Source organism: Acinetobacter sp. D009, from assembly GCF_038562025.1.
Taxonomy (GTDB): domain Bacteria; phylum Pseudomonadota; class Gammaproteobacteria; order Pseudomonadales; family Moraxellaceae; genus Acinetobacter; species Acinetobacter pittii.
This window is the reverse complement of record NZ_CP151886.1, coordinates 2,420,803-2,478,473: the sequence shown is the minus strand read 5'-3', so window position 1 is coordinate 2,478,473 and position 57,671 is coordinate 2,420,803. Positions and strand designations below refer to the sequence as shown.

At 38.4% G+C, this 57,671-nt stretch carries 51 protein-coding genes, 1 pseudogene and 1 riboswitch (1 of these 53 running past the window's edge); of the genes and pseudogenes, 44 read left to right on the top strand and 8 right to left on the bottom strand.

The annotated features are described in order from the left end of the window. Window positions 1–601 precede the first annotated feature (601 nt). From AAC388_RS11750 to AAC388_RS11705, 10 genes are all read left to right on the top strand, one after another. The gene (locus AAC388_RS11750) at window positions 602–1,156 is read left to right on the top strand and encodes a TetR/AcrR family transcriptional regulator (RefSeq protein WP_213034695.1); all 555 of its coding nucleotides are present in this window, start codon (window positions 602–604) and stop codon (window positions 1,154–1,156) included. A gap of 133 nt (window positions 1,157–1,289) precedes the next feature. After that, window positions 1,290–1,523, top strand: coding sequence for a hypothetical protein (locus tag AAC388_RS11745; protein WP_060465911.1), 234 nt, complete (start codon window positions 1,290–1,292; stop codon window positions 1,521–1,523). A 360-nt stretch (window positions 1,524–1,883) separates the two neighbouring features. Then, window positions 1,884–2,588, top strand: a complete 705-nt coding sequence (locus tag AAC388_RS11740) for a hypothetical protein (protein WP_086354879.1) — start codon at window positions 1,884–1,886, stop codon at window positions 2,586–2,588. Between the two features lie 175 nt (window positions 2,589–2,763). Then, window positions 2,764–3,321 carry a hypothetical protein gene (locus AAC388_RS11735; protein WP_284091084.1) on the top strand — a complete coding sequence of 186 codons (558 nt, stop codon included), beginning with the start codon at window positions 2,764–2,766 and terminating at the stop codon, window positions 3,319–3,321. A 2-nt stretch (window positions 3,322–3,323) separates the two neighbouring features. After that, on the top strand, window positions 3,324–4,016 hold the full coding sequence (locus AAC388_RS11730) for a hypothetical protein (RefSeq protein ID WP_336030815.1): 693 nt from the start codon (window positions 3,324–3,326) through the stop codon (window positions 4,014–4,016). A 162-nt stretch (window positions 4,017–4,178) separates the two neighbouring features. Then, the gene (locus tag AAC388_RS11725) at window positions 4,179–4,496 is read left to right on the top strand and encodes a hypothetical protein (protein WP_213034688.1); all 318 of its coding nucleotides are present in this window, start codon (window positions 4,179–4,181) and stop codon (window positions 4,494–4,496) included. A 173-nt stretch (window positions 4,497–4,669) separates the two neighbouring features. Next, window positions 4,670–4,864, top strand: a complete 195-nt coding sequence (locus AAC388_RS11720; protein WP_032003275.1) for a hypothetical protein — start codon at window positions 4,670–4,672, stop codon at window positions 4,862–4,864. 250 nt (window positions 4,865–5,114) lie between these two features. Beyond that, a complete protein-coding gene (locus tag AAC388_RS11715; RefSeq protein ID WP_017387211.1) occupies window positions 5,115–5,573 on the top strand; it encodes a hypothetical protein in 459 nt (152 codons plus the stop codon). 311 nt (window positions 5,574–5,884) lie between these two features. Further along, the gene (locus tag AAC388_RS11710) at window positions 5,885–6,229 is read left to right on the top strand and encodes a hypothetical protein (RefSeq protein ID WP_039757792.1); all 345 of its coding nucleotides are present in this window, start codon (window positions 5,885–5,887) and stop codon (window positions 6,227–6,229) included. 124 nt (window positions 6,230–6,353) lie between these two features. Then, the gene (locus tag AAC388_RS11705; RefSeq protein ID WP_213034687.1) at window positions 6,354–7,298 is read left to right on the top strand and encodes a DUF4424 family protein; all 945 of its coding nucleotides are present in this window, start codon (window positions 6,354–6,356) and stop codon (window positions 7,296–7,298) included. 129 nt (window positions 7,299–7,427) lie between these two features. Here AAC388_RS11705 and AAC388_RS11700 read toward each other — a convergent pair whose 3' ends face one another. Next, window positions 7,428–8,030, bottom strand: a complete 603-nt coding sequence (locus AAC388_RS11700; protein WP_017403058.1) for a DoxX family protein — start codon at window positions 8,028–8,030, stop codon at window positions 7,428–7,430. Window positions 8,031–8,193: 163 nt separating this feature from the next. Between AAC388_RS11700 and AAC388_RS11695 the strand changes: the two genes are divergently transcribed. The 15 genes and pseudogenes from AAC388_RS11695 (at window position 8,194) to AAC388_RS11625 (ending at window position 22,547) form a co-directional block, all read left to right on the top strand. Continuing rightward, a complete protein-coding gene (locus AAC388_RS11695; RefSeq protein ID WP_002122109.1) occupies window positions 8,194–8,502 on the top strand; it encodes a hypothetical protein in 309 nt (102 codons plus the stop codon). A gap of 69 nt (window positions 8,503–8,571) precedes the next feature. Then, window positions 8,572–9,435, top strand: coding sequence for a DUF692 domain-containing protein (locus tag AAC388_RS11690; protein ID WP_086354876.1), 864 nt, complete (start codon window positions 8,572–8,574; stop codon window positions 9,433–9,435). Beyond that, window positions 9,386–10,147: a putative DNA-binding domain-containing protein gene (locus AAC388_RS11685; RefSeq protein WP_086354875.1), complete on the top strand. Its 762-nt coding sequence runs from the start codon at window positions 9,386–9,388 to the stop codon at window positions 10,145–10,147. Before AAC388_RS11690 ends, AAC388_RS11685 begins: the two co-directional genes overlap by 50 nt. Beyond that, the gene (locus AAC388_RS11680; RefSeq protein ID WP_005070082.1) at window positions 10,144–10,764 is read left to right on the top strand and encodes an RNA polymerase factor sigma-70; all 621 of its coding nucleotides are present in this window, start codon (window positions 10,144–10,146) and stop codon (window positions 10,762–10,764) included. The genes AAC388_RS11685 and AAC388_RS11680 overlap by 4 nt, the downstream gene beginning before the upstream one ends. Beyond that, window positions 10,758–10,937: a zf-HC2 domain-containing protein gene (locus AAC388_RS11675; protein WP_017400102.1), complete on the top strand. Its 180-nt coding sequence runs from the start codon at window positions 10,758–10,760 to the stop codon at window positions 10,935–10,937. The genes AAC388_RS11680 and AAC388_RS11675 overlap by 7 nt, the downstream gene beginning before the upstream one ends. 92 nt (window positions 10,938–11,029) lie before the next feature. Continuing rightward, window positions 11,030–11,941: a LysR family transcriptional regulator MumR gene (gene mumR, locus AAC388_RS11670; RefSeq protein WP_014206319.1), complete on the top strand. Its 912-nt coding sequence runs from the start codon at window positions 11,030–11,032 to the stop codon at window positions 11,939–11,941. A 342-nt stretch (window positions 11,942–12,283) separates the two neighbouring features. Then, window positions 12,284–13,537 (top strand): NRAMP family divalent metal transporter, encoded by a 1,254-nt coding sequence (locus AAC388_RS11665; protein ID WP_336030823.1) that lies wholly within the window; start codon window positions 12,284–12,286, stop codon window positions 13,535–13,537. 34 nt (window positions 13,538–13,571) lie between these two features. Next, window positions 13,572–14,336: a 5-oxoprolinase subunit PxpA gene (locus tag AAC388_RS11660; protein ID WP_336030825.1), complete on the top strand. Its 765-nt coding sequence runs from the start codon at window positions 13,572–13,574 to the stop codon at window positions 14,334–14,336. 2 nt (window positions 14,337–14,338) lie between these two features. After that, window positions 14,339–15,154 carry a putative hydro-lyase gene (locus tag AAC388_RS11655; protein WP_337078125.1) on the top strand — a complete coding sequence of 272 codons (816 nt, stop codon included), beginning with the start codon at window positions 14,339–14,341 and terminating at the stop codon, window positions 15,152–15,154. 32 nt (window positions 15,155–15,186) lie between these two features. Beyond that, complete coding sequence (locus AAC388_RS11650) at window positions 15,187–16,773, top strand: urea amidolyase family protein (protein WP_342370663.1); 1,587 nt, start codon at window positions 15,187–15,189, stop codon at window positions 16,771–16,773. Beyond that, window positions 16,770–18,488 carry a biotin carboxylase N-terminal domain-containing protein gene (locus tag AAC388_RS11645; RefSeq protein ID WP_342370662.1) on the top strand — a complete coding sequence of 573 codons (1,719 nt, stop codon included), beginning with the start codon at window positions 16,770–16,772 and terminating at the stop codon, window positions 18,486–18,488. The genes AAC388_RS11650 and AAC388_RS11645 overlap by 4 nt, the downstream gene beginning before the upstream one ends. Window positions 18,489–18,791: 303 nt before the next feature. Beyond that, entirely contained in the window at window positions 18,792–20,012 is a 1,221-nt protein-coding gene (locus tag AAC388_RS11640; RefSeq protein ID WP_342370661.1) for a chloride channel protein, read from the top strand. A gap of 109 nt (window positions 20,013–20,121) precedes the next feature. Beyond that, a complete protein-coding gene (locus AAC388_RS11635; protein ID WP_342370660.1) occupies window positions 20,122–20,922 on the top strand; it encodes a tetratricopeptide repeat protein in 801 nt (266 codons plus the stop codon). A 187-nt stretch (window positions 20,923–21,109) separates the two neighbouring features. Further along, a complete protein-coding gene (locus tag AAC388_RS11630) occupies window positions 21,110–21,322 on the top strand; it encodes a hypothetical protein (protein WP_199996971.1) in 213 nt (70 codons plus the stop codon). 658 nt (window positions 21,323–21,980) lie between these two features. Then, a pseudogene (locus tag AAC388_RS11625) lies at window positions 21,981–22,547 on the top strand (helix-turn-helix domain-containing protein). A gap of 69 nt (window positions 22,548–22,616) precedes the next feature. Here the strand turns inward: AAC388_RS11625 and AAC388_RS11620 are convergent. Next, the gene (locus AAC388_RS11620; RefSeq protein ID WP_270906994.1) at window positions 22,617–23,048 is read right to left on the bottom strand and encodes an SRPBCC family protein; all 432 of its coding nucleotides are present in this window, start codon (window positions 23,046–23,048) and stop codon (window positions 22,617–22,619) included. Window positions 23,049–23,176: 128 nt separating this feature from the next. After that, a complete protein-coding gene (yddG, locus tag AAC388_RS11615) occupies window positions 23,177–24,109 on the bottom strand; it encodes an aromatic amino acid DMT transporter YddG (protein WP_202732651.1) in 933 nt (310 codons plus the stop codon). Between the two features lie 203 nt (window positions 24,110–24,312). Here yddG and AAC388_RS11610 point away from each other — a divergent pair, with 203 nt between their 5' ends. The 5 genes from AAC388_RS11610 to uca all read left to right on the top strand — a co-directional run bounded on the left by AAC388_RS11610 (window position 24,313) and on the right by uca (window position 31,993). Then, window positions 24,313–25,263 (top strand): 3-hydroxyacyl-CoA dehydrogenase NAD-binding domain-containing protein, encoded by a 951-nt coding sequence (locus AAC388_RS11610; RefSeq protein ID WP_057069408.1) that lies wholly within the window; start codon window positions 24,313–24,315, stop codon window positions 25,261–25,263. Window positions 25,264–25,501: 238 nt separating this feature from the next. Then, window positions 25,502–26,665, top strand: coding sequence for a zinc-dependent alcohol dehydrogenase (locus AAC388_RS11605; protein WP_202732649.1), 1,164 nt, complete (start codon window positions 25,502–25,504; stop codon window positions 26,663–26,665). A 186-nt stretch (window positions 26,666–26,851) separates the two neighbouring features. Next, window positions 26,852–26,947, top strand: a riboswitch (guanidine-I (ykkC/yxkD leader). 28 nt (window positions 26,948–26,975) lie between these two features. Then, window positions 26,976–27,716, top strand: coding sequence for an urea amidolyase associated protein UAAP1 (locus AAC388_RS11600; RefSeq protein WP_342370659.1), 741 nt, complete (start codon window positions 26,976–26,978; stop codon window positions 27,714–27,716). A gap of 15 nt (window positions 27,717–27,731) precedes the next feature. Beyond that, complete coding sequence (locus tag AAC388_RS11595) at window positions 27,732–28,385, top strand: urea amidolyase associated protein UAAP2 (RefSeq protein WP_238971065.1); 654 nt, start codon at window positions 27,732–27,734, stop codon at window positions 28,383–28,385. A 2-nt stretch (window positions 28,386–28,387) separates the two neighbouring features. Then, entirely contained in the window at window positions 28,388–31,993 is a 3,606-nt protein-coding gene (gene uca / locus AAC388_RS11590; RefSeq protein WP_342370658.1) for an urea carboxylase, read from the top strand. 39 nt (window positions 31,994–32,032) lie between these two features. Here uca and AAC388_RS11585 read toward each other — a convergent pair whose 3' ends face one another. Next, on the bottom strand, window positions 32,033–32,569 hold the full coding sequence (locus AAC388_RS11585; protein ID WP_342370657.1) for an NAD(P)H-dependent oxidoreductase: 537 nt from the start codon (window positions 32,567–32,569) through the stop codon (window positions 32,033–32,035). Between the two features lie 92 nt (window positions 32,570–32,661). Between AAC388_RS11585 and AAC388_RS11580 the strand changes: the two genes are divergently transcribed. Next, the gene (locus AAC388_RS11580; RefSeq protein ID WP_342370656.1) at window positions 32,662–33,018 is read left to right on the top strand and encodes a helix-turn-helix domain-containing protein; all 357 of its coding nucleotides are present in this window, start codon (window positions 32,662–32,664) and stop codon (window positions 33,016–33,018) included. A gap of 7 nt (window positions 33,019–33,025) precedes the next feature. Here AAC388_RS11580 and AAC388_RS11575 read toward each other — a convergent pair whose 3' ends face one another. Beyond that, a complete protein-coding gene (locus AAC388_RS11575) occupies window positions 33,026–34,894 on the bottom strand; it encodes an AAA family ATPase (RefSeq protein ID WP_342370655.1) in 1,869 nt (622 codons plus the stop codon). Window positions 34,895–35,183: 289 nt separating this feature from the next. Between AAC388_RS11575 and AAC388_RS11570 the strand changes: the two genes are divergently transcribed. From AAC388_RS11570 to AAC388_RS11555, 4 genes are read left to right on the top strand one after another with little or no spacing between them, the layout of a single operon-like run. Then, the gene (locus AAC388_RS11570) at window positions 35,184–35,309 is read left to right on the top strand and encodes a hypothetical protein (protein WP_320137779.1); all 126 of its coding nucleotides are present in this window, start codon (window positions 35,184–35,186) and stop codon (window positions 35,307–35,309) included. A 4-nt stretch (window positions 35,310–35,313) separates the two neighbouring features. Then, window positions 35,314–35,748 (top strand): transcriptional regulator, encoded by a 435-nt coding sequence (locus AAC388_RS11565; RefSeq protein WP_001118705.1) that lies wholly within the window; start codon window positions 35,314–35,316, stop codon window positions 35,746–35,748. Window positions 35,749–35,760: 12 nt separating this feature from the next. Beyond that, window positions 35,761–37,572, top strand: coding sequence for an allophanate hydrolase (atzF, locus tag AAC388_RS11560; RefSeq protein WP_342370654.1), 1,812 nt, complete (start codon window positions 35,761–35,763; stop codon window positions 37,570–37,572). Then, a complete protein-coding gene (locus AAC388_RS11555) occupies window positions 37,569–38,591 on the top strand; it encodes an ABC transporter substrate-binding protein (protein WP_045899609.1) in 1,023 nt (340 codons plus the stop codon). Before atzF ends, AAC388_RS11555 begins: the two co-directional genes overlap by 4 nt. A gap of 51 nt (window positions 38,592–38,642) precedes the next feature. Here the strand turns inward: AAC388_RS11555 and AAC388_RS11550 are convergent, their stop codons facing one another. The 3 genes from AAC388_RS11550 to AAC388_RS11540 form a co-directional block, all read right to left on the bottom strand. Further along, window positions 38,643–39,524, bottom strand: coding sequence for an ABC transporter ATP-binding protein (locus AAC388_RS11550; protein WP_311082888.1), 882 nt, complete (start codon window positions 39,522–39,524; stop codon window positions 38,643–38,645). After that, window positions 39,524–40,468 carry an ABC transporter permease gene (locus tag AAC388_RS11545; protein WP_224971231.1) on the bottom strand — a complete coding sequence of 315 codons (945 nt, stop codon included), beginning with the start codon at window positions 40,466–40,468 and terminating at the stop codon, window positions 39,524–39,526. Before AAC388_RS11545 ends, AAC388_RS11550 begins: the two co-directional genes overlap by 1 nt. A gap of 94 nt (window positions 40,469–40,562) precedes the next feature. Beyond that, window positions 40,563–40,964, bottom strand: a complete 402-nt coding sequence (locus tag AAC388_RS11540; protein ID WP_342370653.1) for a hypothetical protein — start codon at window positions 40,962–40,964, stop codon at window positions 40,563–40,565. Between the two features lie 144 nt (window positions 40,965–41,108). On the opposite strand from AAC388_RS11540, the gene AAC388_RS11535 reads away from it, so the two are divergent. From AAC388_RS11535 to AAC388_RS11495, 9 genes are all read left to right on the top strand, one after another. Beyond that, a complete protein-coding gene (locus AAC388_RS11535; RefSeq protein WP_342370652.1) occupies window positions 41,109–44,306 on the top strand; it encodes a type VI secretion system Vgr family protein in 3,198 nt (1,065 codons plus the stop codon). A gap of 9 nt (window positions 44,307–44,315) precedes the next feature. Beyond that, window positions 44,316–49,106, top strand: coding sequence for an RHS repeat-associated core domain-containing protein (locus tag AAC388_RS11530; protein WP_342370651.1), 4,791 nt, complete (start codon window positions 44,316–44,318; stop codon window positions 49,104–49,106). After that, a complete protein-coding gene (locus tag AAC388_RS11525) occupies window positions 49,103–49,444 on the top strand; it encodes a hypothetical protein (protein ID WP_060465880.1) in 342 nt (113 codons plus the stop codon). Before AAC388_RS11530 ends, AAC388_RS11525 begins: the two co-directional genes overlap by 4 nt. 101 nt (window positions 49,445–49,545) lie before the next feature. Beyond that, window positions 49,546–49,884: a hypothetical protein gene (locus tag AAC388_RS11520; protein ID WP_342370650.1), complete on the top strand. Its 339-nt coding sequence runs from the start codon at window positions 49,546–49,548 to the stop codon at window positions 49,882–49,884. A 127-nt stretch (window positions 49,885–50,011) separates the two neighbouring features. After that, window positions 50,012–50,422 carry a hypothetical protein gene (locus AAC388_RS11515; protein WP_342370649.1) on the top strand — a complete coding sequence of 137 codons (411 nt, stop codon included), beginning with the start codon at window positions 50,012–50,014 and terminating at the stop codon, window positions 50,420–50,422. A 215-nt stretch (window positions 50,423–50,637) separates the two neighbouring features. Continuing rightward, entirely contained in the window at window positions 50,638–53,265 is a 2,628-nt protein-coding gene (locus AAC388_RS11510; RefSeq protein WP_342370648.1) for a type VI secretion system Vgr family protein, read from the top strand. Then, a complete protein-coding gene (locus tag AAC388_RS11505) occupies window positions 53,262–54,200 on the top strand; it encodes a hypothetical protein (RefSeq protein ID WP_342370647.1) in 939 nt (312 codons plus the stop codon). Before AAC388_RS11510 ends, AAC388_RS11505 begins: the two co-directional genes overlap by 4 nt. A 4-nt stretch (window positions 54,201–54,204) precedes the next feature. Then, window positions 54,205–56,982: a T6SS effector BTH_I2691 family protein gene (locus tag AAC388_RS11500; RefSeq protein ID WP_342370646.1), complete on the top strand. Its 2,778-nt coding sequence runs from the start codon at window positions 54,205–54,207 to the stop codon at window positions 56,980–56,982. Further along, window positions 56,983–57,671, top strand: the 5' portion of a protein-coding gene (locus tag AAC388_RS11495) for a putative type VI secretion system effector (protein WP_032053520.1). Its footprint extends 103 nt past the window's final position; only the first 689 of its 792 coding nucleotides appear in the window; the start codon lies at window positions 56,983–56,985; its stop codon lies off the right edge, out of view.

Below are 57,671 nucleotides of genomic sequence, written 5' to 3'. Positions count from 1 at the left end.
ATAAACTCCAATTTAACAATAACTTCCTCATTATTTATCCTTACTTTTTAATGATCTAATTTAAAGCAAATGTCATTTTGTGTGCTTGACTGAAAGAGGGCGGGCTACTATCCTTTGCCTGCTGGCCTACATTGCCAGTCGGTTGTCGCAGACCGATTCACACCCGTATCAGGATTATTTCTCTGAGGAATAATTTTGTGCGGCCATCTCGTTCCCTCCCGTTGCGGTAGGACGGGAGTGGGACACCCTCGGGTGTGCTGGTTGTGTGACCAGTCTGCGAACCCACTTCCGTTCTGCCACCATAACTTATAATGTTTTGGCAGAACTCCAAATAAAAAGGAGTTGGCTTTGCACATTCATTATTTCTTGGCAGCCTTTGCCAAAAGCTATAACGACACAACTTAAACTTTTAGAGCAGTTTGATCGCCGTAAGGTTTTCAGGCTTTAAATTATTTCGTCTAAAAACTTAATCAACAATAAAACTTGAGATGTGCCAAGCACAGTCTTTATGGGCTTTGCTATGCCTTTTTTCTCCCAAAAAACGGCAGCGGTTTTTATATCTCATTTATATACAACAATAATTTTTTATAACGGTAAAACTATGCCACATTCAGATCTTCCATTTCGTGCTTTAAGCGTGCTTCACACTTCAAGATTTCTCTTTAATAAATACGGCTTTCACAATGTCGGGGTAGACCGAATTATCGAGTCGGTAAAAGTGCCCAAAGCTACTTTTTATAATTACTTTCATTCAAAAGAACGTCTCATTGAAATGAGCCTAACCTTTCAAAAAGATGGCCTGAAACAAGAGGTAATTTCAATTATCCATGTTCGAAAAGAATTAACCCTAGTTGAAAAACTGCGCAAGATTTACTTTTTACATGCCGACTTAGAAGGGCTTTACCATTTGCCATTTAAGGCTATTTTTGAAATTGCGAAAACACATCCAAAGGCTTATCAGGCCGTAGTTGAATATCGGAACTGGTTCATTAATGAAATCTATAAGTTGCTTTTAACCACCAATGCAAATGCTTCAAAACAAGATGCACACATGTTTTTGTTTGTGATTGATGGAGCAATGGTTCAGCTTTTAGACCCCACAAAACCAGATGAAAGAGAAAGGTTGCTTGAGTATTTTTTGCTAGGGTTTGGGTGAGGGAAATTGGTCCAAAGCGTATTCATGAGGGGCGATCATCTAATAGTATAAATAGAGATTTTTTAATATTTATATTTGCTTTATTAGATAGATCATTATTAATATTTGGGCTGTTAATATAGATCTATGAATTATGGAATACTCTACACAAGATGCATTAGATTGGTTAAATCAAGGTATTGAAGGCATTAGAAATTCATCTAAAGAAGATAAAGTTAGTGATTATGCTTTGGGTTATGATATTGGCTTTCTTTATGGCACATTGCGCACGTTATTAGTGACAGGTCATATCACCCGTGAAGAATATAATAAACTCCATGCAGAATTAACAGAAACTCGTCAGGCTAGACTAGATGGATCTGAATGATAAGTAAAAAGGAGTATTGATGAAATCAAAAATGATTAAAGTCATTGATATAAAAAGTAAAGATACCTGCGATCTGCTTGCGTAGTTAAACCATGTTGTCATGAAATTTTAACTTGATATTTAACAATGGTAATTTTAGAATCCGCCCAACTAATTTTTAGGAGCTTCAATGTGAGTACTTGTTCGAGTGACGATAGTCGATCGGTAATAGTCTAAGTATCCACTGAAGTCCTGACAGACCTCTTTTTGTGGATGCAAGAAGAGGTTTTTTTATTTTCATCTTTTCATTCCTATTATTAACCCATGATCTAATCATGTTGGGTTGCAGTACTTGCATGTGCTCCATGACTTATGGGAGTGATGCCAATGTTATTTACTTTAAAGAAACGCTCACTTATTTCTGGTTTCTGTTTATTCACATTATCTAATGCAAGCTATAGTGGACGACCTATGGTTGTTGACGATGCCGCTCTTGTTTCTCCAAAAACTTGTCAGCTAGAAACATGGGCACAGCATAACTCTGACAGCAAAGAATATTGGGCAACACCAGCCTGTAATTTTGGTGGCAATTTTGAATTTGCTGTAGGGATGGGGAGAGTAAATGATGATACTGAGCATGTCAGTTATGCAACTCTACAAGGCAAGACCTTATTAAAACCTTTAGAAACGAATGATTGGGGAATCGGTTTTTCATTTGGTACTCAAATCAATACTAAAGATTCTTCAAAGAAAGATTGGACGTTTAATGTTCCTTTAAGTCTTTCTACTTTGGATGATAAATTTTTAATCCATGCCAATATGGGATGGTTACGTGAAAATACCACACATAAAAATCAAACCACGTGGGGAATTGGAACCGAAACACAACTTGCTAACCCATTAACGTTCACTGCCGAAGTATATGGTAATGACCGAAATGATGCCTTTTACCAAACAGGTTTTCGATACATGGTCTATAAAGATTTTGTTCAATTAAACGCAAGTTATGGCAACCAAATGTCTCATCATGATAATGCTTTTTTCTCTGTCGGGTTTGTATTTCTCACAAAGCCATTTTTACCTTAATAACTTAGAAATATCGCAAAGTTTCCTTCAGAAAGTGCTCTTTTAAACATAAAAGAGCACAGTAAAAATAAGTATATATTTCATATAAGGAAACTTTCTCTCTCTTCTTTTGATTTCATCTAAAACATAAAGTAAAGTGCGTTCACAAGATATTAAATAAAATGAATGGCTTGTTATGAATATTATAAAAGGTACTAATTTTTGGAGATTACTTTCTATTATATTAGGTTTTATTATTTTTCTAGGATTGTATTATTTTTTTATTGTATATCCTAAGGATACAGAGCAAGCCAGAATAAGATTTTCAGAAGAAGTCATGGCTTCTTTTTTTTGGATGGACTTATCTGATGAAGTGGAAATAAATAGTATTATTTTAAAAGAAGGGCTAGAGTTAAACTCCATTAATGATGAGATATACATTAACGATTTGAATGGATTAAGCTCATTTTATGTTTGGAATGGTGAACATAAAGAAATGAAAGATGTCTTAAATAAATATTCTGAGTATTCATATTTTGGTAATAAGGGCATTCGAGGATTATGCTTAAAGCTTATGTTTGTACAACAATATAATCAAAAAATTCAGCAGAAAAATTATTCTTCACCAAGGCTATTGGCATCAAAAAAAATTAATAAACGTAATCTGGAAACTATCTCTCCATGGTTAAATGATATGAAGGCTTTTGATGAGTTTTATAAAGCTAAACACATGATTCCAAATTGTAAAATATAGATATGGCTTCTAAAAATTTTCTTTCTACGCTTGCACGGAAAAGTAAAGAAAATAGAGGAAATATAGCCTTATGCTCTATTCTTTTTATTATTCCTTTATTTGTATTTCCTGCTTATCCTAAAAACGAATGGCAATACGAGCTATATCAATACATCACACAAACTATGCATGTGACTATTGGTACAAAAGGCCCATTACCGTTTTTTACGATTCTTTATAGCATTTATATAACCATAGTCATGTTCTTTTTAGGCTGTACAGTATGCTATTTTTTTATTAAAGAACACGGGATTAATAAAGCTTATCAAGAAGAAATTTATAAATTCTTTTTTAAAGCCGAGTTTGAATCTTCAAAAAAATACCCTTGGTTAGAAAAGCCTCTAGTTAAAAAGACATTGGTCTCAATTACATTTGCTATATGTTTGATTATGGGAGTTTTTCACTTTATTGATGATGATATTTCTCAGCACAGACCTAGACGTAAAGGTGGACTTATAGCATTTAGTTATAATTACAGAGTGGGGGTGATGTTCTGGGAAATAGCAGTCAGCTTATTTAGTATTTTCCCGATTTTTTATTTTGGCTTGTTATTTTTATATATCATTAATTATTTTTTTCGCGGGTTAGGTACAGGTAAGGTGGCAATTCCTTTAGAAGTGCCAAGCAAAAAACGAAAGAGAACTAGGAAGGCATGATTTTTTTATGAATTGATAGAACACACTTCACTTAACCTATCAATAAATGTGACAGAATCTAACTTTTTATAACCTATAAAGGCGACTATCCTAATTGGGCTTGAGCACAATCTTTTGAAGTGTTCCTTTTTAGTTTAGTTAGATTTTTTAGGTATTTAAAAAATGAATAAAATGCACGTAACTTTAGCGGTCATTATTGGTTTAATTGTTGGCGGTGTAATTGGCGCTCTAGGTTACTCTAAAACTGCTGCGCGTTATGACGCGATGACCACAGCCTGTGTCATGGTAAATCAAGCAGTTGAACATGGCATCTTACAACCAGAACAAGTCAAAGAGCTTGGAGAGTTAACTGGCCAAACCCTTAAAAAAGATTACGAGTCAGTTGCCTCTAAATTTAAATTCTCTGAAAAGCAATTAGGTAATGCATCTGAAGGTTCTAATTGTAGTCAGTTTATTGTTGGGGTAAATGCCGCACAATAACCATTTAGAAGCCCACAGTAAGTGGGCTTTTTATGATGTTTAGTTAGGGCAGCTACAATATTAACTGAACATACCATTTATAGACTGCTATAATAATGATCAATTCAAAATCTGAAATATAAGCTTGCCTAAAGGCAGGCTTTTAATATGTGTAATTAAGTCTGCTAGGAAATATGAAACGCTATTTAAAACAAACTGAATCGGCTACGACTAATTGGACAACAGAGCAAGACTGCTTCTTGATCGAAAATAATTCTCTCTCAATTTACGAGCTCATCGAACATTTACCTTTTTCTGAAGAAGAAATACGAGTGCGTCGAGCTGTTTTAGGGCTGGTAAGACGAGATAAGCAAATGAAAACATATTAATTTTACCAAATGGTAAAAATAATATGAAAATAAATGTTTCTAATTATCTCTATTCAACCATGCATTTTTGCGGATGAGTTATCAAAACCTTAATTTTTTTAAGAGTTTTTATGGTGCAATTTACATAAAGCACTAACTACTTACAAACCACTCTAATAAGGCTACCTTTAATTACACTACTTTAAGCATAATCAAAGACAGAAAACATTCATAGATCAGAACTTTATAACAATAGTACGGAGAGAGGTTAATGCCAAAGTATCTAGCTGTAGCCGAAAAGGTTTATAAAAATATAAAAAAAGATAGCTTATTCACTGATGACATTACTCAGAACCTTAACTGTTTAATTAGTCAGATTCGAAAAGCCATCAAAGGAACTGAGTTTAAGCTCAAGTTCAACTATATCGACTTTGAAGAAAACTTAACGAAACCGTTAAGTGAATGCAAAGTTCAAATTGATCTGAGTGTTATGCCAAAGTTCGTAAATGAAGGTGAATATCTTCTTTGGTTAGCTGGATTTATTGAGCGAATCACAGAAGGTGGAAAACCAAAGTTACCTCCAATTTCGCACTTTTTACCACCAGGTTTTAAGATGTCGAAAGATGCGTTTCCGGTCACTGTTGCTCCTCCAAAAGAAGAGCATGCAGACATGATTATCAATTATTTTAAATCTGAGGATTTTATTAAAACTAATAAAACTCCTTCATAAAAGAATATAGAAGTAAACGTCCACCTTACTTCTATATCTGCTGGTTTAAATTCAGCGACCGCCTTCTGGGGCGGTTTTTTTTGACTTAAAATTGATCATTACTTAATTGTGATAACTAGAAAAATTTAACTTCAACAAAAGTCTTAAATGTATATAAATATGAAAATAAAAAATGTTTTTAATAAATATCAATTGCTTAATTATATTTGTCGGTAAAGTAAAAAATACATTTTTCACATTACTAATGTACCAAGTAACGCAATTAAACATTTAGCAGTTCATAATCTTTAAAAAAAGAGAAAGTGAACGATATGAATGAAAATGCAGAGCTTATAAAATACATTGACGTTGCTGAAAACGTCTATGAACGTGTCTATGAGAATAATCAAGTTTCAAATAATTTGATTGTTAACCTTAACCGCATCATGGCGGAAATCAAAAAACAGGCCCAAGAAAAAGACCTAAAGTTAAAATATAAGTCGATTGACTTTGAATATTGCTTGAGTTTGCCTTTGGCCGATAGAGATATAAAAATTGACCTTAGTTTGATGCCTCACTTTGAACATCGTGATGAATGCATTTTATGGCTAACCAACTTTATTGGAAAAATTAGTGTGCCTAAAAAGATGATGAAACAAAAACTAAGCTTTAATTAACTTTTTATAAATTTTAAAGAGATAGATGAGTCACCACTAAAAAATCAACAACGTTTACGCTTAAACAGTTATGCTTTATTGCAGATGGATATTTTATAATTAGAAAATGACAGAGCGCTTTAAAATGAAAAAGCTTGCAATAACCTTTGCTGTTTTAGCTTCGCTATCTACCTATGGTCTAGCCAACGACTCTACGGGTTACGTGGGTACGGGTGGGATTCAATATCTCAAAAATTCGCAAATTGCTATGCAAAGCGAAGATCTATTCATCAGTAAAAAACTGATTAAGGTCGACTATCTTTATAAAAACTTAAGTAATAAAGACGTAACGGAAACCATCTTATTTCCGTTACCACGCATTGATAATTTTTTTGAGTCTGATTTTGCTCACACCGAACAGCTTTTAAAAAGTTTTAAAATTGTGGTGGATGGTAAAAATATAAAACCTGAGATGCATGTCAGAACCTTTATTCAAAAAGATGAAAAATCGCCACTGATTGATGCAACGGATGAGTTTAAGCAATGCGGTTTTAGTGAACAAGAAATGCTAAATCCGTGGACTCGCACTAACTATGATTATGAATATTATGTAGACAAGCTAAAACAATGTAATAAGCCGAAAATACAGAAAATTTTAGCTAATTTTAAAAAAGATGATGTGATTCCGTGGTCATCTCAAGTGATTTATAGTTGGAAGCAGACCTTTAAATCCAATAGTTTGACTAAGATTCATCATGAATATAAACCTTTGGTCGGTGGCTCTGTAGCTCTCTATCCAGATGAATATAACCAGCAATTTTGTATGGATAAACAATTTAAGCAGGGCTTAAAAAAAGCCAGTGCAGAAAATTCGCCGTTTAGTGCTTTGGGCTATATTTTGACGACGGGTGCAAATTGGGCAAAGCCAATTGAAAACTTTAAGCTCACCATTGAGCGTGATAAGGATGAGCTGGTTTCATTTTGTTGGGATGGGCCAGTTAAAAAAATTAGTCCAACTCAATTTCAAATGACCAAGACTAAGTTTGTACCCAAAAAAGACCTAGATATTATTTTTGTGAGAGTTAGATAATTTGATATCAGTTTCTGGTTTGACCAAATTGCCTCAATATTGATTGTGTGTCATGAACCAGACATGGCACACAATAAGAAAAAAGATGCTCTATGTTGCTGTCAGTAGGATTCTTGGCGTAATGATTAATTAGAGCAGTTTCTTTTTAATCCAATAATCTAAACTGAAATAACGGCCGCCTCCAAGAACAAGCAGTGCGAGTAGCATGACTAAATACGTAGTGGCAAACTCAATTCCATTATTTAAAATTACAAACGAACCACTAGACGTGAGCCAGTCATAATTGCCGTAGGTTTGTAATATTTCGCGAGCTTTCTCTAACTTTTCAGCCGAGGCCAAGACCTGCATGTTTGCAAAGGGCGCATTCGGATCAGCAATCGCTTGCCATCCATTCGGTAGATGGACCGTAAATATGGCAACCAACATGGTAATCATGAGTGGGATGCTAATTAAGCGAGTAAAGAGGCCAAATGTTAATAGTATTGCACCTGCTAGCTCCGCCGTTGTTGCAAGTAATGCCATTAAATACGGAAACGGAAGTCCTAAACCTCCATCTGAGTTGCCAAACCATTCTACAATGTCATTAAAGTGCATTAATTTATTTGTGCCCGCCATCCAAAATATAGGAACTAAATATAATCGAAGAGCCAGAGCTGCGATGCCGTCCGCATGTTGTAGAGTTTTACCCAGTTTTTGATAATATTGAGATAAGCCATAAATAAAATTCTTCATGATAATTTCACATCCGATGCGATTGAATATTAATTAGTCGGATAAAAACTGTATTTCTTACATAAAAAAAATTTTATTTACGGTGTAATAAAAAAGGATTTGGTCCGTCTAACTATACGTACAAATGTACAAACCGAGAATTTATCTTTAAAGGAATACTAACATGAACAAGCTCAATTCAATGACTTCAGTGGCGGCATTATTAGCACTTTCAGTTGCTGGCGCTACACAAGTGGCGGTAGCAGCAACCCATACAACAACCGAAGCACATGCAACCAAAGCAGCAGATGGAAAATGCGGTGAAGCAAAATGCGGTGCTAACAAAATGAAAAACCACGAAAAGTCTGCCGAAGCAAAATGTGGTGCAGATAAAAAAGCAGCTGATGGTAAATGTGGAGCAACCAAAAAAGCAGCGGACGGCAAGTGCGGTGCAGATAAAAAAGTCGCTGACGGTAAGTGCGGCGCTAAGTAAACGATCTGATCATGGATGATGTCGGCCTTCTAGTAAGTGCCGGCATCATTTCCAAAAGGAGAAATCACCATGATGGATTTGTCAGGCGTAGGGCTGGGTTTAAGACGTGATTTTATAGATTCGTTTTTAGATGCAAAAACATGTCCCGATTTTATCGAAGTTGCTCCTGAAAACTGGCTAGGTTTTGGTGGTCGACATGCGAAATTACTCGCACAGTGTGTTGAAAAAGCCCCATTAATTTGTCACGGCCTGTCATTGTCTATTGGCGGTCCTCATCCACTCAATCTTGAATTTATCGGAAAAATAAAAAGCTTTTTAGAACAATATGATGTCTCTATTTATTCTGAACATTTAAGTTATACAAATGATGGGGGCTATCTATATGATTTGTTGCCAATCCCCATGACCGAAGCGGCTGTTAAATATGTCGCTGAACGTATTTTACGTGTTCAAGATATTTTAGGAAGACGATTAGTCATAGAGAATGTTTCTACTTATTTAATGCCCAATGCCCAAATGAGTGAAGCGGAATTTATTCGTGAAGTTCTTCAATATGCAGACTGTGATTTGCTTCTGGATGTAAATAATGTCTATGTCAACAGTATTAACCATGGCAGTGATGCATTTGCATTTATTCGGGATATGCCAAAAGAAAGAATCCGTTATTTACATATTGCTGGACATGAACAAGTTCAGAAAAATTTATTAATTGATACGCATGGCGCAGAAGTTTGTGATCGCGTATGGGAGCTATTGAGATATACCTATCAAGTGTGTGGTGTGAAAGCAACTTTACTTGAACGCGACTTTAATATTCCCTCATGGCGAGAGCTAGAAGAGGAGCTAGCCAAAATTAAAGTAATTCAACAACAGGAGAGTGGCTATGAAGGAAAATCAAATATCCTTCCAAACCATGCAACAACAGTTTTGTGACTGGATTAGAGATCCTGATTTGGAATTACCTCAAGCTCTTCCTGCCGAACGAATGCATATTTATCGAGACTTACTTTTTAATAATATCTGTTCATTTATTGATTTAGTTTATCCCGTGGCTCGTGCGATGTTGCCAGAGTTAAAGTGGCAACAATTACTCTCGGACTTTTTTCAAAAAGCCCAGTGCCGCTCGCCTTTATATAATGATATTTCTCTGGAATTTAGAGAATATTTGACAAATCAGCAGCACCCGATATTGCAAGAATATCCTTGGTTGGCTGAGTTGTTGCAGTTTGAATGGCTTGAGTTGTATTTAGACACTGTTGAAATTGAAAAAGTAGTGTTGCAGGAAAACTGTGATTGGCAATTAACCACGAAAGTATGGGTATTGGTTTATCAATATCCCGTTTATAGGTGGACAACTTTAATGACTCCAGAACAGGTCGAGCCTATGCCTGGAGCAATTATGGTTTGGCGAGATGAACAAGACAAAGTATGTATTGAACAGCTTTCGCCTTTGTTTGCTATGGTGATTGAACAGTTGACTCAAAATATAGAGTTAACTGACCAAGATATTCATACATTCATTCAACCTGTACTCACTGATTTATCTGAACATGATATTTATCTGCAAATTCAAGAACTAAAAGCGCTGTTAACTCGAATGCGATTAATTCAAGCTTCGCATAATTTTAAAGAGGTAGAGGGATGACTTCAGCCGTGGCATCAGATCATGAAGAAATAGAAGATCAGTTGCATAATCCAGCTTTTTTACAAGACTTAAGACAGCAAATGATAAAATTTGCTTTTTTACAGCTTTCTTCTCTTCCTCAAGCTGAAGATGTGGTGCAAGAGGCATTAACGAGTGCTTTCCAGCATTTAGATTCATTTAAAGGGCGGGCTGCGTTCAAAACATGGGTATTTGCCATTTTAAAAAATAAAATTATTGATGTGATTCGGCAAAAGTCACGCTTGGTCGCAATGACTGAATTATTTAAAGATGAGGAAAGTGAACTGAGTATTGATGCACTATTTGATGCTTCTGGACATTGGCACAAATATGAAGCGCCTCAAGCATGGCAAAGCCCGGAAGAAATGATGGAGCAGGCAGATTTCTGGATAATTTTTGAAGCTTGTTTAAATCATTTACCTGCCAAATATGCTCAAGTTTTTATGATGAGAGAAGTGATAGAGCTGAGCTCGAACGAAATCTGTAGCAAGTTGGAATTGTCTATCTCAAACTTTAATGTGTTGATGTATCGGAGTCGTACCAGACTACGTGAATGTTTAGAAAATAAATGGTTATTGAAGGAGGATTGTTCATGCTGACATGTCGACAAGCCACTCAACTGTTGTCTGAAAAGCAAGATAGACCATTATTATTACGTGAGCAAAGTGGTTTACAACTGCATTTATTGGCGTGCCGATCATGCCGCCGTTATTCAAAACAGATCAAAACAATTAGTCAGCTTTCTAAAGCATTTAAAAATTTAGATGGCTAATTTTATTTAAAAATTTATTTATTGCTAGCCTAATCACGCTAACAACTCCCATACTATAAAAGTAAAGGAGTTTTTTTAAGACAGGATGAAACGTGAATTTAAAGAATCTTGAAGCATTTTATTGGGTTGTGACTTTAAAGAGCTTCAATAAGGCCGCGACTAAATTACAAACCACCCAGCCTGCGGTCTCTCAAAAAATCACATCTCTTGAAAATGAATTAGGCTTTAAAGTCTTAGATCGAAGTTATCGGCAGCTTAAACCAACACACAAAGGCTTAACTTTATTTAAGTATGCCGAAAAATTTATGCGACTAGAGACCGATCTGGTGGCTGAACTGACTGAAAACCAGCACCTGACTGGCACCATTCGTTTAGGCGTTTCCGAAACTATTGTCTATACGTGGTTAGTTGAATATATCGAAAAGGTTCAACAAGAGTTCCCAAAAATTTCAGTAGAAATTGTGGTAGACCTTACGCCTAACTTACAGGAAGGTGTTCGGACAGGCGACTTAGACATGGCTTTTTTACTTGGGCCAACTTTAGCTTTTGAGTGTATTGAACAAGCTTTGTGTGACTTTGAACTAAGTTTCTTGGCCTCACCTTCATTTAAAGGTGGTGTTGCTCAAATGTCTTTTAAAACTTTAATGTCACATACCATTTTAACTTATCCAAAAATTACCTATCCCTATAAAGAATTGAAAGCACGAATGAAAGAACAAGGAATTGATGAACCACTTTCAATTACCAGCTATTCATTGGCAACGCTGTTGCGTTTAGCCGAGCAGGGCTTAGGCATTGCTGTGGTGCCGACCTTAACGGCATTAAAAGAAATTACTGATGGCCGACTAGAAATATTAAATACGCCTATTCAGTTAAAGACGTTCCATTTCACCTCGATTTACATTCAAGGAAACGATGTGGCCTTAAAAGAGAAATTGACCGAAGTTGCGGTTAAGGTCTCTGAATGCGCTATGAAAAGACTCAATGAGCAAATTAAAAAATAAGCTATTTTTGTGTGTCTTTTATCCCATTTTTTATTATTTAAAAAAGCTGTTTTATATGTAAAACCATAAAAGCAGCTTATTAACTTCAATAAGTAAAGCTTATCTTGATTTTTTAATAAATACTAAACTATTTAAAATCAATCGTTTAAATTTTTAACTTAATGTAAAAAGTCTTATTGTCCGTAGGGATTAGCTATGTTTTTATTTTAGACACAAGATTTGATCACCGATTGTGTTGATTGGGAACAGGGAATCTTTGTCATTTTAAAGGATTAAAGAATATCGTTTGGGACAAAAAATGGTGTTCTTGGTTCAACTTGAAAATAGCGTTGTTAAGCTCAAATGGATGAGGAACGCATTAATATGTCTTTACTGAAATCTTCTTTTTTATCAGATCGCCAATGGGCCATTGTGGCCTCGATCTTTATGATGGCGACCTCTGCAATGGGGCCAGGATTTTTAACCCAAACTGCTGTATTTACAGTCAAGTTAGGCGCGGCATTTGGCTTTGCCATTTTAGTTTCCATTCTGATTGATTATGTGGTTCAACAAAATATTTGGCGAGTGGTCACACTTACTCAAATGCGTGCATCAGACATTGCCAATAAAGCATTACCGGGTAGTGGTTATTTACTGGCGTTTCTGGTGATTTTGGGCGGGTTTTTCTTTAGTGTCGGTAACATTGCCGGTGCAGCTTTAGGTTTAAATGCGCTTTTTGGCCTAGACACAAAGTGGGGCGGTATTTTAAGTGGTGCATTAGCCATTTTGATTTTTGCATCAAGAAAAGCAACACTTGCCATGGATAAAAGCATGATCGTGTTGGGATTACTTAAAATCCTCCTGATTATTATCGTTGCTGTCATTGTGATGCCTCCAGTTGGGCAAGCTTTACATCAAACCTTTGCTCCAGATCAGATCGACTTTGCCATTATTACCACCATTGTTGGCGGTACGGTTGGTGGCTATATTTGTTATGCAGGTGCACATCGTTTACTCGATAAAGGCGCTGTTGGCCCTGAAAATATTGATGAAGTTGCTAAAGCTGCGACCAAGGGCATTGTTGTAGTCGGCATCATGCGCTATGTATTGTTCTTGGCTTTTTTAGGTGTGGTGGTGAGCGGTGCAACCATTGATTTAGCCAGCCATGACGCTAACCCAGCAGCTCAAGCATTCCAATATGCAGCGGGTACATTTGGTTTTAAATTATTCGGCTTAATTTTCTGGGCAGCAGGGATTAGTAGCACCATTGGCGCAGCATATACTTCGGTGTCATTCTTTACTGCGTTTAAAAAGAACTTAACACCAAAACAAACCAATTATACGACCATTACCTTTATCGCATTGGCTTTATTACTCTATGTGTTATTGGGTGCAACTCCGGCAGGTCTACTCATTTTCGTAGGTGGTTTTAACGGTTTGGTGTTGCCAATTGGCCTTACAATTTTTGTGTATGTTGCCGCATGCCGTAAAGATTTGATGGGTAATTATAACTATCCAAAATGGTTGCTTATTTTGGGTGGATTAACATGTCTGTTAACGTGGTGGATGGGCTACATGTCGTTTACGACTGTGTTTAACTATTTGACCAAGCTTTAAGCCAGACGTTGTTAAGTAATAAAGGAATAATGCCATGTTTGTAGATTTAAATAGTGATTTGGGTGAAAGCTTTGGCTCATGGAAAATGGGTAATGATGACCAGATTTTACCTGTCGTGACCAGTGCCAATATTGCTTGTGGCTTTCATGCGGGCGACCCGCTCGGCATTTTAAAAACGGTTCGTAAAGCCGTTGAGTTGGGTGTGACTATTGGAGCCCATGTGTCTTACCCAGACCTTGTAGGCTTTGGCCGCCGTAATATGGATTTGTCACGTGACGAATTGATTGCCGATGTGCTTTACCAAATTTCTGCACTCGATGGTTTGGCGAAAGTAGCAGGCTCAAAAGTGCAATACGTTAAACCACATGGCGCGCTCTACAACACCATTGCACATGACCAAGCTCAGGCAGCAGCCGTGATTGATGCCATTAAAATGTATAACCCTGAACTGGTCTTAGTGGCTTTAGCTGGGTCAAACTTGGTAGAGCAGGCACGAGCTGCGGGTTTAAAAGTTGTGTCTGAAGCATTTGCAGACCGTGCTTATAACAGCGATGGCTCATTGGTGTCTCGCCGTTTAGAAGGTGCGGTTTTACACGACTCGGCATTTGTTGCGAGCCGTGTGGTGTCTATGCTTAAAAATGGTGGAGTTGAGTCAATTGATGGCGTATTTACCCCAATTCAAGCCGACACTATTTGCCTACATGGCGATACCGACGGTGCGCTAGAGATGTCGGCTGCCATTAAAGCTGAGCTTTTAAAAAACAATATTGAAATCTGCCCATTTGTAAATAAAGCATAAGGATGAGCATCATGTATAAGGATATTAAAGTCGACCCAGCTCAACTTGAAGCCGCATTAGATGCGCGTTTAAAAATCCGTGCAGGTTTTGATAAACCGACAGCAGGGATGGCCGCAGGTATGACGCAGGTCAACATGATTTCGGTGCCAAAAGAGTGGGCATATGACTTTTTACTCTATGCACACCGTAATCCGCAAAGCTGCCCAGTGCTTGATGTGCTCGAAGAAGGCATCTATGCAACTAAGCTTGCAGCAGACTCAGACATCCGCACTGACTTCCCACGTTATCGCATTTGGAAAGATGGCCAAATGGTCGATGAAGTGACCGATGCGAGCGAGATTTATAACGCTCATCCTGATTTGGTGACATTCTTAATTGGTTGCAGTTTTTCGTTTGAAACAGCTTTGCAAGAAGCGGGCATTGAAGTTCGTCATATTCATGACGACACCAATGTGCCGATGTATTTGAGCAGTATAAAGTGTGAACCAGCAGGCCGTATTTCAGGAAATATGGTGGTTTCAATGCGACCAATTCCATCGCATCAAATTAGTGAAGCGGTAAAAATTACAGCACGTATGCCGAGTGTACATGGCGCGCCTGTACATATTGGTCACCCTGAAAGCTTAGGAATTTTGGATGTAAATAAGCCAGACTTTGGCGATGCTTCTCGTATTGAAGCGGGTGAAATTCCAGTGTTTTGGGCGTGTGGAGTAACGCCGCAAGCGGCGGTCATGAACTCGAAAATTCCTTTTGCGATTAGTCATGCGCCGGGTTACATGTTTATTACCGACATTCCTGACCGTGCTTGGATTGGCTAACTGGACTAAAGAAGAATTAAAAGGATAAGCAAATGCGTTTTTTATCGGTAAACGCCGACTGTTTCCTGATTGAGCTTGCGAGCTTAGAGGAAACTTTGGCGTTGTACAATAAATTGCAAAATACGCAATTGAATGGAATTAAAGACTTAGTCCCCGCTGCAAAAACAATTTTGGTTTTCTTTAATGAGATCGAAACCAACTTTAAAACGCTGGTTGCTTTAATTCAGAGTCTCAAAGTTGATTCTGGATTTGAGCGTAGTAGCCAAGAAGTGATTGTGCCGATTCGTTATGATGGCGAAGACCTTGCGCAGGTTGCCGAGTTGCAAGGTTTTTCTGTTGCCGATGTGATTAGAAAACATTACCAAAGCGTATGGAATGTGGCTTTTATTGGTTTTGCACCGGGTTTTGCGTATATGAGCAGTCCCGATAAGCCTTTTACCGATATTCCGCGCTTAACAGTTCCGCGTAAAAAAATACCGTCAGGCTCGTTGGGCTTGGCTGGAAAATACTCTGGTATTTACCCAAAAGACAGTCCGGGTGGTTGGCAGCTGATTGGTACAACATCAGAAAAAATGTGGGATTTAGAGCGTAAAAATCCAGCACTACTTTTACCGGGTATGACCGTACATTTTAAAGATGTGACGCATAACCCAACGACAGTGACTGTACCGCAGCAAATCACACGTAAGGTTGAGCCGAAACAATCTGTGCAACTGTTTAAGATCACTGCGCCAAGTTTACAAATGCTTATTCAAGATGAAGGGCGCTTAAACCAGACCAATATTGGGGTTGGTGTAGCGGGTGCAATGGATTTATCTGCCATGCACAGTGCTAACCGTATTGTGGGTAACCCAACCGATACACCCGTTATTGAAGTTTTAAATGGCGGTCTAAAAGCCAAAATGCAGCATGCGGGCATTATTGCAGTGGCTGGGGCTATCTCAAACATTCGTGTGAAATTTGGTGATGGTCAAACCGCAGACTTTGCAAGCTATCAACCGATTGATCTGGATGAAGGCGATGAATTTCAAATTCAGCCACCAACAGCAGGCTTAAGAAATTATTTGGCAGTTCGTGGTGGTATAGACGTTGAACCAGTGCTCAATAGTGCCTCATTTGACAGCTTGGCAGTGTTAGGGCCAGAACCTTTAAAGTTTGGAGATACTATTTATCAAGGACAGGTCAAGGCAACCAATATTAGCGTAAATGAAGTGGGCAAAAGTGACTTGCCAAAAGCTGGCGAGGTGGTTGAGCTAGATATTGTGATGGGCCCGCGTACCGACTGGTTCGAACAAGACAGTATTGAACTGCTATGTCAGCAAGAGTGGCTGGTAACCAATGAAAGCAACCGAGTTGGGCTAAGACTTTCAGGTGCACAGCCTTTAACTCGCAAAATTACCTACGAGTTGGAAAGTGAAGGCACATGTATTGGTGCTTTGCAGATTCCACCGAGTGGCCAACCCGTTTTGTTTATGAATGATCACCCTTTAACGGGCGGATATCCGGTTATTGCCTCTGTTGCTAAACACCATTGGGATTTGGTGGCACAGATTCCGGCAGGTTGCCGCATCAAATTTAAAAAAATTGCCGAATTTACAGATTTTGAGAATGAAAGATGAATACAGAAAAATTATTGATTGCTAACCGTGGTGAAATTGCCGTTCGTATTATTCATGCTTGCCGTGATATGGGAATTTCATCGGTCGCGTTATATGCAGATGACGATATTGGCAGCATGCATGTCGAACTTGCAGATGAAGCATGGGGCTTGGCGGGTGCGACTGCTAGCGAGACTTACCTAAATATTCCTGCCATTATCGAAATTGCAAAGAAATCGAAAGCGACCATGGTGCATCCGGGTTATGGCTTTTTATCTGAACGTGCTGAGTTTGCCCAAGCCGTGATTGATGCAGGCTTAAAATGGGTCGGGCCATCACCAAGTGCTATTGAAAAACTAGGCGATAAAATCGAAGCACGTAAAATTGCTGCTTCAGTCGGTGCTCCTTTGGTTCAGGGTACGCAAGATCCACTCAATAATGCAGATGAAGCTTTAGAGTTTGCCAAACAATATGGTTTACCAATTGCCATTAAAGCCGCATTCGGTGGCGGTGGGCGTGGCTTAAAAGTCGCGTGGAAACTCGAAGAAGTGAAAGAGCTTTATGAGTCGGCAGTGCGAGAGGCAAAAGCTGCCTTTGGTCGTGGTGAATGTTTTGTCGAGCAATATCTCGATAAACCGCGCCATGTAGAAGCGCAAGTGATTGCCGACCAACATGGCAATATTGTGGTACTTGGTACACGTGATTGCTCGTTGCAACGCCGTAACCAAAAGTTAGTCGAAGAAGCACCAGCACCATTTATTAGCGATGAGATTTACCAGCAAATTTTAAGCTCGGCAAAAAACATTTGTCAGGCCGCAAACTATGTGGGTGCGGGAACAGTTGAATATTTACTGAGTCGTGACGGCAAGCTTTCATTCTTAGAAGTAAATACGCGTTTGCAAGTTGAGCACCCAGTGACTGAAGAAACCTCAAAAGTTGATTTGGTGGTTGAGCAAATTCGCGTGGCACAGGGCCATGAGCTTTCTATTAAAGAAACACCGAAAGCGCAAGGCCATGCCATTGAGTTTCGTATCAATGCCGAAGACCCAGCACGTGGTTTTATCCCGGCCTTTGGTGTATTGAGTTTATTTGAAGCGCCGTTTGGTCATGGTGTACGAGTCGACACAGGTGTTCGCACTGGGTCATTAGTGTCTAGTCACTTTGACTCACTCATGGCAAAACTGATTGTCACTGGTCCAACCCGAGAAGTTGCAATTGCTCGCGCTAAACGTGCTTTAAAGCAATTTAAAATTGAAGGGGCGGCTTCGGTTTTAGACTTTCACCGTGCGGTACTTAATGAACCTGACTTTACAGATGAATTTAATGTACATACGCGCTGGATTGAAAATGACTTTAAACAAGAATTAAAGCCAACCAAACGTGGCATTCCAAACCATCAACAACCAATGCTTCTTAGCTACATTGAAATTGATGGTAAGTTACACCGTTTAGGTTTACCTGCGGGGATGTTTGCACAAGGTCCAGCAACCGCAGCTCCAGCCCAAACAACCGAGCCAGAAGTGAGTGCCGAGCATTTACTTGCCCCAATTAATGGTGTGATTAGCACTTGGAAAGTCGAAAATGGTGAGCAAGTCACCGAAGGCCAAGTGGTTGCGATTATGGAGGCCATGAAAATGGAAGTGCAGGTACTGGCACACCGCAGTGGTGTTATTCAGATTGGCGTAGAGAAGGGTGCGACCTGTCATGCGGAAACCGTGATTGCGAGTATTAATTAAGACTTTATTAAATGATTTGACCCGATTAGGCATTAGTTTGATTGGGTCAAATCGAATGCTTATTTATTAACTTAGTTCGTTATTTTTCACAGTACTCGTTAACCATTTTCAGCTTGAAAATCAGCCCTAATTATGAGATATTTATCACAGTTTAGTGATTTGAAAATTAATCACTGTATTGAAAGCTCGCTTATGCGGGCTTTAATTTTTAGCCCAGTTTAAGCATTTCTCACTTAATGAGCTGGCAGCATAAAAATAATTTGAGAATTTGGCACTCACTCAAAGGCGAATTGAAGAAAGCGAATGAAAATTCTACCTTCATCTGAATATGATCAAATTCTAAAATACAGTGTCTATTGGCTCGTCATCTCAATTGTGATTGGGGTCGTAGCGGGGTTGGCATCGACTTTAATTTTTGTGGCTTTTGATATTTCAAACAAAGTCCGTAGCTTACATCACTGGCTCATCTACTTTTTGCCTTTTGTAGGTTTTGGTATTGGTTATCTCATTAAAAAATATGGATCACCGATTGAACGCGGAACCCACTTACTGATTGATGAAATTCACCAGCCGAAGTCGTTCATTCCAAAACGAATGAGCCCCATCATTTTTATTACTTCAATTTTAACGCAGTTATTTGGTGGTTCGGCAGGGCGTGAGGCCCCAGCGGTTCAGCTTTCAGGTGCCTTAATTGACCACTTAAGCCATATATTAAAAATCTCGGAAGATAACCGAAAAATCTGCTTAATTGCCAGTATTGGTGCAGGCTTTGCAGGGGTATTTGGCTTGCCTCTAGCGGGTGCAATCTATGGGTTAGAAATTACTGCTTTAGGTAATTTAAGATACTCGGCTATTTTTCCATGTTTTGTGTCGGCGCTGATTGCATCGGCCATCCCTGAGCTATTTGATATTGTTCATCCGCATATTTTTTATGTGATTAGTGAGTTTCCAGCCATTCATTTTGGCACGCTCATGAACTTAATTGTGGCAGGTCTGATCTTTGGTCTAGTCGCACGTTTCTTTATTGCAGCCATCCATTTTGCGAGTGACGTCTTTTATAAATATGTTCGTTATTTGCCATTAAGAACGATGGCGGGTGGTATTGTCATTATGCTACTTACGTTGTTCACTGCGCATCAGCAATACAACGGTTTGGGTACAGATAAAATCATTTCATCTTTTTATGTACCGATTGAGTTTTACGACTTTTTTAACAAGACTATTTTTACAGCCATCACTCTAGGTTCGGGCTTTAAAGGTGGTGAAATTACGCCACTCTTTTATGTAGGTGCGACGTTAGGGAATGCTTTAGGGGCGATTTTAGACCTACCAATTTCATTGCTTGCAGGCCTAGGCTTGGTGAGTCTATTTTCAGGGGCGAGTAAGGCACCGTTGACCTCTATTATTTTAGCTGTTGAGCTATTTGGAATGAATGTTGCGACTTATGCCATTATTACTTGTTTGTTGGCAGCGCTATTTTCTGGGAATTGTGGGTTGTATCGCCGTAAAAAGTTGATGGATTAGTAAGTGGTTTATAGGTAGGGTTTGATTGGGTTTTGGGTCAATTGCGCTTGAGAATTTATGCTAAAATTCATTCAATATATTTCTCATCACAAGCAATTTAATATTTATTATGTTTTTTATTTTAAGAAAAAAACTTCAAAAAATCGGGATTATTTTAGTAGCAATCAATTTATTAGCTTTTAGTCATCAGCCAGATTTTAAAGATATTTCGCAGTTAGCAGAAAGAGGCGATTCAGGAGCTCAAGCAAAACTTGGTGAGTTATATATAGAGGGAGAAGTTGTTCCTCAAAATTACAAAAAAGCCTTTGAATGGTATAGCAAAGCTGCTAATCAAGGAAATGCAGAAGCACAGAATAATTTGGGAGCAATGTATGCTTTGGGGCAAGGGGTAGATCAAAATTATAAAAAAGCATTTGAATGGTACAGTAAGGCAGCTGAACAGGGAGAAATAAAAGCACAGCTTAATTTAGGCGCATATTATGCCAATGGTGATGGGGGAGTCCAAGATTATAAAAAAGCCTTTGAGTGGTATAGTAAAGCTGCTGCACAAGATAATGCGGAGGCTAAAAACTATTTAGGGGTTCTTTATGAGGAAGGTTATCTAGTAAAGCAAGATTATAAAAAGGCGTTTGAATGGTATAGTAAAGCTGCTGAACAAGGCAATGCAGAAGCACAAAATCACTTAGGTGGATTGTATACATTTGGACAAGGTGTAGATCAAGATTATAAGAAAGCATTCGAATGGTATAGCAAAGCTGCTCAACAGGGAAATTCTCAAGCACAACTTATTGTAGGCATGATGTACTTTAAAGGAGAAGGAGTACAACAAAACAATGAATTAGCCGAAAAATGGCTAAGAAAAGCAGCAGAAAATGGCAATAAAGATGCTTTGTCACTATTTGAAGAATAATTATTTAAAATTTAATAGATGCTAATGCATAAATTAAAAACTGCTTTATTGTGACGAAAATTGGAGATATTTCTATAGTCCATATTTTGTTGGAATATTGCTAGGTCTTTTTCTGCTTAGATTAAGTAGTAAAAATAAGGTCTAAATAATTGAATTCAAATTATTATATCTATAATTGGTGATTGAAATGAAAATAATAAAAACAATATTAAAAATACTTAAATGGCTTATTGTCCTATTTCTACTGTTTGTTATCTTGTTGGGTATGATCGAATTTATTGCAAATAAATTCTTTGACAATGCAGCTACGAAAGATGCATGTGCTGACTCTGGAGGGGCATGGGATCATCAAAAAGACATCTGCCAATTTAGTCCTAATGACCCTAGAAGTAAAAAATAATTGAGAATATAAATGGAAAAAAAGATCCTACGTATCAATATTCAATTAGTTTTTTAAATCTTAAAAACTTGAAAATAATTTAGAACCCAACCGCTCTACTTTAATACAATTGTCATTTCCTACGCTTGACGCCAACAAGAGCGAATACTATCCTTTGCGGGCTGGCCTACATTGCCAGTCGGTTTTAGCAGACCGTTTTCATCTAGATCATCAAAAAAGTAATTTTTTGGTGATGAACTCGTTCGTCTCCCTTCGTAGCGGTAGGACGGAGGAGGGACGCCTTCGGGCGTGCCAGTTCCTAGATGACTGGTCTGCTAACCCTTCTTCGTTCTGCCACCATAATCATTTAGCAGTGATCTGGTAGAACTTCTATTTCATCTAGGAGTCCGCTATGCGTACTAATTCTTCTCATTTATTGGCCTTTGCCAAAGTCTTTCTATTCATACCGTTTAAACAATCTGTAAATCGGTTTAATCGACTCTAGGTTTTTACGCCTAAACATCATTACGACTCAAAAATCATAGCAACAATAAACCAGAGATAGGCGAGCACACCATTTTGTGCCGCTTTTGCATGCCTGTTTTTAGCACTCAATTTAAGAGTGACGGCATTTCTATCTCTTTTAGATACAACAAAAAAATTATTTTAAGCGGTATATATGAACAATTTAGAATCTTCATTTAGAGCACTGCGCGTGCTGCACACGGCAAAAGATTTATTTAATCAAGATGGGTTTAACAAGGTCGGTGTTGACCGAATTATTGCGGAGGCCAAAATTCCCAAAGCGACTTTCTATAACATCTTTCATTCAAAAGCACGACTCATCGAGATGTGTCTAACCTTTCAAACGAATGCGCTCAAAGTAAAAGTCCTTTCAATTATCAATTCATACAGAGAACTTATGGTGTTTGATAAACTCAAGCAAATTTATCTTCTACATACCAATTTAGAAGGATTTTACCGTTTGCCATTTAAGGCAATTTTTGAAATTTAAAAGTGTTATGCAACGGCTTATCGAGTGGTTGTTGATTATAGAAACTGGTTTATAAATGAGCTTTATAAGCTGCTTCTTACTGTCAAAACTACCGCTTCAATAAAAGATGCCCACATGTTTCTATTTGCAATTGATGGAGCAATGGTTCAGCTGTTAAGTGCCAATAGCGTAGATGAACGGGATAAATTATTAGATTACTTTTTATTTATGCTATCTGAGCATTCAACTTAAACCTTAAAAACAAAAAAACCTTAAAAACAAAAAGCCCGAGATTGGGCTTTTTTTGTGGATATTGGTCTATTAAAACTTAAGTTTTTTAAGTCCGCGACTCACACCATTTTGTAGAGCGGCTTTAATGATAGGGCCAATAAAAGGAACGCGACCTTTAAAGCTAATGATGTAATCCAAACGAGTTCGATTATTTCCCAAGTCAGTAAATTTCATGACACCACGGTGACCTTTAATTGGGCTAATGCCGCTCGTAATTGCATATTCAATCAGTTCATTTTCTTTATAGACTAAATTGGTTTCTACAAATGAAGGGGTCAATGGAATAGACATTTTGCGCGCAGAGCCAACACCATTACGAGCGTCTTTTCCGTTGCTAATGCGAGTCACTTTAGCAGGAGCGAAAAGTTTACTTAGGTTTTCATGCTCACTTAAGGTTGCAAAGACCTTATCTACAGGTGCATCAAATTCTTGTACGATGTTGATTTTTTGAGTTTTTAACATCTTATTCCCTCTAGAAATTATTTTGACATTGGTGATTGTCAGAATCTGGATGTTAGCACGCTTTGAGCAATGGGGGAAATCTCCTTCGTCGGAGTTATCGCATACTTAAAAAATTCACTTTGGTACATCTACAATGCTTTTTGGCCTTTTCTTAATTTTTTAAAGAAGGGCTGAATCACAGACCAGTTGGTTGAAACCCAGCAAATAAAGGAACCAGCCGTCACCATTGCTGTTCCTTGCCAAAAGCTCATTGAAAGTTGAGTTTGTAAAACAAACATTGCCAAAATAGACGAAATAATCGGGGTGAAATAAGAGGCCACCACAAGCACGGTAATGTTTCCATGAATGATGCCAATATTCCACGCGGCATAACCAAAACCCATGGCAGCAGAAGCAACTAAAAGAGTCATGACTGTTGGAATATCCATTGAAGGAATAGCAAAGTGGCCCGATACAAGCAGCTTGAGCCAGAGAGTGAGCGCGACACCAACAAAAAAAATGGAAATTGGATTTTGCCCATTACTTAATTTTTTGGTGAGTACACAGTAAAAAGCCCAAATGATGGCGCCTGCAAATGCCAAAATATAGCTCAGTGGGTTGCTATGAAAATTATCGACAAGACTATTTAGACTAAAGTCACCGCTTCCAGTTTGAATAAAAACAATGCCGAAAATTGAAAGCATTAGACCTAAAATAATAAGGAAATTAAACTTTAATTCCTTAAAAATAACAAAAGCTAAAACCGTTAAACTCGGCCACAGATAGTTAACAATACTAATTTCAATTGCTTGCCGTGCTGTCTGAGAATAAGCAATCGCAAACGAGAAGCACACCTCATAAGCCACGAATAGAATTGTGCCAAATATTAAGTATTTTTTAGAGATCTGCTTAAAATCTGGAACTTTGAAAATGGCAAGCAACAGTAGCGCACTTAAAGAATAAATAAAGGTAACACCTAGCTCAGGTCCAATGGCGGCACTGACTTGTTTCATTAAGCCCACCAGAGATGCCCACATGAGAATGGCGCTTAAACCAATCAATGTTGCTAGATTTTTTGACATAAAATTCAATAAATAACGGTTAAAAAATGGTAAAAGATGAAGCTATATAGATGAAAGGAATCAATTTTCAAGCTAAGGAATATAGGACAAATTATATAAAATATAAACAATTAAATTTATTGATTGGTTGAATCTGCTATGTTTATTTAGCATTCAATTGAGTAACGAAATTTCGAATAAAACAACATTTGTACGAGGAAAATATGGAAGTCATTAAAACGGTTGGTGTTGTTGGAGCTGGTGTAATAGGTGCAAGTTGGACGGCCTTATTTTTATATAAAGGATTTAAAGTTAAGGTTTACGACCCGTATCCTATAGATGAAGCGGTCTTTAAAAAAAGAATATCTGCAAATTTAAATGATTTATTGGCTTTAGACCAAAACGCTGAACCCAGTTATTCTCAGCAAGATGTACTGCTTCATCTGGAAATTTTTAATAATTTAAAAGATGCAGTTTCAGATGTAGATTTTATTCAAGAAAATGCCCCTGAACGTCTCGATGTGAAACAACAGCTATATCAAGAAATCACAGCATATTGCCCTGAACATACCATTATTGCTTCAAGTTCATCGGGCTTAAAAGTGTCTGATTTTCAAAAAGAGGCGCAGCATCCTGAACGTATTTTATTAGGTCATCCTTTTAATCCACCTCATCTTTTACCTTTGGTCGAGATCGTTGGTGGTAATCTGACTGATCCTCAAATTTTAAAACAGGCTTCTGAGTTCTATAAACAACTGGGCAAGAATCCAATTGTTTTAAATAAAGAAGTAAAGGGGCATGTGGCAAACCGTTTGCAGGCTGCGCTATGGCGAGAAGCTTTTTCATTGGTTGAACAAGGCGTGTGCTCTGCCGAAGATGTCGATGTCGCGATTACCAGTGGGCCTGGTTTAAGATGGGCGCTCTTTGGCCCCTACATTAATATGCAGCTTGCCAACCAAAAGGGCTTTAAAGAGGCAATTCATCATTTAGGCCCACCGATGACAGAATGGTGGAACGATATGCATGCATTTCAACATTCAGACGAGACAACAGAGTTATTGGAAGCACAAACCAATCAGCTATTAACACAATATAAAGATATCGATTTATACCAAACCAGAGATAAAGGTCTGGTCGATATCTTAAAGCTTAGACAACAACTTAAGTTAGATTAATTCAAAATATTAGAATAGAGCCAATCATTTTATTGCAGAGATGATTGGCTTTTTTTGTTGGGGTAAATAACAAAAACATTCCTAGCTGAAACAATCCTATATTCATTAAATGTTACTGAAATTCCTATCGCGTTGCATTTGAACTATATGCCTTACGTGAAAAGTAAGAATCGTTGCAAACCGTAAAGAAAGCCTCCTCATAATCAAAGGACATGATAGAAAATAGAGGAATAACAATATGCGCGCTCTAACTTACCACGGTGCCGAAGATGTTCGAGTAGAAACAGTAGCAGACCCTATTATTCAAGAACCAGATGACATTATTTTACGCGTGACTGCCACAGCGATATGTGGCTCTGATTTACATTTATATCGAGGCAAAATCCCTAGAACCGAACAGGGTGATATCTTTGGGCACGAATTTATGGGCGTGGTTGAAGAAGTCGGTCCAGCTGTCACCGCAGTAAAAAAGGGTGATCGTGTCATTGTTCCTTTTGTGATTGCCTGTGGGGAATGTTTCTTTTGCCAACTTGACCTAACTGCTGCTTGCGAAACCACGAATACAGGGCGCGGCGCAATTATTAATAAAAAGCAGATTCCACCAGGCGCAGCTTTATTTGGCTATAGTCATCTTTACGGCGGTGTACCGGGTGGGCAAGCAGAATATGTGCGCGTGCCAAAAGCCAATAAAGGCCCTTTTAAAGTGCCAACCTCATTGTCAGATGAAAAAGTACTTTTCTTGACTGATATTTTACCCACCGCTTGGCAAGCCGTGACCAATGCACAAGTGAAACGTGGCTCAACCGTTGCAATTTATGGTGCAGGGCCAGTCGGACTATTAAGTGCCGCTTGTGCCAAGATGCTTGGTGCTGAAAAGATATTTATGGTCGATCACAATGACTATCGATTGAACTATGCAGCGGCAACATACGGTGCCATTCCAGTTAATTTTGATGAAGTCGATGCGGCCGAATTTATTATTCAACATACCGACAATTACCGCGGTGTCGATGCTGTGATTGACGCCATTGGTTTCGAGGCAAAAGGCAGTGTGATTGAAACACTCCTGACCAATTTAAAACTTGAAGGTTCAAGTGGTGCAGCACTGCGTCAATGCATTGCGGCGGTTCGCCGTGGTGGGGTGGTCAGCGTACCAGGTGTATACGCAGGCCCGATTCATGGTTTCTTATTTGGTGATGCTTTTGATAAAGGCTTAACTTTTAAAATGGGACAAACCCATGTGCATCAATATTTGCCGCAACTCTTGGAATTGATTGAGCGTGGCGAATTAACACCTGAAACGATTATTACCCATCGAATGAAATTAGAAGATGCCGCAGAGGGTTATCGTATTTTTAATGAAAGAGAAGAGGACTGCCGTAAGGTGATTCTGCTTCCTTAATACGCTCTCTTATAATTTAGTCTTAAGCCTCTTCGTAAAAGGGGCTTTTTTATTTTGAAGTGCACAATTTTGAATGCAGTTTTTTATTTTTGAACTTAAATCGCACCTAAACGGCTCAAGTTTGGTATTACTTTTAACCAAAAACGTAATACTAAGCTGGCATGTCCTTTGCATAGTCTTAAACAATCAAAAGTGATCTAGGGTTCCGATACTTACAGTATGACTGGACCGAGAGTTCACGGTTCCTAGCGAACTACACGGAGGGATAAAAGCCCGGGAGGAAGTCTAAAACTATCCGACAGGAGTAGCTATGAACACTGCAAGTTATCATAACAATCAGGCGATTTGGACCGAACTTTTACCCGGCGGACATCACTGGTCGGGTCGTATTCAAAAAGGAACTATTCTTAGATTTACATCGCTTGGCGCTCAGGCAAATGTTTCTTCGTTTTGTGTAAATGCTGCCGATGTGCTTGAGCGTTTTAACATGCCCGACAGTTTAAAAGGGCAACACACCGCCTATTTAAAAGCTTCCAATGTGCTGTACTCAGACCTAGGCCGTGTCATGGCTTCCATTGTTCATGATGACCATGGTTGGAATGATGCGCTTTGTGGCCCAAGCCGACCTGAGCAAATTGAAAAGCAATTCGGCCATCGCACATTTCAAGATGCCCGCAATGATATGTACCAAAACGGCTTAGACAGTTTACTCATTGAAATGTGTAAATACGGACTTGCCAGCCAAGACCTGAGTGCCGCCGTTAACCTATTTTCTAAAGTTGTACCAGATGAAAACGGCGCTTTGTCATATGTCAGTTCTGACAACACCGATCAAATCCTTGAACTGCGTTTTGAAATGGACTGCCTACTATTTTTATCTGCCGCGCCGCATGGTTTAGACACCAGCCCAATCTATCAACCTGCTGATATTCAACTCAGTTTATTTAAAGCCAATTCACTAACAGACAACGATATTTGTCGTGATGCGTGTTCACAAAATCAGCGTGCGTTTCAAAACACAGCCCGCTACTACGCGCTTAGCAATATTTAAATCAGGAGAAGCATCATGACAGTTTTACAATCATTTGAAAAAGCAGTTTTAAATGAAGTTTGTCCTGCGGGTGAAGCGTGGATGTGCGAGGTTAAAAAGGGCCAATATTTTCGAATTATTGACCTTGAGGGAAACCAAGCGGTCGATACTTTGTTTATGAGTGCCGAAAACCCGACTGAGCGTTATAGCGCAATGGACACTTTGGCTATCAACCAACAAATCTATTTAGAAAAGGGCACCAAGCTCTATAGTAACTTTGGTCGTCCAATTGCCGTTATTCATGATGATAACTGCGGGCGCCATGACACTATTGGCGGTGCCTGTTCATGTGAAAGTAATACGGTTCGCTATGAACATGAAACGTATCCTATGCATAGTTGCCGTAACAACTTTATGTATGCCTTGGCAAAACATCCCATTGCAAAAAAGCATGGCTTAAATGTCCGTCATATCGGGCCAAACATTAACTTTTTTATGAATGTGCCTGTTACACCAGACGGTCAGCTTAAATTTGATGACGGAATTTCAGGGCCAGGAAAATATGTAGAAGTTCGGGCAGAAATGGATTTAATTGTTTTAATTTCCAATTGTCCGCAGCTCAATAACCCATGTAATGCCTATAACCCAACCAAAATTCAACTGGTTGTCCGTGAAGCGGAAGGGGTGTAAGCATGTTTAAAAAAGTTCTAATTGCTAACCGCGGTGCAATTGCCTGCCGCGTCATTCGCACCCTTAAGAAACTCGGGATCGCTTCGGTTGCAGTTTACTCCGAGGCCGACCGTGATTCTTTACACGTGACTTTGGCCGATGAAGCTTTTCTGATTGGTCCTGCACCTGCGCATCAAAGCTATTTAAATATTGAAAAAATCCTTGAGGTTGCAAAACAGTCGGGAGCAGAAGCCATTCATCCGGGTTATGGTTTTTTGTCTGAAAATGCCGAGTTTTGTGATTTGTGCGAAAGCCAAGGTATAGCTTTTATTGGACCAACTTCAAGCCAAATGCTCGATTTTGGTTTAAAACATACCGCGCGTGAGCTGGCTATTAAAAGCAATGTACCTTTACTTCCGGGCAGTTCGCTACTTTCCGATGAAGCCGAGGCCTTGTTTGAGGCAGCTCGTATTGGCTATCCAGTCATGCTGAAAAGTACCGCGGGCGGTGGTGGTATTGGCATGCGTTTGGTCTGGAATGAAACCGAGTTAAAAGATGCCTATCAAACAGTGTCTTATTTAGCGCAGGTCAATTTTAAAGATGCAGGTTTATATTTAGAAAAATTTGTACAACATGCACGCCATATCGAAGTACAAATTTTTGGTGATGGGCAAGGACAAGTTTTAGCGTTGGGTGAGCGTGATTGTTCGGTACAACGCCGTAATCAGAAAGTGATTGAAGAAACACCCGCACCACATTTAAATGAACAGCAACGTGACTACCTGCAAAAAGTTGCGATTCAACTGATGCAGTCAGTGAACTACCGCTCGGCAGGCACAGTTGAGTTTGTCATGGACACCGAAACCCAAGAATTTTACTTCTTAGAGGTCAACACTCGTTTGCAAGTCGAGCACGGTGTGACCGAGCAAGTGTTTGGTGTTGATCTAGTCGAGTGGATGGTTACCTTAGCAAGTGGTGATTGGTCAGCACCAACAGAAAAGTTAGAGTCAACAGGACACTCCATTCAGGTTCGTCTTTATGCCGAAGACCCAATTAAACAGTTCCAACCAAGTGCCGGCTTACTCACCCATGTTAAATTTGACCCGCAAGCCCGAGTCGAAACATGGGTAGAAACAGGTTCAACGGTGTCGTCTTTTTATGACCCAATGATTGCCAAAATCATTGTGACTGCTACTACACGGGACCAAGCCATACAGGCAATGAGCGCTAGTCTTGCCAACACGCAGGTGGCTGGCATCGAAACCAATCTGGAATATTTACAAAACATTATTGCTTGCGATGTATTTGCTTTGGGCACTCAAACCACCCGATTTTTAAATACGTTTGAATGGAAAACTCAAAAAATTGAGCTGTTGCAGGCTGGCATTCAAACCGCCATTCAAGATGTAACAGGTCGACTAGGTTATTGGGATGTTGGGGTGCCGCCATCAGGTGCGATCGATCCACTCAGTTTAACGGTGGCAAACCAGCTTCTAGCCAATGAACCAAATACGGCAGGGCTTGAATGTACCTTGCAAGGGCCAACTTTAAAGTTTCACTGCGATAGCCAAATTGTCATTACAGGCGGTGATATGCCTTCAAAACTTGATGGTGAACTGGTGCCGATGTGGCAAACCATCAATGTAAAAAAAGGCCAAGTTTTAAAATGTGGGATTATCCGTTCAGGTTGCCGTAGCTATATAGGCGTGAAAGGTGGTTTCGATGTTCCTGAGTATTTAGGGTCACAGGCGACTTTCACTTTAGGGCAGTTTGGTGGGCATGCAGGCCGTAATTTATTAATTGGCGATATGCTGCCGATTACTGAATATTCCGCTCAATCGACCACAGCTCTAGCTCAAGCGCAAATTCCTAGCTTTACCCAAAACTGGGAAATTGCAGTCATGTATGGCCCACATGGCGCACCAGATTTTTTTACCAAACAAGATATTGATGCGTTCTTTGCCAACGAGTTTGAAATTCACTATAACTCAAGTCGTACAGGCATTCGTTTAATTGGGCCAAAACCTGAGTGGGCACGTGAAGACGGCGGTGAGGCAGGCTTACATCCATCCAATATTCACGATAATGCTTATGCGATTGGGGCAATTGATTTTACGGGCGATATGCCAATTATTTTGGGACCAGATGGTCCGAGCTTAGGCGGCTTTGTTTGCCCTGCGGTAGTGATTCATTCCGAGCTTTGGAAAATCGGGCAGCTTAAAGCAGGCGATAAAGTTAAATTTGTACCTGTGAGTTACGCGCAAGCAAAAGCACTCGATCAAAAATATCATCAAAACTTAACTGCGGCTGATACAACTCAGATCGATTTTAACCCAGCCATTCAAGTAGAACCCGACACTTTAAAAGATGCAGTTTTGGCAACTTTAGACGGTAAAGCTGACTTACCAAGCGTGACCTATCGACCAGCAGGAAATAGCTATTTGTTGGTGGAATATGGTGAGTTAGTACTCGATTTAAATTTACGCTTCCGTATTCATGCACTCATGCAATGGGTCAAAGATCAAAACATTCAGGGTATTATCGACTTAACACCGGGTATTCGTTCACTGCAAATTCATTTTGATTCAATTCAACTCGATCAACTTGAGCTTTTACAGAAACTTCAACAGGCAGAAGCCGAGTTACCCGATATTCAAAATATGCAGGTGCCTTCACGGACGGTCTATTTGCCTTTGGCTTGGGAAGATTCGCAGACTCAACTTGCAACTGAGCGCTACACACAAATTGTTCGACCAGATGCACCGTGGTGCCCAGATAACGTCGAGTTTATTCGCCGTATTAATGGCTTAGCTTCTAAGCAAGCGGTTAAAGATGTGGTCTATAGCGCAAACTATTTGGTGATGGGTTTAGGCGATGTGTATTTAGGTGCACCCGTTGCGACGCCGCTCGATCCACGCCAACGTTTAGTCACCACAAAATATAACCCTGCGCGAACTTGGACACCTGAAAATGCGGTCGGCATTGGCGGTGCGTATATGTGTGTGTACGGTATGGAAGGGCCGGGTGGTTATCAATTCGTTGGTCGTACCACTCAAATGTGGAGTCGTTATCGTAAAAATGCCGACTTCGAAGATGGCAAACCGTGGTTATTACGCTTTTTTGACCAAGTTAAGTTTTATGAAGTTTCTGAGCCTGAACTTCTGCAAATGCGTGAAGACTTTAAGGCAGGCCGTCTACAACTTCGTATTGAAGATGGTGTACTCAACTTAAAAGAATACAACGAGTTTTTAAAGACGCATCAAGACAGCATTCAAGCCTTTAAAGATACACAGCAAGCTAACTTTGAGGCTGAACGCCGCCGTTGGCATGAAGCGGGCTTGCAAGAATATATTTCTGAAAGCCTAGATGCGGTTGATGAAGGTGAAACCGTAGTTATTCCTGAAGGAGGCTGTACAGTCGAATCACACATGCCGGGGTCAATCTGGAAAATCGAATGTGCATCGGGTGATATTGTTGAAGAAGGTGCAACCCTTGCAGTAATTGAGGCAATGAAAATTGAAATTCCAATTATTGCGCCGGAACGCATGAAGGTAGAAACTATTACCATTGAAAAAGGGCAAACCGTAAAAACAGGACAAGTGCTATTTACCTTAGCACCTGTTGCTTAAACCAAAAGAGAGCATCAATATTGATGCTCTCTTTTTTTATTATGCTTCGGTCAAATGCTTTAATACTTTATGACCATGTTCAACAGCTTCTAATTTAATTTTCGACTCTGGATTACCTGATAAAGGCGAAACGTCATAAAGCAAGTAGGTGGCGCTTAACTGCATTTGTGTATATTGAATTGAATATTGAACTGCTTTTATAAAGCTATCGGCTAAGTTTTCTCGGTCGTTTACCATGTCGGCTTCTTTTTGCCCGACCGTCATACTAATAATGACTTTTTTATCTTTTAATTTGTCGCCCTGAGAACCATACGCAAACTGATAAGTAAAAACTTCATCAAACCATAATTTCAAAATTGCCGGCATATTAAACCAGAACATTGGATATTGCAGAATGATGGTGTCATGGCATAGCAACGCTTCTTGTTCAGCACTTACATCAATTTGATAGTCCGGATAGAGCTGGAAAATATCTCGTACTTCGAGGTCTGGATAGGTTTTTATAAGTTCATTCACTATCGTTTTATTTGCAATTGATTGAGCGTAGTAGGGATGGGCCAAAATAAGTAAAGCCATAATAATGCCTTGTAGCTATAAAAATCATAGTCACTATAATTTTTATAGTATATGTGTACAATAACTATCAAAGTTGATAGGTGGCGTTAAAAATGGCAAATAATGAAAATAAATGTGAAATCATCATGAATGGAAAAACTTATCCATGCCATATCAGTATGGCTATGGATTTGGTGGGTGGAAAATGGAAAGGCGTTATTTTGTATTATCTAAAAGATGGGCCAAAACGTTTTAATGAAATCAATCAATTAATGCCCACCATCACAGAAATGACTTTAAGCCTCCAACTTAAACAGCTAGAGCAAAGCGGCTTAATATCTCGAACTGTTTATGGTGAAAAAGCACCGATTAAAGTTGTCTATGAAATGACTGAATTAGGTCAATCTTTTAAACCTGTTTTAGAGTGTTTATCACTATGGGCACATACGATGATTAATCAGTCATCATAGGGTTAGCTTATTGATTACATTTTTCTATATGCTTGAAAATTCTTTCACAAAGTGCCTTTGCCTTAGGGGTAAGCTGCCAGTCAGGGTTTTCATCAAAATCTTTAATTATTTCACGGCAAAAATCTAACTTATATTTAATAGTCCCAACACCCGTACCATCAGCAAATGCAGGATCTTTTGCAGTAGATGCTGCATTTTTTATTTGGGTATCAATTAATCTTCCAATCCCATAATTTGCATGATCAAAGTAATTTTCATCAGTAATATCGTCAATAAGTGAAATATCATAGCTCTTTTTAGTCTCAGGCTTCATGCGAGGAAAACGGACTTTTGCTACTCGAACTATTGATGCTTTTGGCAAAGTATTTTCTGTTTCTTTACATTCAAAAATATAATAATTTTCTTTGTTTAATTCGGATTTTAAGATTTTCACACGATCTGCTTTTCCATGAATGTCGCCGTCTGCGATTAAAAGCATTTCACTTGCAACAGCTTTTGCGCTTAAGCCTTTATCTTTTAATTGATCAGCATAATCATCACTAAAAGACCAGTGGGTTAAGTTACTTCCTGCATACTCTACAAATGTGTAGTGGTAGTTGGGCATAAAACGGCGATACCGTTTATATAATTCTGGTTTTGTCGTTTCTAATTCACTTAAGTATTTCTCCATATACTTTGTGATATAAAGACGATCAGTTATGCCTTCAACCCAAATTGTACAGTTGGCTAAATAGACGGAGGAGGGTTTTACGCCTAATGAAGCAAGTAAGTCTCGGTCTCTGCCACAACGGTAAATTTTAAATTCAAATTCTTTTCGCTCTTCAGATTTAGGCTGTTTAACAAATTTTTGAATAATAACTTGGTCTGATTCATCTGCCATATCTAAAAGATGATTCGAATGCGTAGTAAAAAAATAATAGTGTTTAGTTTCATTTAAATAAAAGTTCATGAGTTGGCGAACCATTCCAGCATGCATGTGCAACTCAGGCTCTTCTATAAAAAAGGAATAGACTTCATCTTTTTTGGTAAAAGCTTCATAAGTTAAAATAATAGCTTGTTGTAAACCATCACCAAGTTCTGAAATAGGGAATTGTTTGTCAGAACCTATTTTTATATTAACAACATCTTGATCGTGTTTAGGAATAAGTGATATTGGATCATTATCAAAGAAATACTGGCTAAGTTTATTTTCATAGTTTTTTATAAGGTCACGTTGCTCTGGTTCCCCAAGTAAATGAACTTTTAGTTCATGATAAAGACATTCTCCAGTAATGATATTTTTTGCATTAAATTTTTGTATATTTTTAAAATAATCTTTTTGCGCTCGTTCGATATATGGTTGTTTGTTATCTATTTCAGTAACAGGACGCATCCCTCTAAGTATTGGAAGATAAAATTTTTCTGAATCTATATTTACCTCTAAACTTTCTTGATATTGTTCTCTAAAATTATTTCTTAAGTTATTTAGATGTTCATTTATCTCGAAGGTATTTAATAAGTTCATCTTATTTAGATGTTCAAGACAATATTTATACTGATCTGCTGAACTTTCTACAGAATTTTTCATAGTATCTTGTAAAGCTTTTATTTGGGCATGAAAATCATGATAAGGTTGTCTAGTTTTTAAATACTCATATTCTTTATTAAATTCAAGTTCATATGAAATAGATAAAAGTTGTCTAAACAACTTGATTTGATAGCGATGTGAAGTGGTTGTAGTACTAAAAAGATTTCTTAAAAATCTGCTTTTTCCTGCATTATTTTTACCAATAAAAAAATTTAATCTTTTTATTTCAATGAGTTTATCAAATTCTTTTAAATTGTCAGAGGTATAACTAACTATGTCTTCAGACCAATAATATAATTTGTTATTCATATTTTTAAAAGTGATAAGGGTTTAATTGTTAATATTATGATATTACAAAATAATTTTAATTTAAAACTTATTTACTCAACCAGACTAGCGTTTTTGGTTCAACTTTCTGTCTAGCGTAGCAAAACTCATAGTTGCCCTGATTTTGCACAATTTTAAAGAAGCTGCCCAAAAATCACTCATAAATACCCGCCCAATCCATCAAAACCGCGCTTAAAAACTGGCACATTTTCTGCATCTCTTATCAGTAATACAAAAACTGAATTTGGTAATACCAAGCTAGAGGTGCGATATGAACGATGTAAAACCTGTGGTTCAACCAAAGCCAACTTTAAAAGCCTTTTTAGTCGAATTGCTCAGCGTACGCGCAGGCATATATATCAAACAAAACAATCAGCCGCCTAAAACAAAAGGATAAGACTGTGGCAAAACAAAAGTTGGCTCGAATCAGTATTACCGTGCCTGAAACGACACTTAACGCACTCGACCAAAAAATTGTCGAGCAGAACTATGAAAGCCGCTCGCAAGCCATTGTCGACATGATTAATAAACACCTGATTGCAGAGCAAGCACAGGCCAATGAAGTCATGGTAGGCACGTTGACGCTACTTTATGACGCTAGCCAAATGACCTTGCGCAATCAATTGGTCGATTTACAACAACAGTTTTTAGCACAGGTGATTAGCTCACTTCATATCCAGCTCGACCAACAAAAGATATTGCAAGTCATGTTAATGCAGGGCGCAAGTTCTGAACTCAGACAAATTAGTCAGCAATTTATTGTGTTGAAAGGGGTGATTAAAGGGCATTTAGAACTGATGGATGCCGTCATGCCACCTATACAGCAAAATGACTAAATGAGGAGTAGCGTGTTGAAAAATTTATGGACAATTCAAGACTGGAAAACAGCATATCAAAACGGGCAAATCCATCTTGCAGATCTGATTGGCTACGTTGCAGAAATTAAAAATGATGATAATGCGTGGATTGAAATTGCATCGAACGAGCAGATTCAATCGCAAATTGATATTTTAAAAGACCAAAATATTGCTGACTTACCTCTATATGGTGTGCCATTTGCAGTTAAAGACAACATTGATGTCGCTGGCTTTCACACGACTGCTGCCTGTAAAGAGATTCAATATTTAGCGAACCAAGATGCCGCCGTAATTGCTAAGCTGAAAAAAGCAGGGGCGATTGTGATTGGTAAAACTAACCTCGATCAGTTTGCAACGGGGCTGGTTGGCGTTCGCTCTCCATACGGTGCAGTAAAAAATAGTTTTAACCCTGAATATATTAGCGGTGGGTCAAGCTCTGGTTCGTCAGTGGTGGTTGCCAATGGTATTGTGCCTTTTAGTTTGGGGACAGACACGGCGGGGTCAGGGCGTGTTCCTGCGGGCCATAACAATATTGTGGGTCTTAAGCCGACAAAGGGCTGGTTTTCTACCACAGGTTTAATTCCTGCATGTCGGACTATTGATGTCATTTCTATTTTTGCGATGCATATTGATGATGCTTGGGCAGTTGCCAGTTTAATGCAGGGTTACGATGAAACAGATGAATATTCACGAATGCATCCAGCCAATGTACCGACTCAGTTTTCTAAACGAAAAATTGCCATTCCAGCTCAACTTGAGTTTTATGGTGATCTTGAATCTGAAAAAGCCTTTTTAGTTGCAGTCGAGCGTGTAAAAAAACTGGGCTATGAAGTTGAGAGTATTGATTTCAGTGCGTTTAATGAGCTTGCTGCTGCACTGTATAACGATGCATGGGTAGCGGAAAGAACAGTCGTCGTTGAACGCATGACAACACGTGAAAAGGCTCATCCAGTCATTGCTCAAATTATTGCGCAGGCAGATAAATTCAAGGCAACAGATGCACTTCAAGCCGAATATAACCGTGCCGTTCTGGCTCGAAAAATTAATCTGGCGTTACACCCTTTTGATACATTGATGGTTCCGACAGCGCCAACCATTTATACCATTGCCGAAGTTGAAGCCGACCCATTGACTAAAAATGCACACATGGGGGCCTATACTAACTTTGTCAATTTTGCTGATCTTTCGGCTTTAGCTTTACCTAACGTACTCCGTGAAGACGGCCTACCAAGCGGCGTAACCTTTATTGCACCAGCTTGGCACGATCAGGCACTGGCCAATTTCGCGCAGCTTTGGCAAACCGAAACATCGCTGAGTTTAGGTAAATCAACTCAGCATTATCAAAAAAGTCTAGAGATCCAGTCGAATCATTCAGTGCAGCTTGCTGTGGTGGGAGCACACTTAACAGGTATGCCACTTAATTTTCAGCTCACTAGCCGCAATGCCACTTTGCTTAAGAAAACCCAGACAGCAGACACTTATAAACTCTTTGCTTTAAAAAATACCACACCACCAAAACCGGGGCTGCAATGTGATGCAGCAGGGACCTCAATTGAAGTCGAGGTGTGGGATGTTCCATTAGCACATTTTGGAGCCATTGTGGCTGAAGTACCCGCACCACTTGGTATTGGGAACCTGAAACTAAAAGATGGAACATGGGTCAAAGGCTTTATTTGCGAAGCTTACGCCATTCAAGATGCAACCGATATTAGCCATTTTGGAGGCTGGCGAGCTTATATACAGTCACTCAATCAAACCGCTCAAAGTGTTGTTAGTAAAAATGTTGGGGAAGTTTCTATATGATTAAAAAAGCGTTGTTATCCGTATCTATTTTATCGGCAGTTGTATTGGGTGGGTGTGACAATACCGCTAAAGTGCCCGAGGCTAAACAAGATGCTCAGGCATCCACAAATACAAAACCAATTACGATTGGCTATAGTGATTGGCCGGGCTGGGTGGCTTGGCAAGTGGCTATTGAAAAAGGCTGGTTAAAAGAAGCAGGCTTAAATGTAGAGTTTAAATGGTTTGATTATTCGGCTTCTCTGTCAGCCTTTTCCGCAAATCAGCTCGATGCTGTGTTGGTCACCAATGGCGATAACTTGGTAACTGCTTCGGGCGGTACACAAGGCATGATGATCATGGCAACGGATTATTCTGCGGGCAATGATGTCATTATTGCAAAAGAGGGCATTAATACCATTCAAGACTTAAAAGGAAAATCGATCGGTGTCGAAAAAGGCTTGGTTGACCATCTTTTATTGGCAACTGCTTTAACCGACCATAACATTAAAGCGAACGAGGTGAAGCTGGTAAATTCAGCAACGAACCAATTACCTCAAGTGTTTAATAGCCCTGATATTTCTGCTATTGCTGTTTGGCAACCTGTTGCAGGTCAGGCATTAAAAGCAGTGGCAGGCTCTAAAATTATCTACACCTCTAAAGACAAGCCAGGTTTAATTTACGACACCTTAACAGTCAACATGAGTCATTTAACTGCTCATCAAGAAGAATGGAAAAAAGTCATTCAGGTGTGGGATAAAACAGTTAAATATATTAATGACCCTGCAACCCATGCAGATGCAGTTAAAATCATGGCAAACCGTTCAGGGGTTGATCCAAAGCAATATGAGTTGATGGTCAGCGGTACGCATTTATTAGATATCAATGCCAATAAAAAAGTATTTGCTAAATCTCAAGGCTTTGACTCGATTTATGGTTCTAGCTATCACGTCAATAAATTTAACGTTGAAAACGGTATTTATAAAACTGAACAAAATGTAGATGGGCTGATTTATCCAACACTCATCGAACAACTTAAATAAACCCCATAAATAAAAAAGCCCAAGTTCAACTTGGGCTTTTTAATGTCTTTCTTATTTTTCTGTACTGACCTGAGTCATACGTGGAATTTTTGGTAAGTCTTGTAAAGCTGGGTCAAGCTCATCTTCTTCAGCGTGAACTAAATAATCTACCCGTGAACGGAGCTGTTTAAACTCAGGTGTACTCATCAAATCGAGTGAGCGTGGGCGAGGTAAATTAACTTCAATAATTTCTTTAATTTCACCGGGATTGGCTTTGAGTGCCACAATTCGGTCAGCAAGTAAAATGGCTTCGTCCATGTCATGGGTCACAAAAATAATGGTGATATCAATGTTTTGCCATAAATCCATCAAGTGCTTTTGCATTTTTTGACGTGTGTGTGGGTCGAGTGCACCAAAAGGTTCATCCATGAGTAAAATTTTTGGTTGATTAACCAGTGCTCTAGCAATTGCAACGCGCTGTTTCATACCACCAGAAAGTTGGTGTGGATACTGATTTTCATACTTTTCCAAACCAATAATATTAATCCATTCAAGTGCTTGCGCCTCTGCTGTCATTTGACTAGCGCCGCGCATTTGCGGACCAAACATCACGTTTTCTTTTACAGTTTTCCACGGAAAAAGGGTATAGCCCTGAAATACCATGCCACGTTCAGGGCATGGGCCCGTAATGCATTCGCCGTCTACTAAAATTTCTCCACTATGGTATGGGTCTAAACCTGCAATAACACGGCTCAGTGTTGATTTACCGCAGCCAGAAGGACCAATCACGCAAATAAATTCTCTTTTATGAATTTTTAAATCGAGCTTATTTAAAACAGTGCGTTCGCTTTGACCATGCTTAAACACTTGGCTCAGTTGTTTAGCTTCTAAAATAACAGGACGTTCATAAATTTTTTGAAAGTGTTCATGCGCGTTAAATGTTGAATCGTTCATTATTTTGCTCCTACTTTCCAAGTGAACATCCGCTCACCTAACTTCATTAATAGCCAATCACAGACCAGACCAATCACGCCAATAATCAAAATAGCTGCATAGACATTGTCAAAGTTTTGATAGCGAGCCTGTTGGGTAATAAACCATGTAATACCCGAGGTCGTACCGATCAACTCGGAAACAATTAAATAGGTCCATGCCCAGCCCAATAGCACACGTAAGTCGCGGTAAATATCAGGTAGGGCAGCAGGAATTACCACATGAAATAAACTTTTGAGCTTATTGGTGCCAAGCGTATAACCAGCTTCAATTAAGCTTCGATCTACCATTCGGGTGGTATTGGCAATAATCAGAATTTGCTGAAAGAGAGTACCAATCACAATAATTGCAATTTTAGGTGCGTCATTAATCCCTAAAATTGCTACTGCAAGTGCGCCAAAGGCAGGAGCTGGTAAGTAACGGAAAAACTCAACAAAAGGTTCTGTTAACAGAGATATCCGCTTAGAAAAACCACACAAAATACCCAGTGGAATCCCAATCAAGGAAGAGATAAAAAAGGCTGAAAAAACCAGTTTAATGCTGTGCCATAAACTTTGATGAAACCACGGTGAATCAGGTTGTTCTGGTGGTGTGGTAAATGCGGTGACCAAAGCCTTAGCGACTTCATGGGGAGCGGGTAAATAAATCGGATTGACCAAAATACCTTGTGGTGGTGCAGAATTTCGATTAACTGCATTTTGTGCTTCGAGATAGAACACATTTTTATCAATGCGACTTCCTACTTGTAAGTAAGCAACACTTCCCGAACTCGTGATTTGTACTTGAGGATGCCAAACAAAAGGTAAGTAACTGATTGCGCACCAAAGACATATTGGAATCACGAAAGAACAAATACTGAGAATCAGCTTGTTCTTTCGCGTAAATTCCTTTGCAACATAACCCATATCGACAGCTCCCCATTTTGATCAGTATTACGATTTTCATAAAACGTAATATTGTTAAGCAAAATAGGTGCCATCTTTAAGTGCTCTAGATGAGTTAAGAAGATGAGGGAACTAAAGTTTCATGTAAATAAACCCAATAACATTTTTCGTCTTCTACTTTAATGCAGGCTGTAGAGGTACGTACTGTCTCGGTTTCATTAGTTTGCTGATGTTCCTGATATTGCACCCAACAATAATTTTCAAATTCGTATAAAGCTGTATTCTTAATAATGTTGATTTTTAAAGAAGGTTTTTTTCCGATATTCTGACTAAATAAACTATTCACTTCTGTGAAACCAATGCTGTGCCCTTGAACGTTGACCATCTTAAAATTTTGATCAAAGCTATCTAAAAGCGGGCTCAGACTTTGCTCTGCATTTTTTCCTGTAAATACGTTCTCTATTAAAATATGTAGGTCAATGACACTTTGAATGGCTTGATCCATTTGTTTAGACATGGGTTTTCTCCTTTAAAACCTTATCTTTCTTTTAGATAAACTAAAAAGTATGTAAGTTGGGGGAAGATAAGCTATTTTATATAAATAGACAATTCTGTCTGTTTTTTATAAAATATCGATGATTATGACTCAGTTTTTATAATAATGATGTCCCATAAAATATTTCAAATTTTAGATAGTTTAGGATTGGTCGCACAGAATCGCGTTCTTCATGTGCAATTTTCCAACGCATCATTAAACAATCAAGTTTTCTTGCAACGCATCGAGGGCGAACATACACTCAACCAAGGCAGCGTTGCTGACTTACTGTGTCTATCGACCAACGCACATATTGCATTAAAACAATTTATTGGCTGTCAGGTTGCCGTCGATCAAGTCACTGACATGGGGCAGTTTTTTAGAACAACAGGTATTATTACCGAAGCGAGCCAAGGGCAAAGCGACGGCTCACTCACTATTTATAACCTCACCTTAAAAGACCCAACTGCACTCTGGCATAAACGCCGTAATAGCCGCGTGTTTATGAACAAAAGCGTGCGCGATATTAGCGAAATTCTGTTTAAAGAATGGCAGGGGAAAAGCCCGTTATTTGCCTCAAGCTTAACACTCGACACAGCAGGCTTAACCAAAGACTACGATGTGCGTCCATTTGTGATGCAGTCAAACGAAAGCGATTATGACTTTTTAACCCGTTTGTGGCGTAGTGAAGGCATTAACTGGCTGGTCGATGAATCACAGCTTTTTGTCGCTGACCCGAATGCTTCCATTCAGCCACAAGTCTTACGTTTAATTGACGATAACCAAAACTATCAGGCGCTTGAACGTCGTAGCCTACGTTACCAACGCAGCAGTGCCACAGAACAGTTCGATACCATTACCCAAGTTAAAGCTGAGCGTCGCTTACAACCAACCTCGGTTCATGTGCAACGCTGGCAAGCCGATGCTTTGCAACAAGAAGAAGGCAGCGGCAGTGTACAAGGTAAGCAGCAGCACAGCGAACACTATGACAATGCGAGCTTGAATCTTGAAGATGCATGGCACGTTAGCCCCGCTTGGATGCAGGACTTAAACGGTGAAGACCAAGCCACCGCTTCAGGCAATAGCCAGATTGAAAAGCTTAACCAGCACATCAATGCTTATCATCACCTAAGTTCGAAACAGTTTACGGTTTCAGGTAATGTTCGGGATGCACAGGTAGGTTACTGGTTTGAGCTGAATGACCATCCGGAACTCGACCAACATGACAGTGCTGATAAAGAGTTCTTAATCTTAAGCAAGCACTACTATAACCAAAATAATTTACCGAAAGAATTACAACAGCAACTTGAGCGTCTGTTGCCAAAAGACAAGCTCAAAGCAGCTCAACTCGACAGCCAAAACCCAGAGCAGCGCCACTTTGCTGAGCTGAATGTCGTTCGACGCAACATTAAAGCTGTCCCTGAATATAGCCCGCTAGAACACCATCCAGCTGCCCACCCGCAGCGTGCTAAAGTCGTAGGACTGGAAGGCGAAAGCATCCATGTCGACCAGTGGGGGCGCATTAAAGTCCGTTTCCTGTTTACTCGAACTGATGACCATAGGCATGACGGTGGAGCGGGAAGTAACGACAATGACACCGACTCCGCTTGGGTGGATGTGCTGACCCCATGGGCAGGTACGGGTTATGGCGCACGCTTCTTGCCTCGCGTAGGTGAGATTGTTGTCATCGACTTCTTTGACGGCAATATTGACCGCCCGTTTGTGGTGGGACGCATTCACGAAGCTGAACGCCACCCAACCCAGTTCGATCAGAAAGGCCAATTACCTGATACTAAAAAACTCAGTGGTATTCGCTCCGAAGAAGTCGACGGCAAAGGTTTTAACCAACTCCGTTTTGATGATACCACAGGGCAAATTAGTGCCCAGCTACAAAGTAGCCATGCGGCCAGTCAGCTCAACTTAGGTAACTTAAGCCATCCAAAAGACAAAGCTGAAAGTGAAGGCCGTGGTGAAGGCTTTGAGCTACGAACAGACCAGTGGGGTGCGGTACGTGCGGGCAGTGGCTTACTCGTTAGTACTCACAAACAGGATCAAGCTCAAGGCGTACACCTAGATGCAAATGAGGCCAAACAACAAATCGAAGGGGGCCTCAACAATGCCAAGGCACTTAGTGAAGTTGCTAAAAATCAGCAAACTGATCCATTGGAAATGCTTGAGAACCTAAAAACGTTCATAGAGCAAATTGAAGAAAAAGATCAAGACAAATCTGCCGCTTTTAAGCAAGCCTTGATGATATTAACGGCACCTAACAGTATCGCTTTAGCCAGTAATGAAGACATTCACCTCAGCGCAGATGCTCAGTTAAGTCAAACTGCTGGTGATAGCATTAACCTGACTACGCAAAAGAACCTGATTGCACACGCCCAAAATAAAATTAGCCTTTTCGCAGCGCAAGAAGGGGCAAGACTCTATGCAGGCAAAGGCAAAGTTGAGATACAAGCACAAGGCGATGGTGCAGATTTAATTGCCCGTAAAGCGGTTCAGATTATTTCAACTGAAGACAAAATTGAGATTAGTGCTTCTAAAGAAATCGTTATCACGGCGGGTGGATCTCAAATCAAGATTAATGGTTCAGGAATTTTCCCTGTCACTGGCGGCAAGTTTGAGGTAAAAGCTGGGCAGCATTTGTTTATGGGGGGAGGAAGTGCGAATTTTAGTTCTTCACTACCGCCTCCGCCAAAACGTAGTCCAGGAAATTTAGAGCTCATCCACGATTATGCGCATGGTGAGTTTGTTAAAGGTGGAAGCTATACGGTTGTCGACAACTTAGGAAAAGAAGTCACTGGCAAGCTGGATGATAAGGGATTTGCAAGAGTTTCTGGCTTAGCAACAGGTGCAGTAAAAGTCTTCTTTGAACCAGATCACCGTGATCCTTGGGATGCAGCAAGTGATTTTAAACGTCCAGTTGAGTGGCCAAATAAGAATGATGCGGATAATGAGCAATCAGATTCCTTAATTGCACAAATGAGTAAAACAGCCCAGTCCAAACTTGGTGAATTATCTAAACAATTAACCAATCCTGCGAATATTATGAAAAATATTCAGACAGCACAAAGCATAAAATCTGAAGGAGCAAAGGCTTTAATGCCAATATTAAAAATAGAAGTGCAGGGATTAGTGACTGATCAAGTGAAAAGCTTTTTACCTATTTCAGAAGTAGGTCGAAAAATAGGGAACAATATTGATCTTGCATCAATTCAGAAAATAAATGACATCAGCAAATTAAGTTCTGTTGATAGCGGTAGTTTGCTGACTAACGCGCTTCCTCAATATTTGCAAAGTCCTTTTAAAAAGAATTCATAGAGAAAGAAAATGTCTGGAAAAACAGAAGTTGTTAAGCCATTAACAGAAGTTGCTATTAAAGATGTTAGTCATTCAAAACAAAAAATAGATAATTGGTTAAAGAGTCATACACATCAAATTGTGACATTAGATTTGCTAGCCAGTGTAATGGGGACAGTTCCAATTATTGGAAATGTGATGGCTGCTATCGATGTGGTCTCCGACATTTGCTATATCTACGATAAAGGTTTTCAAAATGCCGATATTATGGATTGGTCCACAATGGGTATTGACCTTATTGGGATTGCACCTGTACCAGGAACAACAGCAATTCGTATGTCTGCTCGTCCAGCCCTGTTTCTAGTCCGTCAAGAAGTTAAACGTGTGGGTAAAGCTGCTTTGGGAGAAGCAGTTATCGTAGTGATCTCCAATCATTTAAATGATCAGGTTGCGGGACAAATTGATAAATTCTGTAAAACAGGCCTTCAACAGTTAAATTCAATTTTAGCCACTTGTGGTGGAACCGTTCAAAATGCCACAACACAAATTAATGGTGGTATTGTTCGAGTTGTAACAAAAGGCCAAGTATTTACAAATGCGGGGTCAAATACAAATCGAGCTCAACAGCAAGCTGCTGGTGTTATTAAAGGAATAAAAAGTGGTGACTTAACACGAGCTGGAAAAAACTTGGTTTACATGACCGAAAACTTGGGAAAAGCTCTTATTAAAACAGGAGCAAACTCGAATGCTAAAGTTGTTACCTCTTTAGTTCCTGCACATCTAAAGCAGCCGATATTAAATGTAGGTGCAACGATTAATAAAATTGGTATCACTGCCAATACTAAAATTAAGGGCTTGGGAAATACAGCGCAGCCGCAAACAATTGGCTGGTTATTTGAAATATTACGTTTAAGTAATGCCAGATTTAGAAAAAAAGCCTCCGGCCAAGTTAAGCCAACCCAAACCACACAAGTTAGACATGACAAGAAGAATGATAAGTTAGAAAAGGCAAATACTGAACATGCTGCGACTCATAATGCGAATGCATGTAAAAACTGTAAAGGGGGGGCGACTAAACGATCGATTACCTTTGCCATGGGTACTGAATTTTTAAATCATACCGATGCACAAATTCATCCATTATTGATAGAGCAATTTTCGAGAACGTATGTATCAAACTTATATCAGTATGATCAATCGATTTTCGGAGCGCGGTGGATTACACCTTTTACAACCAAGATTGCTCGTTGTTCTCGTTACAACATTAATGAACCAAAAGAACCGATTGAACAAGAGGGCTGGGAGTATATTGGCGGTGATGGTCGTCCAGTTCGTTTACCAGATCTAAAAGTTGGACAGAGTTACTATGACGAAGTAGAAACTTTTACTTATACAGTTGTCTCACCTGAAATTAGAGCTATTTCATATGGAGCTTCAGAAACTCATTTCTATCAAAAATATAAAAATGAGTTTCGTTTAGTCTCCATTGAACGTCAAAATGGATTTAGTATTGGGCTGCGTTATGACCATGCATTAGAAAATGGTGATAGCTATTTATCCGACATTATATTTAAACAGCAACAACAAACACTGGCGCATGTTGCATTACAAATTAATGATGTGCAAAAAGTTGTTGCAGCTTGGTTGGTTGAAGATGGTCAACTCATTAGACAACTATCAGCATATCAATATAACGAGCAAGGCGATTTAATTAAGGCAACCAATGAGTTTGCTGCTTCTTATGAATATCAATACCAAGCTCACTTATTGACTCGTTATACTGATCTTACTCAAAGAGGAATGAACTTAAAGTGGGATGGTATTCTACCTAGCTCAAAAGCAATTGAAGAATGGGCCGATGACTATAGTTCCGCTACTAAATTAGATTGGGATGAAAACATTCGCGTAACTTCAGTCATGGATATCGATGGTAACGTAACTGAATACTATTATGGTATTACTGGTTATACCTATCGAATTATTTATCCAGACAATTTGCAAGAATGGTTCTTTAGAGACCAAGCAAAAAATATAACATCGCATATTGCTACCGATGGAACAGAAACATCGTATACCTACGACGAACGTGGTAATGTCTTAAGTATGGTTCAGGCCGATGGCTCAACCTTTTATTATGAATACGACGAAAAAGATAATCTGACTGGTTTTGTTGATGCTGAACAGGGGCGTTGGTTTAAAGAATACGATGCTTCAGGGAATATAATTAAAGAAATTGATCCGCTGAAGCATGAAACAGCCTATACCTATAATGCGATGGGATTGGTAACCTCCATTAAAGATGCTAAAGGCGGTAAGAAGACACTTAAATATGATGATCAAGGGAACTTGGTTACTTATACGGATTGTTCTGGTAAAGAAACTCACTGGCATTATGATGATCGCGGGCGTGTCAAATTTATTGAAAATGCTTTAAAGCAAAAAGTTGAATATTTCTATACGGAATTAACTGCTGAACCAAGAAAACCTCTAGCAAAAGGCTTACCGCTGAATGCTTTTGGACAGCTCGAAAAAATTAAACACGCTGATGGAGCTGAAGAGCATTTTATTCATGATGAAGAAGGTAGATTATTAGTTCATATTGACCCTAAAGGTCAGCAGACACGTTATGAATATGATGCGGCTGGTTTAATTACTAAGCGTATTGACCCATTAAATCAAACCTTAAAATATCAATGGGACCGCTTGAGTCGCTTAAAACGTTTAACTAATGAAAATGGCGCAAGTTACGAGTTTGTCTATGATGCGGCGGGTCGATTAGTAAAAGAAATTGATTTTGATGGCAAAGAAACTGTTTATACGTACGATGAATATAATGGTCGTTTAACTAGTAGCATTGAGGTCGCTTCTGCTTATGGTCAAGATTTCAAAGATCGCGCTGCTCCTAAAGACCGTATTCAGCAATTTATTTTTGATAGCATGGGACGTTTAGAACAACGTACAGCAGGATATGGTTATCAAGGGCAAGAGCTTGAAGAAAAGCAAATAGAAGAATTTTCTTATGATGGCCTAGGTCATTTAGTTCAAGCTAAAAATGCTGAAACCAACTTACAGTGGTTTTACGATGCAGCAGGCAATTTAATTAAAGAACATCATCAAGACGTTGTGACACAGAAAACTGCTGTATGGAAACATGTCTATGATGAATTAAATAATCGAACTACAACCATCCGACCTGATGGACAGAAAATAGATTGGCTGACTTATGGAAGTGGACATGTCTATGGTGTGGCTTTAAATGGTGAAGATGTTGTTAGCTTTGAACGTGATGATTTACATAGAGAGACATTACGCCACTATGCAAATGGTCTTAGCCAACAACAACGTTATGATGAAGTCGGGCGCTTAACTCAGCAATTAATGTTGAATGGGCATGACAAAGGCTATCAGGCCCAAACTCAAAATAATGCTATCCAGCATACCAATCAATTGATTGAACGCTTATATCACTACGATAAAACAGGTGAGTTAACGCTCATTAAGGATACTCGTCGTGGGGCTATTCATTATAAATATGATCCTGTTGGGCGTTTATTAGAGGCAACTAGTAAACTTGGGAAAGAGACTTTTAATTTTGACCCGGCAAGTAATATTCTAGATCGATATAACAGTACCAAAGAGCAATCCTCACAACCCGCTGTCACTGAAAAAGGTCTTGGTTATAACCGCTTAGTTAATAATGTCGTGCAGGAATATCTTGACCAACAATATCAATATGATGCTTTTGGTCAACTGATTCGACAAAAGTCATCACAAGGTGATTTAAATCTTGAGTGGGATGTGTTGGGACGCCTTGTTCGTAGTAGAAACAATCAATACACGGCAGAATATCGCTATGATGCTTTAGGCCGACGTATTCAAAAAAGAAGTAAGCATCACCATACAGGGCAAGAGCAGAACATTATTTATGGTTGGGATGGTGATACTTTAGCGTATGAATCTAGTGCTGATTTAACAAAACACTATTTCTACGAAAAAGATAGTTTCGTGCCTTTGTTGCAGGCGGCGTATCATCACTCAATTGAACTACATCAAACCCAAGACTGGACAGAAAAAACATATAGTATTTATAAAGACCCATTGTGGAATACGGTAAAACAAAGCCAAGGTTTTGATGATGTATGGTTCTATCACTGTGATCATTTAGGCACACCGCAAGAAATGAGTGACCAAACAGGTGCCATTATCTGGAAGGCTGAATATAAAGCTTGGGGTGAATGTAAGCTAGAACAGACTAACTCAGATTTCTTTGAAAAGTCAGAAATTATTAGCAATAATATCCGTTTCCAAGGTCAATATTTTGATGAGGAAACAGGACTTCATTACAACCGTTATCGTTATTATTCGCCTTATGTTGGACGTTTTATTTCCAAAGATCCTATTGGTTTATTCGGTGGATTAAATGTTTATGCGTATGCACCGAATCCTAATAATTGGGTTGATCAGTTAGGTTTAACTTGTAGTAAATATAGAAGAGCAAGTTTAAGAGATATTAGGAAAAAACTAGGTATTCCAATGAGCCAGCAACCTATTAGGCAAAAAATGGTTCCTTTAACAGACAAAAATGGTAAAAGAATTCTTAATCAGAATAATATGCCAATAATGACTCGAGAGTTGACATATAATGTTAAAGGAAAAGAAATTGTAATTCAGGATCATTCAGCTGGACATGATTTTGGTGAAGCAGGTGGAAAAGGTAATCAACCGTCCCATCATAATGTTAGACCCGCTGAAAATACACGTACGGGTACGGTTGACGGAATGGATGATCATTTTTATTTTGATTGCAGGAATAGTAAATGATAGAAAGAATTAATTTGTTAAATCCAATGGCTTTAAGAAGTCATAATTTAGATTGTCAAAATATAGAAATTACTAAAGTTATAATTTCTAATAATGATCCGACTCTTGAAGTTAGATTTGTATTTAAGAGGGAAGATTTTTCATTATATATAGATATTAGTTTTATTGGAGTGGATGAGCTGTTAATTAAAAATATAAGTTTTTCAAATATTATTGAAAGTTATTTTATAGAAAAAAATATATTTTCAATAAAAACTAAATTGGATGGGCTTATTGAGTTTAAGTATGAATGGGGAAATATTGAGTCCATGAAAAATATTAAGGAAGGTGAGTTTTAGGTTAATGATTGATATTGTATTACTTGGTGATTTTTTGAATTTAATTTAAAAAAGCAGAGAATTTTTTGAACTCAGTAATAGATGCACAAAAGTGTAATTGTATGAAATTTAATTCTAAGTTTGTTCAACCTTCAAAGAATGAAATGGTTGCTGTAGCTTTGGATTCATTAGGAAAAATACCAAATACAGGTATACGTAATGTACTAGAGGAAGGGGAAAATATTTCATGGTTTTTTTATTGTGGAGAATTTTCTGAAGATGATGATTTCTTTAAACCAATACATATATCTCATTTAGAAAACTATCTTCCCGAAGTTATTCCTTATTTGGCGTTAGAAGAAGGGTTTAGATTTGTAATAGATAAACAGGGTTACGAAGATGTATGGAAGGAAGAATATAGACTAAATTTATATTTTTTAACTCATAAAAATCTTTATTAGTTTTTTATGAAAATTCTATAAGATGAAATTGTAAGTAATCAAGTAATTTCAATATTTTATTTATATGCACAATTGAAAGTTCAGATATGGTAAATAGCTTTTATAGTAAATATGAAAGGACTTGAGGATGTCGATCAGTCTATTAGAGATAATTAAAAACAGCGATAATTCAAAGTTATTGGATTTGAGTTGTGATCAACATGAAATTATGTTGACTATAGCTCATGATTATTTTGATAAAATTATCCGTATCACTTTTCCTTTTCAAAACTTTTTTAGTAGTTTCTCGAGTAAAAGTGATGGTATATGTTTTTTATCTATTGAAAATATAAAAGATACACTAAATGTAAAAAATGGAGTTTATATTCCTTCTACAGATTTTGGTGATTTTATGTATGAAGTGAGAGAAGGTAATAGCAGTGGATATGGTTTGAAAGAAAGTAAATTTAAAACTTTTTTTAAAGTTATAGGAAGTTTTAAAGTAGTCATTCCTATTGAAAATTTTGAAAAAATCAAAATTGAATTTTTAAATAATTAGTAGAGGTGTTAATAGATTTATTAGAATACTAAAATATTAACAATTTTTAAAAGTGAATTAATAGCGTAAGTTTTTATTTCACTTTATATCTTTATTACGTTCATTATCATCATCCATTCTTGTATTCATATGGTTAAGTTTTCCTTTACAAAATAGACAGATGTTTCTGTATTTTATAAAATAATGCCAATCCTGACAAAGTTTTCATAAAAAAGATGTTATCTCATATACATAGAATTCTAGAAGATTTGGGTATCAGCTCGCAAAAGCGCGTGCTTCATGTTCAGTTTTCTAATCCATCGTTGAATACTCAAGTCTTTTTACAAAGTATTGAAGGACAGCATCAGCTAAATGAAGGACTGACTGCCGATTTATTTTGTCTTTCTACCAATGCCCATATTTCATTAAAACAATTTATTGGTTGTCAGGTTGCAGTCGATCAAGTCACTGATCAGGGGCAGCTATTTAGAACTACAGGAATTATTACAGAAGCCAGTCAGGGGCAGAGTGATGGTTCATTAACATTGTATAAACTGAGATTGCAAGATCCAACCGCACTATGGCATAAACGCCGCAATAGTCGTGTGTTTATGAATAAGAGTGTACGGGACATTACTGAAATTCTATTTACAGAATGGCAGAACAAAAGCCCCTTGTTTACTTCTGGTTTAACATTGGATTTAAAAGGTCTAACCGAAGACTACGATGTTCGACCTTTTATCATGCAAAGTAATGAAACGGATTATGAATTTTTAACCCGACTTTGGCGTAGTGAAGGTATTAACTGGTTAGTTGATGAAGCTCAGTTGTTTGTCACTAATAGCTCTGATGAGATTCAATCACAAAAGTTACGTCTAATTGATAATAATGAATCATATTTAGCATTAGACCGAAGAAATATCCGTTATCATCGCAGTAGCGCAGTTGAACAACAAGACAGTATGGCGAGTCTTGTGCCAACTCGAAGCTTGCAACCTACAGCCGTGTATGTGCAACGCTGGCAAGCTGATGTTTTAAGTCAAGAAGAAGGCATGGGCAGTGTTCAGTCAAAGCATGGTCATAGTGCTAATCAGGATAATGCGAGTTTAAGTCTAGAGCAGGCATGGCATGTCAGCCCTGCTTGGATGCAAGATTTAAAGGGTGAAGACCAAGCCACTGCATCGGGTCACCAGCAGCTAGAAAAACTCAACAATAATCTATCTGATTATTATGCGTCTCAATCAAAATATTTCCGTGCACAAACTACGGTACGTGATACGCAAGTTGGCTATTGGTTTGAATTGGATGAACATCCTGAAATAGATACCCATAGCGGATCAGACAAAGAATTTCTGATTGTTGGTAAAAGCTTCTATTTACAAAATAATTTGCCCAAAGATTTACAACAGCAAATCAATCAACTTTTTAGCCAAAGCCAATGGCAAAAAGATCAATCCGAGTTAAATGATCAAACCGAGCGTCAGGGTAATGAGCTCATCTTATCGCGTAGAAATATAAAAACTGTTCCTGAGTATAACCCGTTTGAACATCGACCAGCCGCTTACCCGCAGCGCGCTAGAGTGGTTGGATTAGAGGGTGAAAGTATTCATGTTGACCAGTGGGGACGCATAAAAGTCCGCTTCCTGTTTACCCGAACAGATGACCACAGCCATGATGGTGGAGCAGGCAGTAATGACAATGACACTGACTCAGCTTGGGTTGATGTGCTGACTCCATGGGCAGGTGCAGGTTATGGTGCACGCTTCTTACCACGTGTCGGTGAGATTGTTGTCATCGACTTCTTTGACGGCAACATTGACCGTCCATTTGTGGTGGGGCGTATTCACGAAGCTGAACGCCATCCAACCCAGTTCGACCAGAAAGGTCAGCTCCCCGACACTAAAAAACTCAGTGGTATCCGCTCAGAAGAAGTGGATGGCAAAGGTTTTAACCAACTACGTTTTGATGACACCACAGGCCAGATCAGTGCTCAGCTACAAAGTAGTCATGCGGTAAGCCAACTAAACTTAGGTAACTTAAGCCATCCAAAAGACAAGGCGGAGAGTGAAGGTCGAGGTGAAGGCTTCGAACTCAGAACAGACCAATGGGGTGCGGTAAGAGCTGGAAATGGCTTACTTGTTAGTACCCACAAACAGGATCAAGCTCAAGGCCTACATCTCGATGCAAATGAGGCCAAACAACAAATAGAAGGCAGCCTAAATAATGCTAAGGCACTCAGTGAAGTTGCTAAAAATCAGCAAACCGACCCGTTAGATATGCTTGAGAATATTCAGACTTTCTTAGAAGCTCTCAAACAAGAAGATCCTAAAAAAGCTGCTGAGTTTCAATCAGCAGTGATGCTGCTGGCATCTCCAAAAAGTATTGCTGTAAGTAGTAATGAAGATATACACCTTAGTGCAAATGGACAGCTCACTCAAAGTGCTGGAGATAGTATTAATATTAGTACGCAAAAGAATATAGTGAGTCATGCGAGTCAAAAAATAAGTCTGTTTGCCGCGCAAGAAGGTGCTCGGCTTTTTGCTGGTCAAGGTAAAGTTGAAATTCAGGCACAAGGTGATGCCTTAGATGTCATTGCTCGAAAGGGTGTACAGATTACTTCAACTGAAGACACGGTCTTTATTACTAGCCCAACTGAGATTAATCTGACAGCAAACGGATCTCAAGTTAAGCTGAACGGTTCAGGTATTTTTCCTGTTACGGGCGGTAAGCTTGAGGTGAAAGCAGGGCAGCATTTGTTTATGGGAGGCTCATCAATAAATCCACCTGCATTAGATTTACCAGACTGTTCGGCTAAGCAAACTCAAGCTGCTCAAAATGGTTCGGCTAAGGTAGATTTATCATGAGTTTGTCAATTTTTAATACAACTCAATATAATGATTTAAAAGATATAACTTCTAAAGTTGAAGAACAATGCATCCAAATTCTGAATGAATATGGCAAGATCATTTTTTTATTAGATACTACACTGAATGATTCTATTTTTAACGGTGTAATAGATAATTTATCAAACAAAAATATTGCATATATTCCCTTAGCGCATAAAAAAGAAATTGCAAAGTCAAATCTCTTTTTTATTTGTATTGATGATAAAAAAGTATTTGAGCAGATCAAAGAGGATTTATTGCAAAATCTATCGAGAAATAAAAATATTACGAATGACTGCTATTTTGTTCATGGGTTTGGCGTGGCGAAGACACGCTCACTTGAGGAATTGCGAGATCAGATAAAAACTAAATTAGTGATTTCTGATCAAGGTAAAAAAATTCTTTTCCGTTGGTATGATCCTAGAGTCATGATCTACTTGGATGAGATTTTTAAAACAGAATATGTAGGTGGCTTATTAAATGGCTTTAAAGAATGGCATTTTTTGCATCCAAAAGGTCTATTTAGCTTTAAGTCTTACGATGAGTCGCAATCAATCTTGAATCTAACAAAAGTGAACCTTGAGCAATCTATAGAATTGGATTTAATTGAAATTGCTAATAATGTATTTCAACAATTAAATGAATTTGAACAAGTTGATCTAATAAAAATTCATCCAGTTGAAATCCATCAAAATCTTAAAGAGGCTTACTACGATTATGGTCTTCAAAATTATTTAGATTTAGTTACATATGGTCTTTACAGCCAAATTATACATAAAAATTTTATAGAGCATCCCTTGGTAACCAATGTGCTCTACGACCATTGTGTAATGAATAAAATGTCTTTTACGGACGCTATGAATTATGTAACGAAAGACTTATATGAACAAATAGCTAAAGAATTGAATGGATAAAAAGATGTCAGAAAATCAAAAAATGATATTGGGTAAGTCAAAATCAAATAATTTATTGAATGAGATTATTGCTCAGCAAAAACAGAAGCAGAGTCAAATTCCTGTTATAGGAAAAACCAAAGCAGTGGGCGATATGCGCAACCCAACAGTTGCTAAAAATATTAATAAGAAGATTGAAGAAAGTGAAATTGCAAAATCAGCGAAACAGTCAACTGCTGCAAACATGCAAAATAGTAGTGCGGGGCAGGCCCAGAAAGAGTGTTCAAATTTTTGTCGTAAAAAAGGCTTCAATATTTTACCTTTACGATACACCGTTGTTAAAGATAATCCACCTGCTTTACCTGCAACCTTGGGTAAAAATGTCAAAGATATTCAGTTAAGCCATCTCAAATATGCAGTTGAGATGATTGATACTGGTTATATCTATCGCTTAGTAAAAAGAACATCTGGAGCTTTGGAGTGGGCTGGATATAAAGTTACTCCAAATGGACATTTGTCTTATTTTCCTGTGGGTAAAGAAGCACCTAAAAGTGTTCCAGAGTTCGCATGTAAAGGAGCAGGTCATAGTTTTAATTCATCTGTGATAGCTGTAGAAAGTAACCCTAAAGATGAGGCGAAGATTGCATATATTATTCATACGCATGTGCCTATGAGTAAGGCCAAAATATCTGAATATGAGAAAAATGCCGATAAGTTTGTAACAGAAGGAAAGTGGCAGAAAATTTTAATTAATGGTGGAAGTGCGCAAGAACATTGTATTGCTGCAAGCCAATTTAAAACTACGGTTTATAAACTAAACAGTTTTGGTAAAAACCGTATCGATGCGACATTAAATAAATTCAAAGATGAGCCTAAATCACTTGCCTGTATGGCATTATATGATCCTGTAGGAATTACAAGAAAATTAAATACATTGCGTAATTCAGAATTTAAAAAAGTAATGGATTTTTTAGCAAAAAAAGATGGGGATTTTACAAACGAGCACCGTTTACATAGTTCTCAATGTATTGATAGTATTAAAATCTGTTTAGAAAATAAATTGTTAAATGAACGCAGCCAATTTAGTGCACAGGCAACTAAAAGTATAGTATTAATGGGGCTATGGAATGAGTTACCAAAAAACTTAACAGATGCTGATGATATTAATTATGAGCTAGAAAAAATATATAAAAGAAAGTCAAAAGCAGAACAAGAGAGACTATTAAAGGAGGCTCAAGAGAAACAAAGAGCAAATAAAGGTATTTATACTGAAGATATGGGGAAATTAAGTAGAGGAGAAGGAGAACAGATTTGGGTTAAAAAATATAAGCCAAATTTGGATATGGTGGCTAAATCAAATTTTGATAAAAAAATTAACGCTTTAATTCAAGAATGTTTAGCTGGAGCAAGAGCTATAGGAGATGATCATATTAAATGGTTATTGTCTAAGGCTGTAATCAATGCCCTTCATGCTTATGATGATCAAGTGCAAGTTCCATTTGGAAATATTTTTTATGTTCATGCAATGGATATGATTAATGGTATGAGTGGAGTGCCAAGTGGACAGGCATTGCTTGAAACTTGGTTAGGGGTGGAAAAAATTGCCAAAGAAAATATTTATATGAGGGCAATTTGTTATAACCAAGAAAGTTTAAAAAATAAATATAATGCAGCGGCGCCAAGTATTATCGATATTTCTTGGGATGACGGACAAAATGCAGCTAAAACGGCGATTGCAGCATTTGTTGCCGCGGATAAAGCTTGGCAAGAATGGGCGGCAGATAAAACCAATAACGGTTATATGCTACATGGGCAAAAATTTAGCCTATTAAAAACATTTTACTGGATGTCTGAACTGACCCAAACTGCAGTGAAGTGGAGTATGAAATATACGCCAAGTTCAGAATTTGCAAAAAAACTTGGACGCTTAACGTTTTATACATTTGCCCATAGTGATATGTTGGCAGAAAACGTTAAAAAAAATACACTGTATTATATTATCCCAGATCAAACTTTGAAGGAACGTATTAAGCTGACACCTGAAATGGTTCAAAATAATTGGAAAAAATATTCTTCGCCTGCAACAAATCCGAGAAAAACCGCTAGTCAAATTGATCGAATTATTGCGAATAGTTCGCCAAGTGCGAGTTTACGTGTGGCGGGTGTGGTAGCTATTTTTGAACTGATTAATTTTGGAACACAAATTTCCAAGTTTAATATCGATCCATCGGTAGATAATACTTTGTCATTTATGTCAGGCATGATAGCAACAACAGCTGCTATTTTAGAAGTGGGTAGTAGCTCAATGGAGAAGTTTTCATTTGCAGAACGTGCTGCCTATATTGCTAGGACTGGCGCATATTTCGCGATTGCAGGTGCAACAATTTCATTGATTATTGATTTAAAGAATTTGGGTAAGTCTATTCAAGAAGGTAATTATTATGCTATAGCGTTGGGGCTTGGTAAATCTGTAGTTTCATTTTTAACTCTTGCTGTAGGTGTGAGTGTTCTTCTAAATCTACCACTCATGAAAAATACGTCGTTATATTATAATGTTGAACGTTATGCACTTGGACGAGCGATTTTGGGTATACGGGCTGTCCAAGCTGGAGCTATGCTAAGTGTAGCTGGGATTGCACTTGTTGCTTTGGAAATTTATTTAAAAAATTATGTTTTGGACAATGCAATGCAAGACTGGTGTCAAAAATGTGCATTCAAGCTAAAAAAGGAAAATGGTGAAGATGCTTTTAAAGATGTTAAAGAAGAAGAAAAAGAGTTTAATAATGCAGTAGTGAGTGTCTAAATGGAAAATTTAAAATTAAACCTTAAGCTAGTTAAAGGTCCAATACATTCTTTAGAAAAAGCAAATTCTAAAATTCCAGTAAATCAGAATATTGGTGGAATTGCGGCTGGGACCGCTTTTGCTGGTGTGCTCGCTGAGAGTAGTTCGTTGCTGACCAGTGCACCTATATTAGTAATGGCCGCTAAGGCTAAGGATGGTATAACTTTTATTGGTGAAGTAGAGGGATATCCAGTAATCGGACAATTTACGACAGCACGTTTTGAAGAAAATGATGAGTTGATTGCTGTAATTAGCGAAAAACCTGTAGATGGACGTTATCAGGTCTATGCAATTATCGACCCTAAATCAGGCTTATTGTATATGATTTATGAGATGGGGCGTTCAGTAAAAATGGGGTATAAAGCCATTTTTAAGCAAACTTATTATTTTACATTGTTGTCATGGGGTTTTCTTTTAATTTTTATTTTATTTTATTTTATTTTTAATTTTTCTTATTCTGTGAATACCATTTTATATTTTCTAGAGATTGTTGGCATTACTTTATTTGTTACTGTAGCAATTTCTGGTTTTGTTAATTATTTTGGTTATAGGAAATCGTATGAAAATTTTGGAGCATTATCGGAGCAAATATTTGAAAAGCTAGGATTTGAATATCCAAAAGAACAGGATTTCTATAATGATTTTTTAAC

What these genes read in the sequence shown, in the direction of transcription:
- AAC388_RS11750 (WP_213034695.1), top strand. Translation starts at nt 602, where the DNA reads ATGCCACATTCAGATCTTCCATTTCGTGCTTTAAGCGTGCTTCACACT.
- AAC388_RS11745 (WP_060465911.1), top strand. Translation starts at nt 1,290, where the DNA reads ATGGAATACTCTACACAAGATGCATTAGATTGGTTAAATCAAGGTATT.
- AAC388_RS11740 (WP_086354879.1), top strand. Translation starts at nt 1,884, where the DNA reads ATGCCAATGTTATTTACTTTAAAGAAACGCTCACTTATTTCTGGTTTC.
- AAC388_RS11735 (WP_284091084.1), top strand. Translation starts at nt 2,764, where the DNA reads ATGAATATTATAAAAGGTACTAATTTTTGGAGATTACTTTCTATTATA.
- AAC388_RS11730 (WP_336030815.1), top strand. Translation starts at nt 3,324, where the DNA reads ATGGCTTCTAAAAATTTTCTTTCTACGCTTGCACGGAAAAGTAAAGAA.
- AAC388_RS11725 (WP_213034688.1), top strand. Translation starts at nt 4,179, where the DNA reads ATGAATAAAATGCACGTAACTTTAGCGGTCATTATTGGTTTAATTGTT.
- AAC388_RS11720 (WP_032003275.1), top strand. Translation starts at nt 4,670, where the DNA reads ATGAAACGCTATTTAAAACAAACTGAATCGGCTACGACTAATTGGACA.
- AAC388_RS11715 (WP_017387211.1), top strand. Translation starts at nt 5,115, where the DNA reads ATGCCAAAGTATCTAGCTGTAGCCGAAAAGGTTTATAAAAATATAAAA.
- AAC388_RS11710 (WP_039757792.1), top strand. Translation starts at nt 5,885, where the DNA reads ATGAATGAAAATGCAGAGCTTATAAAATACATTGACGTTGCTGAAAAC.
- AAC388_RS11705 (WP_213034687.1), top strand. Translation starts at nt 6,354, where the DNA reads ATGAAAAAGCTTGCAATAACCTTTGCTGTTTTAGCTTCGCTATCTACC.
- AAC388_RS11700 (WP_017403058.1), bottom strand. Translation starts at nt 8,030, where the DNA reads ATGAAGAATTTTATTTATGGCTTATCTCAATATTATCAAAAACTGGGT.
- AAC388_RS11695 (WP_002122109.1), top strand. Translation starts at nt 8,194, where the DNA reads ATGAACAAGCTCAATTCAATGACTTCAGTGGCGGCATTATTAGCACTT.
- AAC388_RS11690 (WP_086354876.1), top strand. Translation starts at nt 8,572, where the DNA reads ATGATGGATTTGTCAGGCGTAGGGCTGGGTTTAAGACGTGATTTTATA.
- AAC388_RS11685 (WP_086354875.1), top strand. Translation starts at nt 9,386, where the DNA reads ATGAAGGAAAATCAAATATCCTTCCAAACCATGCAACAACAGTTTTGT.
- AAC388_RS11680 (WP_005070082.1), top strand. Translation starts at nt 10,144, where the DNA reads ATGACTTCAGCCGTGGCATCAGATCATGAAGAAATAGAAGATCAGTTG.
- AAC388_RS11675 (WP_017400102.1), top strand. Translation starts at nt 10,758, where the DNA reads ATGCTGACATGTCGACAAGCCACTCAACTGTTGTCTGAAAAGCAAGAT.
- AAC388_RS11665 (WP_336030823.1), top strand. Translation starts at nt 12,284, where the DNA reads ATGGATGAGGAACGCATTAATATGTCTTTACTGAAATCTTCTTTTTTA.
- AAC388_RS11660 (WP_336030825.1), top strand. Translation starts at nt 13,572, where the DNA reads ATGTTTGTAGATTTAAATAGTGATTTGGGTGAAAGCTTTGGCTCATGG.
- AAC388_RS11655 (WP_337078125.1), top strand. Translation starts at nt 14,339, where the DNA reads ATGAGCATCATGTATAAGGATATTAAAGTCGACCCAGCTCAACTTGAA.
- AAC388_RS11650 (WP_342370663.1), top strand. Translation starts at nt 15,187, where the DNA reads ATGCGTTTTTTATCGGTAAACGCCGACTGTTTCCTGATTGAGCTTGCG.
- AAC388_RS11645 (WP_342370662.1), top strand. Translation starts at nt 16,770, where the DNA reads ATGAATACAGAAAAATTATTGATTGCTAACCGTGGTGAAATTGCCGTT.
- AAC388_RS11640 (WP_342370661.1), top strand. Translation starts at nt 18,792, where the DNA reads ATGAAAATTCTACCTTCATCTGAATATGATCAAATTCTAAAATACAGT.
- AAC388_RS11635 (WP_342370660.1), top strand. Translation starts at nt 20,122, where the DNA reads ATGTTTTTTATTTTAAGAAAAAAACTTCAAAAAATCGGGATTATTTTA.
- AAC388_RS11630 (WP_199996971.1), top strand. Translation starts at nt 21,110, where the DNA reads ATGAAAATAATAAAAACAATATTAAAAATACTTAAATGGCTTATTGTC.
- AAC388_RS11620 (WP_270906994.1), bottom strand. Translation starts at nt 23,048, where the DNA reads ATGTTAAAAACTCAAAAAATCAACATCGTACAAGAATTTGATGCACCT.
- yddG (WP_202732651.1), bottom strand. Translation starts at nt 24,109, where the DNA reads ATGTCAAAAAATCTAGCAACATTGATTGGTTTAAGCGCCATTCTCATG.
- AAC388_RS11610 (WP_057069408.1), top strand. Translation starts at nt 24,313, where the DNA reads ATGGAAGTCATTAAAACGGTTGGTGTTGTTGGAGCTGGTGTAATAGGT.
- AAC388_RS11605 (WP_202732649.1), top strand. Translation starts at nt 25,502, where the DNA reads ATGCGCGCTCTAACTTACCACGGTGCCGAAGATGTTCGAGTAGAAACA.
- AAC388_RS11600 (WP_342370659.1), top strand. Translation starts at nt 26,976, where the DNA reads ATGAACACTGCAAGTTATCATAACAATCAGGCGATTTGGACCGAACTT.
- AAC388_RS11595 (WP_238971065.1), top strand. Translation starts at nt 27,732, where the DNA reads ATGACAGTTTTACAATCATTTGAAAAAGCAGTTTTAAATGAAGTTTGT.
- uca (WP_342370658.1), top strand. Translation starts at nt 28,388, where the DNA reads ATGTTTAAAAAAGTTCTAATTGCTAACCGCGGTGCAATTGCCTGCCGC.
- AAC388_RS11585 (WP_342370657.1), bottom strand. Translation starts at nt 32,569, where the DNA reads ATGGCTTTACTTATTTTGGCCCATCCCTACTACGCTCAATCAATTGCA.
- AAC388_RS11580 (WP_342370656.1), top strand. Translation starts at nt 32,662, where the DNA reads ATGGCAAATAATGAAAATAAATGTGAAATCATCATGAATGGAAAAACT.
- AAC388_RS11575 (WP_342370655.1), bottom strand. Translation starts at nt 34,894, where the DNA reads ATGAATAACAAATTATATTATTGGTCTGAAGACATAGTTAGTTATACC.
- AAC388_RS11570 (WP_320137779.1), top strand. Translation starts at nt 35,184, where the DNA reads ATGAACGATGTAAAACCTGTGGTTCAACCAAAGCCAACTTTAAAAGCC.
- AAC388_RS11555 (WP_045899609.1), top strand. Translation starts at nt 37,569, where the DNA reads ATGATTAAAAAAGCGTTGTTATCCGTATCTATTTTATCGGCAGTTGTA.
- AAC388_RS11550 (WP_311082888.1), bottom strand. Translation starts at nt 39,524, where the DNA reads ATGAACGATTCAACATTTAACGCGCATGAACACTTTCAAAAAATTTAT.
- AAC388_RS11545 (WP_224971231.1), bottom strand. Translation starts at nt 40,468, where the DNA reads ATGGGTTATGTTGCAAAGGAATTTACGCGAAAGAACAAGCTGATTCTC.
- AAC388_RS11540 (WP_342370653.1), bottom strand. Translation starts at nt 40,964, where the DNA reads ATGTCTAAACAAATGGATCAAGCCATTCAAAGTGTCATTGACCTACAT.
- AAC388_RS11535 (WP_342370652.1), top strand. Translation starts at nt 41,109, where the DNA reads ATGATGTCCCATAAAATATTTCAAATTTTAGATAGTTTAGGATTGGTC.
- AAC388_RS11530 (WP_342370651.1), top strand. Translation starts at nt 44,316, where the DNA reads ATGTCTGGAAAAACAGAAGTTGTTAAGCCATTAACAGAAGTTGCTATT.
- AAC388_RS11525 (WP_060465880.1), top strand. Translation starts at nt 49,103, where the DNA reads ATGATAGAAAGAATTAATTTGTTAAATCCAATGGCTTTAAGAAGTCAT.
- AAC388_RS11520 (WP_342370650.1), top strand. Translation starts at nt 49,546, where the DNA reads ATGAAATTTAATTCTAAGTTTGTTCAACCTTCAAAGAATGAAATGGTT.
- AAC388_RS11515 (WP_342370649.1), top strand. Translation starts at nt 50,012, where the DNA reads ATGTCGATCAGTCTATTAGAGATAATTAAAAACAGCGATAATTCAAAG.
- AAC388_RS11510 (WP_342370648.1), top strand. Translation starts at nt 50,638, where the DNA reads ATGTTATCTCATATACATAGAATTCTAGAAGATTTGGGTATCAGCTCG.
- AAC388_RS11505 (WP_342370647.1), top strand. Translation starts at nt 53,262, where the DNA reads ATGAGTTTGTCAATTTTTAATACAACTCAATATAATGATTTAAAAGAT.
- AAC388_RS11500 (WP_342370646.1), top strand. Translation starts at nt 54,205, where the DNA reads ATGTCAGAAAATCAAAAAATGATATTGGGTAAGTCAAAATCAAATAAT.